This is a genomic window from Colwellia sp. MB3u-41 (genome assembly GCF_014076845.1).
Lineage (GTDB): Bacteria > Pseudomonadota > Gammaproteobacteria > Enterobacterales > Alteromonadaceae > Colwellia_A.
This window is the reverse complement of record NZ_JACGUT010000077.1, coordinates 57,672-115,342: the sequence shown is the minus strand read 5'-3', so window position 1 is coordinate 115,342 and position 57,671 is coordinate 57,672. Positions and strand designations below refer to the sequence as shown.

The following is a 57,671-nucleotide window of genomic DNA, read 5'->3' as shown; positions in this document are numbered from 1 at the left end:
TGTCAAAGAAGGTGAATTAGTTAACCAAGGGCAGATTTTAATGAGCTTATGGAATGCTGATCGCCAATCTCGAATTTATGAAGCTAAAGCCTTAGTTATTTCTCAAAGACACACTAAAAATAGTGTCTGTATAAATGCAAAAAATGACACCATAATATTAGCCCGTACTAAAAATCTTGTTTCAAATAAACTCGCCTCACAAGAAAACTTAGATAATGCTTTGGCTAAATCAGAAGTATCTAACGCTTCATGTGCTGCCGCTAATGCACAAATTGATGTTGCAAAAGCGGTATTAAAAACAACCCAAGCGAGTTTCGAGCAAACTAAATTATTTGCTCCTTTTGACGGCATTGTTGCTGAAATAACGGGGGAAATTGGTGAATATTCTACGCCGTCACCACCGGGCATTCCTATGCCACCAGCAATAGACTTACTAACGCATCAATGCCATTACATTACTGCTCCCATTGATGAGGTTGATGCTGCTGATATTCAAATAGGCGATCCCGTTGTTATTCGTTTAGATGCTTTTCGAGAACAAAAAATTCTCGGAACTGTTAAACGTGTAGCACCCTATGTGCAAGATTTTGCCAAGCAAGCAAGAACTGTTGATGTCGATGTTGCTTTTAACAAACAAGTTTTACCTAGACTACTCACTGGTTACAGTGCTGATATAGAAATAGTATTAGAAAAGCACAAAAATGTGCTTTATATCCCCACTGATATTATTGTGGATAATCAGTTCGTTTTTATTGTCAATAAAGGTAATCGAATAGAAAAAAAAGTTATAAAGTTAGGGCTAAGTAACTGGCAGAAAACCGAGGTGATCTCAGGTATATCAGACAAAGACAATCTTGTGTCAACCTCTAGCAATAGTGCGATAAAGCCTGATGTTTTAGTTATTATGGATGTTAATAATGACTAAGTTAGCCACGACCAAGCAAATAACACTCAGCCATATTGATAAAACCTACATCGTCGGTGAAAAGCCATTACATGTATTAAATGATATTAATCTCTCCATCGAGGCGGGCGAATACATTTCAATTATGGGGCCGTCAGGCTCAGGTAAATCAACTTTATTAAATATGATTGGCTTACTTGATCGTGTCGATAATGGCAGCCTTGTGCTAGAACATACCGAAACCTCTTCATTAACTGAAGAACAAAGAGCTAAATTAAGACGAAATTCACTCGGTTTTATTTTTCAAAACTTTCAACTTATTTCCCGTTTAACTGCATTAGAAAATGCCGAATTACCCCTAGTATTAGCGGGAATAGATGGAAGTAAAAGAAGTAAAATAGTCACCAAATTGTTTGAAAGTTTAGGTTTAGCCGACCGTTTACAGCATTTACCGAAACAACTCTCCGGCGGTCAATTACAACGCGTGGCTATAGCAAGAGCTATGGTGATGTCACCAAAGATACTATTAGCTGATGAACCCACTGGAAATTTAGACCAAAAATCAGGTAAAGAAGTTGTTCATGTTCTTGAAAAGCTTAACCTACAAGGTATCACATTAATCATGGTTACCCATGACCATGAACTTGGGGCAAGAGCCAACAGACAATTAAAAATGGTTGATGGTGTCATTGTCTCTGACACCAGCACTTGCCATGAAAAAGGCACAAAAAATGAAGTGGCGTGATAGCTGGCGTTTTAGTGCTCAAGTATTGTTGCGGCATAAGGCTAGAACCGCACTATTGTCTTTTGCTGTTGCAATTGGCGTTTGCTCAGTATTGTTATTAACCAGTGTTGGTGAAGGTGCTCGTCATTATGTCAGTAAAGAATTTGCCTCTTTAGGTAGTGACGTCTTAATTATATTGCCCGGAAAAAAAGAAACCTCGGGTGGATCAATCCCTTTTTATAGCACCACACCTCGTGATTTAACCATTCAAGACGCCCAAGCGATTAAGCATTTATCCAGTGTAAAGTCCGTTGCCCCCGTTATTTTAGGTACAGCTTTAGTAAGCCATAAAAATAAAAGCCGTGAAGTGATCACCATAGGCTCTACTCAAGGTTTTCTTCATGTACGAAATTTAACACTCTCTCATGGTCGAGGTTTTAGCCAAAAGTCTGCTGATTTGGCCGAATCAATTTGTATTATCGGTGCTCAATTAAAAGACGACTTATTTGGTCGTGATAAAGCGATGGGCCAATGGTTAAAAATTGCTGACCGGCGATATAGAGTTGTCGGGATATTAGAAAAGCGTGGCGAATCTCTTGGGCTAGATATGAGTGATATGGTCATTATTCCGATACGTAGTGCAGAATCACTATTTAACTCTCCTGCTTTGTTTCGTATCTTAGTTGGATTAAAACCGCTACAAGACGAGCTGGTAACTCAGCAACGTATCTTATCTCTAATTAAAAAACGCCATGATGATGAAGAAGACATTACCATTATTAGTCAAAATGCAATGATGTCTTCCTTCGATAAAATATCGAATTTTCTTACCATCGCCATTGGCGTAATCGCCAGTATTAGTTTGGTGGTAGCGGGATTTTTGATCATGAACGTTAGCTATATTTCAGTGAGTAAAAGACAGCAAGAAATTGGCTTATTAAAAGCCATAGGGGCAACAGCGAATGAAGTACGCATTATTTTTTTAACTGAATCTGCTTTATTAATTTGTTTAGGTGTCTGTTTAGGACTCACGGCTGGTTACACCTTAACCGCTTTATTTAATCAGTTTATTGCAAGTTTTGTTTTGATCATTCCATGGTGGGCAGCACTAGCTAGCGGGCTAATGTCATTCATTATCGGTTTACTTTTTACTTGGCTACCTGCGGCAAAAGCGGCAAGCCAAGATCCTGTTAGTGCAATGCGGGGGAATTAAATGCAGTTTATTGATAAGCTTAATTGGGTCAAAACATCATTATATTCCCAACGAAAAAGAACTTGGCTAACCGTTGTAGGTTTTGCTACCGGTATTGCTGCCGTTGTTTTAATGAATACAATAGGGGAAAGTTTACGACAATATATTTTGAAAGAATTTACCCAGTTCGGCAGTAATATTATTGCGGTTTCTCCGGGGAAAGCACAAACATTTGGTCTTGGTGGTCTATTAAAAACAGTTCGTCCACTAAGTTTGTCTGATAGCGTCCATTTGCAAGCATTACCTGAAGTTGTTTTTACGGTTCCCGTTATTGCCGGAACTTCAAAGGTTAAAGCACAAGGAAGATCAAGGCATACCGATGTCGTTGGCGTTAACCATATGGCTGCTGATGCTTGGCGACTTAGTTTAGCCGGCGGTAGTTTTTTACCTGAAGATGATATTAATCGCCCTCGTCAATTAGCGGTATTAGGATCCTTGATAAAACATGCACTGTTTGGACAATCAAACGCGGTTGGTCAATTTATTCATATTGGCGGCAGGCGATTTCGAATAGTTGGCGTACTTAACGAAAAAGGCCAGTTTGTCGGTCAGAGCCTAGATGAAATGGTTTATATTCCGACAGCGAGTGCGATGCAGCTATTTAACCGTGACAGTTTGATGGAAATTGATATTTTCTACCGTGAAAATATGTCTTCTAACATCGTAGCGAATAAAGTAAAACAACATTTGACCCGAATTCACGGCCGAGAAGACTTTACCATCGTCACCCAAGACGACATGATCTCAAGTCTTGATGATATTTTATCTATCATCAAAATTGCAGGCTCCTCGCTGGGTTTAATTTCATTACTCGTTGGTGCGGTAGGAATAGCGACAATTATGTCTATAACGGTAAATGAGAGAGCCAGTGAAATAGGCTTGTTAAGAGCGGTTGGGTTTTCTACAACACTTGTTCGGCAATTATTTTTAATGGAAGCTGTCGTACTTGCTGTTGTAAGTGGATTAATTGGTTATTTAGTGGTGATGGTTTTATTACTTATTGCGACGTTTATTTTAGTTGATGTGCCGGTTGAAGTTAATTTTGCCGTTTTTCTCTTAACGTTAATTTTTTCCGGTATTATTGGCTTGTTGTCTGGTATATACCCAGCAGTACAAGCAGCGAAGCTTACCCCGATAGAAGCATTAAGAACACAATAACCTTTTGGGCCATGCTTTATGCGATATTTTTGATAATAGAATTTATTTAAAGCAATGCTTTGTGCTATTTATATATGTAACTAATGACAACAGAAAAAGCACTTCAACTAGTCCCCCCCCTATCGTAAAAGTTAACATCTAAACCTCGAAGGTCTATTCATTTTTAATGAGGTAAAAACGCTATCACCCAAACAGTGGTCATGACAGATACTGTTTCTTGAGGAAAGCGTATCTAGCGTAATATTACGGTTAGTTGTCGTTCTAATTTGGCATTATTATAACACTAGAATAATCAAAAAAACCTTGGATTACTTACGGCGCTGTCCAATGGACAGATTCACGTTCATATGATTTGTCAGTCACCCAGTTAATGGCTGTTCAATATGCATTAATGACGAAAGCAGAAACACGTAATGATTCAATAGTCGAAATTCTAGATATAGGTATAGTGCTAATTCGGGGCTTTAATTACCCTGATTTAATCGATTATATAAACAAAATGCCTAAATAATTTCATGTGAAAACTCACTAAGCCACATAAAAATGGGTATGAGATCTAACTTTAGGCAGGCTATTTATTTATTTCACAAACAACACATAAATACTTAAGCATCACCACTCGTGATGTCATTTTTACTCATCATGGCTTCAAGTCAGTTTAGTTGTAGGTCTTTTCTAAGTTTTTCTTTAAAACCATCTAATAACGCCTATTTAGGTAATTTATCTAGGTGTTGCTGATTTTTTTGATTAAACTAACAGTAATTAAAGTAAGAAGCACACTGTAATGGAAAAACATCAACAATTATTAATTGCCTTAAGGAAAGTTATACGGGCAATAGGTTTACATTCAAAACAACTGAATAAGACTTCAGGCTTAACGACCCCCCAATTACTAATTATGCTAGAAATTGATAAAACGTCTGGTATCAATTCAAGTCAAGTCGCTAAAAATGTCAATTTAAGTGCCGCTACCGTGACTAATATTTTGGATAGGCTAGAGAATAAAGGCTTAGTTTCAAGAGTACGTAGTACCCAAGACAAGCGTAAAGTCAGTTTATATTTAACCGAGGATGGTAAAGCACTTTTACTCAATGCACCACAAGCTTTGCAAGAGCATTTCATTGAAAACTTTGCTAATTTGGCGCAATGGGAGCAATCACAGTTACTTTCATCTATGGAGCGATTGGCCGGTATGATGGATGCAAATGAAATAGATGCTGCTCCACTATTAGAACTTAATGCGATGAGCGCCAGCAGTATTCATAAAGCTGACACACCTAATAAGTAATTACAGCCCGGTTTAACCCGAGCTGTATTCTATTAGCGTAGTAAATGTAAGAAATGTAAATGCTTGTGGTATTGATCAATAATATTATTGATCACTGCCGTTTTCGACCAGCCCATGATGTCATAGTCTTGCCCGCCTTCGCCCAAATGAACTTCAGCACGATAGTAACTTTGATCATCTTCAGCTTCATTAGCTTCAATAACATAGTCAGGTTGAGAGTACTTACGAGCTAACACCCGATATACAAACTCTTGTGCTTCGCCATGGTCCACAATTAACGTTAATCCATTGTCATGTAAAATCTCAACATTGATTTGATTTGCCTGCAGCTCTTTAGCGACAGAATCAAATGCTGGCACTACTGTCTGCTTAACAAACTTACTGACATTAGTTTTATTAGGGAAATCAACAACATTCTTTAGTCGTATTTGCCAACTATCACTATTGTCATTACTCGAATGGGGGAGCCCTGTTATTAACTGACTATCCTGTTTAAAAGCCTCGACTCTTAACGATTTAATCAAACCAGCAATGGCGAGTAATAATACGAGAGTAAAGGGCAATGCACTAGCAATAGTCATAGTTTGAAGGGCATTAAGTCCCCCTGCCAACAGCAATATAGCCGCCACTATACCAATACCAACCGCCCAATAAACACGTTGCCACAACGGTGTATCATTCTTGCCATGCGAGCAAAGCATATCAACCACCATAGCCCCAGAATCACAAGAGGTGACAAAAAATATTATAATCATCAGCACACTAAAAAATGAAAGTACTGAAGATAGTGGGAAGTTTTCAAGAAAAACAAAAAGTGCGACTGATGAGTCTTTACTGACCATTTCACCTAACCCAACGATTCCTTGGTTATAAACTAAATCAATGGCACTATTACCAAAAATAGTCATCCAAAATAATGTGAATACGGTTGGTATTAGCATAACGCCGATAATAAATTCTCTGATCGTACGTCCACGAGAAATTCTGGCAATAAACAAACCAACAAAAGGTGCCCACGCCAGCCACCAGCCCCAGTAGAATATCGTCCAACCACCGATCCAGTCGGTCTTTTTATAAGCGAATAAATTAAAGGTGTTATGCACAATATCCGCTAAATAATCACCAATATTTTGTAAGTAAGCTTGTAATAAAAACACCGTTGGACCGAGCACAAAAATCAACAATAACAGTATTATAGCTAAAACCATGTTGGTTTCAGAGAGTATTTTAATGCCCTTATCTAATCCCGTTGCAACCGATATAACCGCTAGTGAAGTAATACCGAACATAATGATTATTTGATTGGTAACTGTGACCTCAATACCAAACAAATAACCAAAACCAGCATTCACTTGTGAGGCGCCTAAGCCCAGCGAAGTAGCAACACCAAAGACAGTACTCACCACCGCAAAAATGTCGACTAGATGTCCTGGCCATTTATAAATTTTATCACCAATCAAAGGATATAGTGCAGAGCGTAACGTTAATGGTAAATTATGACGATAACTAAAATAGGCTAATACTAAGGCGACAATGGCATAAATAGCCCAAGCATGAAGTCCCCAATGAAAAAATGTCATCTTCATTGCTTCTTGCACGGCTGCAACCGTACCTGTTTCTGCTGTCGGTGGTGACAAATAGTGCATTAAGGGTTCGGCAACACCAAAAAACATCAAACCAATGCCCATTCCTGCAGCAAAGAGCATCGAAAGCCAAGAAACTAAGGAGTAATCTGGCGTTGAGTGATCTGGGCCTAAACGAATGTCTCCATAACGAGATACGCCTAAAAAGATAACAAAAAAGAAGATGAATGCAACGGTTAGTACATAAAACCAACTACCGTTTTCAATGATAGATGTTTGAATAAGTGTAAATAAACTCTGCGCCTGTTCAGGTAGCGCAGCGGTATAAAGTAACAAGGCAATAATAATAGCGGAGGCACTGCCAAATACCTTTTTGTTCAATTGACTCTTAACGGTTGTAGGCAAACTCTTCCCCTGATTTTAATTAGTATTGATATTATATCGACTTAAGCCATGCTGTAAACAATTCAGTGTACAGCGCAAGAAAATTTTAAGATGAATAAGTACCCTATTAGAAGCACAAATACATCAACTAATATATAAAGAGTTGTAAAAATTATCTATAAGTCCTATTTTTTGTTAAGCTAGGCGAGAATAAATTTAGTTCGAACTCTAATAATATCAACTCAAAACATAATTAACCTACTAAGGGATAATCAATATGAAATTCACTAAGTTGCATTATGCGGTCTTAACGGCCATAGCAGCATCAGGCTCTCTCTATGCCGAAGAAGTAAAAGAAAAAGCAAAAGCAAAGATTGAAGTCATTGAAGTTACTGCAACTAAACGCACTGAATCCATTCAAGATGTTCCCGTTACCGTCACCGCATTAACCGGTGATAGTTTAGAGAAACTTGGTGTGTCAAATTTTGATGAGTATGTAGAATTTCTACCCAATGTTGTTTTTCAGGGCACTGGCCCTGGACAAAATGAAATATATATTCGCGGTGCAGCTACTGCGCAAACCAATATCTCTGTTTCGTCAGTGCAAGCTTTACAGCCCTCTGTTGCTTTTTATTTAGATGAACAGCCGGTATCAATGCAAGGTCGTAATTTAGATGTTTACGCGACCGATGTTGAACGTATAGAAGTTTTGCCTGGGCCACAAGGTACGCTTTTTGGTGCCAGCTCTCAATCAGGTACCGTGCGTTTAATCACTAAAAAGCCAACCCACGATGGTTTTTCTGCCGGTTTTGATACCAGCCTAAGCTCAACTAAAGGTGGTGATTTAAGTAATTCTGTTGAAGCTTATTTTAATATGTCTTTAACTGACTCTCTTGCGGTACGTGTTGCCACTTATAATGACTTCCAAGGCGGTTGGATAGATAATATACGCAATGTTCCCGGTCAAGGGGGTTATAACGGTAGTGCGGTAGTTATTGATAGAATTTCTGCTAATTTTGCTAAATTAGCAGATCCTGAGAATACGCCTGTAACCGCGCCACAAAACGATGCTTTAGTCGAAGACAACTTTAATACCGCCAACTATGCGGGTGCACGTTTTGGTGTCTCTTACTTGATTAATGACGAATGGAACCTTCTAGTTCAGCATACTCAACAGTCGCTTGATACTGAAGGTGTGTTTTCTTATGATCCAAACCTTGAAGGCCAGACATCAACAAACCGCTTTGTACCCGAAAATAACAATGATGATTTTGGTTTAACTACGTGGACATTAGAAGGACGCCTTGAGCAACTTGATATTGTCTATACTGGTGGTTACTTAGACAGAGACATTAATTCAACGATTGATTACACCGGTTATACCAATGGTGGTCAATTCTCTGCTTATTATGTTTGTAACTATGCAAGCGTACCTGAAGCACAAGAGTGTCTTGACCCCACTAAGTATTACAAAGAACAAACCGACACCTCTCGTACCACCCACGAACTTCGATTCAATACTCCGGCTGATAATGCCTGGCGTGTAACCGCTGGTGTTTTTTATGACACGCAAGAAGTATCATCAGTAGGTCAATTTAAAATAGCCAATACCGAACTTTTTCCAGATTTACAAGAAAAGCGAGCGCTTGCAGGTACTGACGGCATTAATAGTAATGGCGGACCTTTCCCTGCTGAAGTCAGCTTTGTTAATGATGTTACCCACACGATAGATCAAGTCGCAGTATTTGGTCAGTTTGCTTATGACATAACCGACACCGTTACCGCGAGTTTTGGTGCGCGTTGGTATCAAATTGATGATATTTACAAAGGAGCGACTACTGGTGACGATGTTAGTGGTCGATTGCAAGCCTTCGGTGATGGTAGTGATGCTGCCTTAAACGAGTTTTTTAGCGCAGAAGAAGCAACCGCAATCCAAGCGGCTATTGCCAGTGGTCAGTTAGACACTAGCTTACTTGATAGTGACGGTACGCTAACCGTTGATGATACCATTATCAAAGCTTCTGTTGATTGGAAAGTAACGGACGATGTAATGGTCTTTGCTTCCTATTCAGAAGGTTTTAGACCGCCGGTGACTAACCGTGTAGGTGGTGGTGCTGCAGCTAACCAAGAAGGCGCTTTTGAAGGTTTCCGCATCCCCGTATACTCAACGACAGATAGTTTAGATAACGTTGAAGTTGGTTTTAAATCTACCTTGTTTGACCAATCATTGCGTTTTAATGCGACAGCTTATTATTCAAAAATATCTGATCTACAAACCTCGCGCTATGACCCAACCAATATCAGCTTCTTAGTATTTACTGATAACGTGGGTGATGCTGAAATTAAAGGTATTGATGGTGATTTTAGTTGGGTAGTGACTGACAACTTAGTTATCTCTGGCGCGTTCAGCTTAATTGATACTGAATTAACATCAGTTAATGACGTACTTGATGGTATTGCACCAAGTGTGGGTAGTAGATTACCTTATTCAGCTAAATTTTCAGGTAACCTACAAGCACAATATTACTATAATATCTCTGGTGATCTAACGGGTTATATTAACGGTTCAATTAGTTATACCGGCGAAAGACTTGCGGGTATGGCAATGGACGCTTATATGGTCGAAGATGCGACTAATTTAATTTATGGCACAGGCTCAGGTTTAAGTATTCAAAAAGAAGCTGATGTTTATAAAGGTGTTAACTATCAAAGTAGTAACGGAGAAACCTTTGCGGGTGGTCGTTACATCCAAGATAGTTACATTTTAGCCAACTTAAGCTTTGGTGTGACTAACGACGAATGGAAAGCGGAATTGTTTATCGATAATTTAACCGATAAAAGTGCCATTCTATACGTTGATACTCAACAATATACGCCAAAAGTTGTTTCTAACAGACCTCGTACCATTGGCTTTAGATTCTCATATGATTTTTATTAAGCGTTAATGTTAATTAACTTTTAACTAAAAACTAAATAAAGCCGCTTGAACTTTGTATCAAGCGGCTTTTTATTGATAGAGTATCTCATCAGAGCAAGATCACTTGTTAAACTGCCTTGGAGCAAAATCGTTGAACAACACACCCCTTACCCCAATTGAAACACAATTAAAGTCGATTCAACACTTGATCCAAACGGCAAAATTTAATGAAGCAATCGCACAAGGTAAAACACTGCAACAACAAGTCACCGAACAGCAAGACCACATTGAATTATGGTATTTAATGGCTATTGCCCAGCGCTATAGCAAAGAGTTTACCCAAGCACTCACCAGTATTAACGCGTTACTTAAACTTGATGCCCTGCACAGCCGAGCAAATCAAGAACAAGGTTATACGCATTTAGCCTTAAACAAGGTTAAGCAAGCTAAATTATCCTTTGAAAAAGCCGTGCAACTTAATCCAAGTTTAGTGGGTAGTTGGCATGAGTTGATTCAACTTTACCGACAAAACAGCCAACAAGAACAAGTGCAAAAGGCAGCTAACCATCTCGAAAAATTGAAAAAATTACCGCCGGCATTACTGGCAGTTACAGAGTTAATGTATGAAGGAAAATTATTAAAAGCTGAGCAAATTTGTCGACATTTTTTACAAAATAATAAACGTCACGTCGATGGCATGTGCCTACTTGCTGAAATAGGTATGGAACTAAAAGTTTATGACGATGCAGAGTTTCTACTGGCGAGCGCACTTGAGTTAGCTCCTAATCATATTCATGCTCGTTCTCAATATCTCAACCTTCTTATCCGTTTAGGTAAATATAAAGCCGCAGAACAACAGGTTGAAACGTTACTCGTTGAACAATCTGAGAATCTTAGTTATAAAGTTGCCAAGGCCAACATCTTAATGGGCTTAGGAAAAATAGAACAAGCCATTACTTTATTTGATCAAGCCATCGCACAGAATGATAAAGTTCCTGGTTTCTATTTACAACTTGGCCATGCGCTTAAAGCACAGGGCGATATCAAAAAAGCGGTCGCTGCTTACCAAAAAGCTTATCAATTAAACCCCAGCTACGGTGATGCATTTTGGAGTTTAGCCAATACGAAAACCTACCGTTTTAGTGATGAAGAAATTACCAAAATGCAACACCAGCGCACGGATGAAAATTTGGCGTTAACAGATAAAGTTCAACTACACTTTGCTACGGGTAAAGCCTTTGAAGATAGAGAAGACTATCAACAAGCCTTTGAAGCTTATCAGCAAGGTAACGAATTACAGCATGCTAGCAATGGCTTTGACATCAGCAAAATAGAACAGCAAGTCGCTGAACAACTAAAATACTGCACAACCGAATTATTTGAAAATCGGGGTAATTTAGGGCTAAAATCACCTGACCCTATTTTTATTGTTGGTTTGCCCCGTGCAGGCTCAACCCTGCTTGAACAAATACTGGCTTCACACAGTCAAGTTGATGGCACGATGGAACTGCACAACATTTTAGGCTTAGCGTCGAGGTTACGCGGGCGCGAGAATAATAAAAATGATCAAGAAAGTCATAAAGAAAGCCAATACCCCAAAAATTTAGCTGAAATAAACTCAGATTATTTCAAGCGCTTTGGGCAACAGTTTATCGATGAAACACGTGTATACCGTGAACAAGCACCACTTTTTATTGACAAAATGCCTAACAACTTTTTACACATAGGTTTGATTAAATTAATACTGCCAAACGCAAAAGTCATTGATGCCAGACGTCAGCCAATGGCTTGTTGTTTTAGTGGGTTTAAGCAATTATTTGCCGAAGGGCAAGATTTTAGTTACAACCTTGAAGACATTGGACGTTATTACCAAGCTTATTTAAAATTAATGGCCCATTGGGACCAGGTGTTACCTGACTTCGTATTAACCGTTAATCATGAAGATGTGGTTGATGACTTAGAAAAGCAGGTCAGAAGGATACTTGATTTTTGTGGCTTACCCTTTGAACAGTCTTGTATTGATTTTCATAAAACCAAGCGCACCATTAAAACCCCAAGTTCTGAGCAAGTTCGCCAACCTATCTATAAAAGCGCTACCGAACAATGGCGACACTTTGAGCCCTACCTAGGCCCATTAAAAAAAGTGTTAAACATTAACTAAACTGATGGTTCATAAAGTCGTTACCTTTTAGCGAAGTCTGTATCTACTTGCTTTAACATTCATTGTGGAATCAGTGAGTATAGATATAGTCGGTTAAATAAACTAACATAATAATATTGCTATTTTGTCACGACCCTAAGTTGGAATAACGCTAACGTGTATGAGCTATAGTTTATTGTTTTTTAATCGCCTAACCTGTTTTTTGCTCTTGTGTGTCAGCATTATTATTCCCGTTTACAGCAACGAGCGCCCAAAAGAACTGCTTAATGAGTACTCTGTAGAAATGTTAACAGAGGAAGATGGTTTTGTTTCATCTGAAATATATTCTATTATTCAAGACAATCAAGGTTTACTGTGGTTTGGCACCGCCGAAAATGGTGTTATGTGTTATGACGGCAGAAAAGTAACTCTCTTTGAATTTAACAGTATGAGTTCAAGTGGTTTGTCACATAACGACGCTGGCAATCTTATGCTAGACCACAATGGAAAAATATGGGTAGGCACTTGGGGAGGAGGCGTTAACCTTTATAATCCAGAGATGGGCGTATTTCAACATTTTATTCATGACCCTCTCCGCACTGACTCTATTTCATCGAACCGGATACAATCTTTATTTCATGACCAAAAAGGTACGGTTTGGTTAGGCTCTTATGACAGTGGTTTAAATCGATATATTGGCAATAACCGCTTTGAGCAAATAAAAAAAATTGATGGGGTTGCATCGAGTTTATCTCATAATAGAATTTGGGACATTGAAGATAATAATAGTGACAGTCTTTGGGTTGCAACAAGCTTTGGATTAAACTTGTATGACAAAAAAAAGCGAACTTTTAGCCACTTTTTCCCTGCACCAAAAAACAAAACGCCTACAGGTGCAAACGAAATAAGAAGTATTTTAAAAACGTCTAAAAATAAACTTTATGTTGGCACACAGCAAGGCCCCTTTATTTTTGATCAACAAAGTGGTGTTTTTATGCCAATAAAAACCCTTGATGATAAATATCTAGGCCAAGTGAATTCTATGATTGAAGATCAAGAAGGTTATCTTTGGTTTGTCTCCAGTAAAGGCTTATTTCGTCAATCAAACGTAAACCTTCAAATAGAAAAGCTTAACCTTGAATATAACAATGGCTTGAGAATTGTGTTCGAAGATAGCTCAAGAACGCTATGGGTTACTAGCGAAAATCACGGCATATATAAGATAATACAACATCGCAAATTTAAGTCGATTAATAACCCTGAACTTACAGCCCCTAATGGTATAAGTGTCGATGATAACGGGGATTTATTATTTATTTCTTCATCTTCACAAATATATAAATGGCAAGTTTCATCACAAAAATTAGTCCGCTTGTCTGACACCATTTTTAATGACCAAAATGGCTACGGGACAAACAGGTTATTAGAAAAACCGACTATATTTTCTGATGAGCATAATATTTTATGGGTTGCACAGGATGGAGGCTTAGCTAAATTTAACTTAATCACTAAGGAAGTTGAGCTAATAACATACCCTAAATCAGACCCAAACTATAAAGAGTTTAGGGAGTTACGAGCACTTAATATGGACCAATTTGGTTCACTTTGGATTGGTACTTATAAAAATGGTGTATATCGCTACAATCCTTCGACCAAAAAATTTACACACATAGATAGTTCCTCAGGACTATCTCATCCAGAAGTATTAGAAATATTTAAAGATAATCAACAAAATATGTGGGTGGGTACAGGCAATGGTGTAAATCTTTGGGACGAAGCAAATCAACACTTTATTTCATTTCAAAGTAATAAGAATAAAGCCGACAGCTTATTAGGAAATATCGTTCAGGATGTACATCAAGACAGGAATGGTAAAATTTGGATTGCCACTCATAAAGGCCTTAATTTATATTTGCCTGATACAAAAACGTTTAAACATTTTAGTAGGAAAAATGGCTTACCCACTTCGTTAATCCGTGCCATTGAAGATGATAAAAACGGTCAGCTATGGCTGACAACAAATAAGGGGATCTCCAGGTTAAATCCACTGCTGGGAGATGTTACTAATTTTGACAGTTACGATGGTTTGCTTGGCATGAATTATTACCCCAATAGCTTAGTAAAAGGTCGAAATGACACACTTTTTACTAGTAGCCAGCGAGGTATTGAATTCTTTAACACCTAACTATGGAAGTAAACAACAATGAATTTACAGTTGTTCTAACGGGTTTTAATAAGATGGGTCAGTCAGTCAAACTGAAAAAACCTTATCCCTATGTCACTGATATTGAAATGTCTTATCTAGATTACTTTTTTTCTTTTGAATTCTCAGTATTAGACTTCATTGCGCCGAACAAGAATAAGTATGCTTATAAGCTAGAAGGGTATGATGATAATTGGATTGATATTGGAAATCGAAATATAGCTTCTTTTACTAATTTAGATGGTGGTTCATATAAATTTTTAGTAAAAGCGACAAATAGTAGTGGTAAGTGGGGTGAAAAATTCCTGTCAATTAACTTATATATTTCCCCTCCTCCTTGGAAAACCTGGTGGGCCTATAGTCTGTATTTATTAATCGCTGCACTTGTTGTGTTCACCGCTATTTATTTTAGAACCCGTTTACAACAGACAGAAATAATCCAGCAAAAAAAATTCGTCTCTACGCTTGAACAGCAAGTTGCACAGAAAACTGCATCATTAAACACACAAGCTAAAGATTTAATTGACGCTAATAAAAAATTACAAATACTAACCTACCAAGATGGATTAACAGGGCTATATAATCGTCGTTACTTTGATAAAAGATTAACTGATGAGGTCAACCAGAATGAGCGTGAAAATCAACCGTTATCTCTTATTTTTGGCGATGTTGACCACTTTAAACTATTTAACGATTTGTATGGACATCAACAAGGTGATAGCTGCCTTAAACAAGTGGCTCAATGTATTTATAACAGCATAGCTACCATGACAGGGGCTAATTGTCGTTACGGTGGTGAAGAGTTTGCAATTATCTTGCCTAATACCTCAATAGAACAATCAACTCTCGTTGCTGAACGCTTATGCTTGGCCATAGAAAGTATGAAAATCCCTCATGAGAAATCTGAAACGAGTGCCTTTATTACCTTAACATTAGGGGTAGTAACTATTCCATCTGGACAAAAAACATCGGTGGATTCAATGGTATTAAGTGCAGACAATGCATTATATCTTGGTAAGCATAAGGGCAGAAATAGGGTAACACGAGGCACCTAAGGTGTTTATTCTTGTGATTTCACAGTATCACCCCGTTGCATTCGTCGATATATCAATAAAAAGAGTAAGCTCAACGGCGATCTTCGCTGCAGCTTGATGAAATAAATCAATAAAATTCTAAGTTACTTATGAAAAATGCTCTCTGTGATTCAGTAATCCTTTTCAATAAAATAAGGCCTAACACCCTCTTGTTGTTAATCAACAGTTAACTATAAGTGACAGCATCGCCCTAACTTTTTAACACATTGATTTTATATAATTTATTTGTAACTTCAGCTGTTTTATTATGTACCAATAAAATGAGATGGTTATATAATTTTAAAGATTAACAAGTGAAAAATTGAGTGTTCTCATCTCATCTTTTAACTGTTAGGATAAGTTTGTGAATATCCCTTTATTGAATCAGTAAAATAAGGAAAATCTTTGCGAGAGCAATCTAAAATAAGTCGTGTTAATAATAAGAAATTCGAACAACCGACTGTTATTTCATTATTTGCATTGGTGGGTATGTCTATTACCGCCCTCATGGGCTTTATTGGCTTATTTAACAAAAGTTTTGCTTTAGCCATCTCTTTATTTTTCGCAAGTTTTATTTATTTTATCGGTTATTATGCCTATAAAAAATTTAATAATTTAAGATTAAGTTCCGCAATTGTTCTCTATTCACTCTATATATTAATGTTTTATCTTGTATACACCGGTGGTGTTGAAAGTACAGGACCTTTATGGGTATTTATCGTTGCACCTGTCTCAGTATTCGTTCATGGGTTAAAACGTGGTCTCATTGATATTGCATTTTTTGTCGCTATTACCAGTATTATTATGCTTATACCCGCAGATTTAATCGCCCATGCTGTCTATAGTACTGAATTTAAATTACGTTTATTATACTCTTTTTTAACCGTGACTTTTCTTTCTGCTTTGTATGAACATTCTAGAGAAAATTCTTATAAACAAGCATTAGAGCTAAGCGAAAAATATCAAAAACTCGCACATTTAGACTCTTTGACTCAGTTAGCTAATCGTCGTGATGCACTTTCTATTCTCAAACGAGAACAAGCGCGCATCATGCGTACTAAAGAGCCATTGTCTATAATATTATGTGATGTTGATTATTTTAAGAAAGTGAATGACCAATTCGGTCACAATGCTGGTGATGCCGTATTAATAGAGCTTGGAGAAATATTCACTGGTAGCATCAGAGAGCAAGATTGTGTGGCGCGCTGGGGTGGTGAAGAGTTTTTATTTATTCTCCCTCAAACTGAAGCCAAAAATGCCAACATTTTTGCAGAAAAAATCCAAGAAAAATTACAGAGCCATTTGGTCAGTTATAAAAATAACAAAATCAATGTCAAAGTCAGTATGGGAATAGAGCAATTCAAGGATAATCAAACCATTGATGAAGTCATCAACAATGCTGACAAGTATCTCTATCAAGCAAAAAACTTAGGTAGAAATCAAATTTTTCCAAAGTTTTAATCCTCAAGCCTTTTAGCGACCCTACAATTTTCTCATGTGAGAAAGACATAGTTACACATAAGCCCAAATTAAAACTTTTTTACCTTTTTATTTAGAACAACCTACCTTTGGTCGTAAATATTTGATTGTTTACCGTTTTTACTTTTGTGTAATACAAAATATAAGGCTAATCTATAATCACACAAAAATAGGATAGTACTTATGACACAGTCAATAATTATCAACGGAAAAAAACATGCAATTGATGTAGATGGCAACATGCCATTGCTTTGGTTTCTTCGTGACCAACTAGAGCTCACGGGTACCAAATTTGGCTGTGGTAGTGGCTTGTGTGGCGCTTGTACGGTTCATGTTAACGGACAAGCCATTCGTTCATGCATTACTCCCGTTAGTACATTAGTTGGCAAAAAAATAACCACTATTGAAGGGCTATCTGAAAAAGGCGATCATCCGCTACAAAGAGCTTGGTTAAATAACAATGTTCCCCAATGTGGATATTGCCAGGCCGGCCAAATAATGAATGCAGCGAGCTTATTATCGGTTAACGCAGCGCCAAGCAGTGAAGAAATTGATACGGCAATGCAAGGTAATATCTGTCGTTGTGGCACTTATCAACGTATTAAAAAAGCCATTGTTGAAGCCGCTGACACATTAAGTAAGGAGGTTTAGTATGACTATTTCCAATGTAAGTCGTCGTGATTTTTTGAAAACTGCCGGTCTAGCGACCAGTGGATTAGTGATCAGCGTAGCTTTACCCATGAATGCTTTAGCCGAAAAAGGCATTATGAAAGAGAGTGCTGAAGAGATTAACGCTTTTATTCAGATTGCTGATAACGGCGATACTGTTATCTATTGTGGACGATGTGAAATGGGACAAGGCATAAGCACGGCTTTGCCTTCTGCCGTAGCTGATGAAATGGAAGCCGACTGGCAGCGTGTTACGGTTAAGCAAGGCGACGCCGACGAAAAGTATGGCCCTCAAGCCACAGGGGGATCAGCAAGTATTCGCGTAATGTTCCAGCCTATGCGTGAGGCAGGCGCTACAGCAAAAGCGATGTTAATAGCCGCTGCGGCAAAAGTGTGGAAAACTTCCCCTGATAATTGTTTTGCACAAGCACATTTTGTTATCAATAAAACCAACCAACAAAAATTAGGTTACGGTGAATTAGCGAGCATTGCTGCTAATATGCCTGTTCCTGAAAAGCCTACGCTGAAAAAGAAAGCTGACTTTAAATATATTGGCACAGCACTCTCTCGACATGATCAAGATGAGGTGGTTGTTGGCAAGCGTATTTATGGTGTCGACACTAAACTACCTGGCTTAAAATATGCTGCTATTATTCATTGTCCTGTTTTAGGCGGTGCGCTAAAAAGTCTAGATAAAACAGCGGCACTTAAAATGAAAGGTGTTAGTGACGTTGTCGAAATTCCACGTTTTGCTATCCCCTTTGGCTCCATTGGTGGTGTCGCGGTAGTTGCTGATAATAGCTGGACAGCACAACAAGCGGTAAAGCAGTTAAAAATAGAATGGAGTTTAGGCGAAAATGCTATTTATGATACTAAAGAATATAAGCAGCAACTTGTCAAAAATGTTGAAAAACCCGCAACCTTAGCGTCAGAACGTGGCGATATTGAAAAAGCATTTAGTACAGCAAAACATAAAATGTCAGCAACTTATACCGGCGGCCATCTTTCACATGCACCGATGGAGCCTAATGCCAGTGTTGTATGGGTACAAAAAGATTCGTGTGAAGTGTGGGCATCAACACAAAGTCCGGCAGATATTCAAAAAGTTTTAGGGCAATACCTCGAACGCGATCCAAAAGATATCATTGTTCATGTGGCAATGGCAGGTGGCGCTTTTGGCCGTAAGTTTAAGTGTGATTATGTACATGAAGCCGCGGTTATTTCACAAAAAACGGGCAGCCCTATTCAACTAACCTGGACACGTGAAGAAGATATGCGTACTGGTTATTATCACTCTATCAATGCTCAACACATCGAAGCTTCAATGGACGAAAATGGAAACGTTACTGGCTGGTTGCACCGTGCGGCGTTCCCTTCAATATCAACGTTATTTGATCCCTCTCTCGTTAGAACACCGGCGAATAGTTTGGATGATATTACCAATCATTTATTTGGTGTCGAAAACTGCCGCGTTGAGTCTGGCGATGCGAAAGCACACACACGTATTGGTTGGTATCGTGCGGTTTACGCTATTTTCTATGGTTTTGCTTTTAGCACTTTTGCCGATGAACTGGCTTATAAAGCTGGTAAAGATTCGTTATCTTTTGTTAATCAACTGCTTGACAACAATAAGAACAAAGAACAAACAGCACAAGTCAAACGAGCAAAAGATATTTTGGCCATTGCTGCTAATAAGTCAGGTTGGAAAAATCGTGATAAATTACCCGAAGGACAAGGTATTGGTTTAGCTGTACATTATAGCTTTCAAAGCTTTGTGGCTATGGCTGTGCATGTTGAAGTTAACGGAGACGATATTAAAGTATTGAATGTAGACTGCGCCATAGATTGTGGGCAAGTCCTTAACCTTGATGGCGCGACAGCACAAATGGAAGGTGCGGTTGTAATGGGCATGTCGTTAGCATTAAGTACTGAAATCACCTTTAGAGGTGGCGCAGTTGTTAACTCTAATTTTCATGACTATCCAGTTATGCGTATTACCGACATGCCAAATGTTCGCGTTCATATGCCTGACTCAGATGAAAGTCCAACAGGATTAGGCGAACCAGGTGTCGCTCCTTTTGCGCCAGCACTAAGTAATGCCGTGTTTGCCGCTTCAGGTAAGCGCTATAGAGATTTACCTTTTAAACCCATGTCAGTGTAAAGCATCAATGAAAGCTGTAGTTTTAATAACGCTAGGTTGTTGTAATCGTATTGATCAGCAGCATACATTGCTCATTGGGAGAATTTCCCTATGAGCAATCATTTGTCGCACATATTGGCACAATGGTACCCAAACCGTGATAACGCTGATTGGGTGCTAGCGACCATTTACCAAACTGAAGGTCCTTGCTATCGAAAACCAGGCGCTATGATGTTGTTTAGTAGTCAAGGTCATCAGTTAGGTATGCTAAGTGGCGGATGTTTAGAGTCAGACATTGGCGTAAATGCACGAAAGGTAATGCAATCAGGTAAACCAATGCTAGTTTGTTACGATGGTTCAGATGAAGATGATTTATCATTTCATCTCGGCATTGGCTGCGGCGGCACTATTTATATTATGTTGCAGCAGATAAGTGTTCATAATAACTACTTGTCATTAACTCAAGCATACGAGGCGCTTCAGCATCGTATTTCAGGCTATTTTTATCAAAGCATTGTCAGTAAAGAGAATGATGCTCAAGCATATTTTGAAGCTTCGGCTGTTAGCGATATTGCTGAAAAAGCTTCACTCATTCCCTCACCATTAAGTCATAATAATGTTGATACTGACTGGTTAGCAACGCCGATTGTACCAGAGCCTCACCTGCTTGTTGTCGGTGGAGGTATTGATGCACGTCCTCTAGTAAATATGGCTGAACAATTAGGTTGGAAAGTGTCATTGTGGGATCCACGCCCTGCCAATGCTCGCAAAGAGTACTTTTCCAATGTAGATCATATTATAAAAGGCGAGGCTAATGTCCTTGCCACTTTTGTTGCAGAAAAAGGTGTTAATGCTGCAATATTGATGAGCCATAATATCTCGATTGACGCACAAGCGTTAAAAGCTTTAGCAAAAACCACTATTCAATATTTAGCTTTACTAGGCCCTGATAATAGAAAAAAACAAGTTATCACTCAAGCAGAAATTAACGAGCAGTCTTTATCATTTAACTTCGCTGGGCCTGCGGGTCTTGAGATCGGTGGAACTTTGCCAGAGAGCATTGCACTTTCGATACTTGCTGAGTGCCATGCCAGTCTATTCAGTAAAAGCGCCCAATCAATTAGCGATGTACTAGAAAAAAAGGTACTAGAGCACAACCCCCTAGAAAAAATTCGCAATGAATAACCCAGAATATAATTTAAAAATCATTCTGCTAGCGGCGGGGAAAAGCGAGCGATTTAATGGCATCAAGTTATTAGCAAAAGTACAACAGCAAGATACCTCTATCACGTTAATTGAGCATGCTTTACATCAGATATCTGGGGCGCTTAATACACTGAATATAAGTCAGAAAAACATTCGTGTTGCAACAGGCCTTTATCACTCACAGTTAAGCGCTTTGTTTAATGATCCCGATGTCTTAGATTATTGCGAAGATGCTCACTTGGGCTTAGGGCATACTATTGCACAGTCTGTTCGGCACATCCTCAATGATGATCAAAGTACGAGCCATATAATGATCGCACTTGCTGATCAAGTCGCCTTAAGTGTCGACAACTATATCGCTTTAATTGAAGAGTCTGTAGTTTCACCAACTAAATTAGTTTGCGCGAAAGCAGGGCAAGAGTTAATGCCTCCCGCTATTTTCACCTCAGCTTATTTCTCTGAATTAACCCATTTAAAAGGTGATAAAGGTGCTAAGCCTCTTCTCCACAAAAATAAAGAAAACCTGAAAACAGTCAGTATTCCTCATGCCGAAAAAGATATAGACACGCGGCAAGATCTCGACAACTGGCATAATGATAAATAAACACCCTACTATTTAAAAAATAAGTCGTTAACCACACTAACAGGACAATTTATGCACGCTTTTATAAAAATAATATCCGCTGCGTTATTAACACTTACCGCATCCAGTCAGGCCAATGATCTTACTTTAACAACCGACCAAGGTTTTGAATTAAAAGCGAGTTACTACCAAAGTAATCAAACAAGTGATCGCGCGGTATTGTTACTACATCAATGTAATTACAACAGAACCATGTATAACGACATAGGGCAGCAATTAGCCAATAAAGGTATTCATGCTTTAAGTCTAGATTTCAGGGGATATGGTGAAAGCGCTAAGGGTGAATTTAATTTCGAAAAGGTACGTGCACTACCGAGCGATAAGCAAAGTGCCGCTTGGCAGAAACTTTCAACCCATTGGCCTAGCGATGTTCAGCTCGCTTATAACTATTTAAAAAATAACATGTCAGACAAAGGCATAGTCGGTGTTGTTGGCGCAAGTTGCGGGGGTTATCAAGCCATTACTTTAGCGGAAAAAAATCCCATAAGTGTAATGGGATTTTTCTCATCAGGCCAATCCGAAGATAACATAGCTCGTTATACAAAAACTTTAGCTAACAAACCGACGCTTATTATTGCCTCGGAAAAAGATACCGGTACTTATGAGAGTGCGCAAAAACTATTTAGTGCTTCGACAAATATGGGTAGTAAGTTTATTGCTTACAAAGGCACTGCTCATGGTTACCCATTACTTGACAGTGATACCGAACTAGCCGGTTATATGGTGAGCTGGTTAGATAGCCACTTAGTCAAGTAGCTCAATAAGCACTAAACCATTTAAATCTGTTCACTGTAGGCTTGCTTATTTGCACATGTCGATAGGCGACTTTATTGATGGTTAGGCTAAAAATCATCATACCTAGGTAGTTTTACATCAAGGTCTTCCCAGTTTGCTTTTGAAGTAATAACGTTATGGAATAAGGCCTTGCTGAAATATCAGAATCTAGAATACCTAAACGAAGTCGCAGCCTTGTTGGGTCTTGATAAAACCATTGGTAGCATAAGCCGCACCACTATTTTTTCGACACAATGAACAATGGCAGTAAATAATATCACTTATTTCACCCATAATTTTAATGCTTACCGCCCCAGATAAACACGGCCCCAAATAGATATAATTGACGACTCCGTTGTTTATTTTTAGCGCAAAAAACTGTCCTAACGCTTGGAAATTTTGATAAATTTCAGCCATTAAATTATGACCATTATCATTGAGAAAAAAGTGACAAGCAATATAGGTAAGCGTCGTTAATAAAACGGTACTAGTTGTATTTTATTGGTATAAAGAACATCGAATAAAAAGCACTTACCCTCAAGTTCTATTTATATCAAAATTGCTCGCTTAAGCAGCAACTAACTGCACACTTTATTGTTTAGGGTTTTCATGCGTTTTTCAAAATCAATATTACTTTTCATCTTCATCTTTGGTTGAGCAACGACCACTTCTATTGAGCTTGATGACCGTTATGGTTTTTCAAACCCAATTAATCGCGCCAAGACTGCTGATATAACGCCACAACAAAGTGGGTATTGAACGAGGACTATCGTTTATGACGGAGTACACATTTACAAGCGATCCCCCTAACAAATATTCAAGGTAATCCTAAAAAAATTGACCAATAGCGAAGCGAAGAATTTCATCCTACTTTACATGAACGCCAGCAATCACTAAAAGCAAACTTAGCCAGCAGCCTTATGTTTCAAATGTTGTAGTTAAAACGAAATAATCCATTACCTGATAATATGATTTTATCTAAAGTATTTGATGTTAGCCTTAACCGCCAGCAGAAATGCCCTACGCTTTACCCAACTTACCTGACCATGAATATCAACAATTAACACAATGGTTAGCTAAAGGCGAAAAAATGCCGACAGCCATTGCACCAACCAAGACTGAACTTGTTATGGTTGAACAATGTGAGGTCTTTTTAAAGGGTGACTAAAAAAAAGAACAGCTTGTTGCCCGATATCTTTATGAACATATATATCTAGCTAATTTATATTTTGATGCAACACAACAAAGCTTTTTAAATCTCGTTCGTTCAAAGACACCATCCACACAAGCCCTACAGATTATTACGACACGCCATCCGTTTTAAGACCCTGAAGTTGCAAGTGTTTATTGTCGTTTACAGAAAAAAAAGCAGCTGTTTTAGCCAAGCGTCACATGCCATATCGTTTTGATTCTGCCAAACTCACTCGCTATAAAGCGCTATTTTTTAGCCAGGATTATACCGTAGATAAGCTTTCAGGGTACAAAATACAAAACGCATCAAATCCATTTATTACCTTCCAAGCCCTGCCACTTGAGTCTCGTTATCGCTTTTTGCTTGATGAAGCACAATTCTCAATTATGAATTTTATTAAAGGTCCTGTTGGTCGAAGTAAAATTACTCTCACCGTTATTGAAGACCACTTCTGGCTAGCCTTTGAAAATCCAAATAAGATTGATATTTTGGTATCAACAAATTTTTAGTTGAACACAGTAAGTTATTACCATTTCCTGCAGCAACCAGCAGTAGCGTATTATCAATTTTAGATTGGCGTGAGTATGCAAGCCGACAAAAAGAATACGTTTCAGAAAAACAAGCTTTTATAGAAAAACTTGATCTTCGCTCAGTCAATATTGATCTGGATTGAATTTGGAGTGGTGATAATAACCCTAACGCTGCACTGACTATTTTTCGCCATTTTGACAGCGCCTCTGTCGTTAAGGGATTTTTCAGGCAACCTCCCAAATCTGCTTGGGTTATGCATGACTTGAGCGCATACACTACTTATTAGTGATAGGGTTTGATGTTTATACAGAAGATACACTTAACGTAGCCAAAGGTGCTATTGGTACTTATCCAAAAGCATTTTGTAATATTAACCCACAAGAAGTTGCTGTTGAAAATATGAAAAAAAGCGATAACTTTGATTTAAAAACCCGTTACGCGATAAGACAAACGAATAAGGACTTTTGGATATTTTCAGATAAATTGCACCGATAACTCAAAATGAGTAAGGTATTGAGTTTGGTTTGTTAGATTACACCCGTTTAAAAAAATAATTCTACTGAAAAAAAAGCAAAAAAAAGGCGTTTCTTGAGACCAAGAAACGCTTTATAAAAACATAAACACTAAGGGAAATAAACTCTCGTGTAATAAGAGCACCATTTTTCCAATAAGTTCAAATTAATGTCAATAATTTTATCTTTCTATTCTAAGGTAAACTCAAAAAAAGTTCATCATCTGCTTCACTTTATATTCCTGAGTGGTAACGCCACTTTGATCATGCTTTTTTAACCGGAAGATCAGTTTGCAGTAAAATACTATAAGCCAGTTTAACTGTGCCTGATTGTTCGGTTCTAATTGCATCAATAGAATATGTTGATATTTCCTAAAAATATCTCTGTTAATCGTCAATAATGAAACAAAATTTTTAGGAGACGCTAGTAAATTTTAGAAAAACTTCATCATCTACTGCTCTAAATAGAAAAATATAGTATAGTTATTGAGCACTAATGGTTTTTATTTACCAAAGGACTTATCTATTACAGGGAACGGTTATGATGAATTCAAATATATTTTTAGTAAACTTACCAGAGCATGTCAATAAAAGTTTGCTGCCAGTATTGGAGGCTGAATCTTTAGGAAACATCCAATTATTCACTACTGATAATATTACCCAACCGCTAGATCCCCCTATTAAAAATACTGATTACCTCATCTTTTATATTGAAAAAATAGATGAAGACAGTATGACTCTGCTTGACTTAAAGCAAAATGTACCAACGTTATTGATCACCCATAATTTAAATTTTGAAATGGAAAGAACAGCCAAAGCGCATTATATTGATATGGTTGTTAGCGAAAATAATAGCGAGCTAACGGCTCTTATTTATGGTTTTATCCGGCAACATGATATTTATCGCTTTCAGCATGCGTTAGTCGTCGATGACTCCAGAGTCGATAGTCGCATTGTTGCCAACTTATTAAGCAGCGAGTTTATTCGCAACGATATTGAGCTTAACAGCGAAAAAGTCATCGAGCGTTTAACGTTAACACCTTCTGTAAATATGCTGATACTTGATTATGAAATGCCATGTAAAGATGGTTGCCAATTGATGCAGGAAATCAAAGAGACGTTTTTAAACCGACCATTTATTTTTATTGGCCTAACCGGAAGTAGAAATGGTGCTATAAAATTCCTAACTAATGGTGCTGATGATGTCTTTATTAAGCCTTTTGATAATGAACTCTTTACTTTAACCCTTAGAAAACTGATTTTTAATGTCCACAAAATAAATAAAGACAAACACACCTTAAGTGACTATAAAAAAATTGTTAATAACCTTTCTAAGGAAATATCTGATCCTATCTACGTTTTAACAACGGTTAATGATTGTTTATTAGAAAAAAAAGTCAGTAAAGAACAATACAATACCTTTAAAGAAATCAGCCTGATATGCAAAGAGAAGTTAAGTAATACCTTTGATAGTTTATTAAGTTACTTTGCTGTTTCAAGCTACATGCAAAAATCCGTATTAAAGTCATACTCATTACAATCGATGATATCAACACAACTATATCTAGAATCAAGCAGAGATAAACTGCATAACATTATAGTGAATAAATCGCTTGATGAGGATATCAAAGATTTATCCGTTCCTGAGCAAATTGGTCAAGTTATAAACCAATTAACCCATGATGCCGTATTGCGCTCTCATAACGGAGGAGAACTTAACATAAGGCTTTATTCACAAAATGATGATATTGTTTTTGAAGTTGAACATACGTCACTTTCCTCTTCAAATTCAGAAAAAACCACTACGCCTTTTACCATAGAAGGCTTCCCTGAAAATTTACTTCAAACAGAATCTTTAAATCAATTACTTTGTCAAAAAATCATCAATGAATACGAGGGTTCTCTAGGTGTTCATCATAAAAGTGCTGGAGATGTACATTTTTTTAAAGTCCCTAAGAAATCATTTTTATCAAGAAGTGCAAACCACTAATGTAAGGCAACCGCTAAAATAGTTCATTATTTGTCCTAATACCGCTAAAGTTTACGACTTCTCATATCACTTAACGCTTAAGCAAGTATCGTTAAAAGACAATATGTAAGTCATTCGTATCCAGTCAATAAAGAGAAGTAAAAGTTTCACTTTAATTGAATTAGTCGTAGTCATCGTAATATTAGGCATACTGTCTGCGGCGACATTATCCAAATTTATCAACTTATCAAAAGATGCAAAAATAGCGGTACTGACCCAATTTAGTGAGAGTGCAAAGGTCGTAAATCGCTTGATCTTTTTAAAGTCAAAAATGCCAAGCAATGTCACATTCCCTATGACAGGCCAAGCTAATTTAATCGGCATAGATGGCAATGGCGTGATTGACCTCACGACTGCAGGTTTAAGGTTATTACACTCTTACATTGATAATCATAAACTCTACAAACAAGTTAATGTTTCAGATCTATTTAAACTCTCTGGTAGCAAGGTCTTTGAAGAACAAGACGTAAACTTTGTCTATATTGGTTATGATGCCAATAGTAACAATCAAGTCAGTGACGACAACGGTAACTTTAGATGTACCCAAAGACAATATAAAACAGTAGGTCCAAAATACGATGTGATTGATGATGGTTGTTAATCAACAGAACACGACCTAAACGTTCTATTGTCTACCTGCTTACTTAACACACTTACTACATATAAGGCTGATACTTGGTCGTATTCCTCTGATGATTCCCAGTGGTTATTATTGCTGACCACTATACTTTGATTGTATTTATAACCGTTTCTACAATAACAACCAGTCATCAATTGGAAAAAAATCATCGGCTGCATTAATTAATGAATTAGCCGTCAAAGCAGACACTCCATAAACCTGTGTGTTAACACCATAACGCTCTTTAACTTTTTTAAGCAGTAAATCAAAATCGCCATCTCCTGATAATAAAATAACCGTGTCAACATTATCTGCATGTTCCAGAACATCAATCGTAATTCCGACGTCCCAGTCACCTTTTGCTGAGCCATCTCTGCGCTGAATAAAAGGCTTGAGCTTTACTTCAAAGCCAATGTGTTTTAACGCTTTTTGAAATTTATGTTGAGCATCATCGCTGCGTTGAATAGCATAAGCATTCGCAATAACAATATCGCCTTGTTCACTAATTTGTTGCCAAAACTTACGGTAGTTAAACTGCCTTTGAAAACTATCACGGGTGGTATAATAAATATTTTGTACATCTACAAAGATAGCTATTCTGTTAAGTTTTGTGGTCATTTAAGTACTCGATGATGAAATATATGAGTTATAGCCGTCAATACGACAAACTAGATGCAACATGCTACAATAAACTTACCATTAAAAACACGCCTAAAAGTATAATAATCCAGAGAAAAATACGATGTCAGCCATACGTTTACTATTCTATTTCTTATTACGTTTCCCTATAAAGTTACTCGTACGCAGCAAGATTATGCCTGACAACTATTTAGCGTCAGAAGAAGTAAAACTTGAGCAACCCCAGTTTTATGTTATTCGTCATCAATCGGCCAGTGATATTCTCGCATTACGAAAAGCATGTAAAAGCCTAAAGCTTCCTGATCCCCTCAGCCCGATAACCATTAACGAGCAAAATTTTTCACGCTTATTGTGTTTAGAAAAGCCCACGCCGCTATTTCGTTGGCGAAAAGCCGGCCATACCCAAGCCATAACTCAAGGGTTTGAATTATTAAAACAACACAGCATAAACGAAGCATTAGATGCCCAATTGATCCCCGCTCATGTTATTTGGGGACGTACTCCAACCAAAGAACATAACAATGCCAATATTGGCACAGTGTTAGCAGATCAAGAGTCGCCTTCTTGGTTACGTAAATTTTTCATTGTTTTATTCTTAGGCCGTAATTCTATTGTACGTTTTAGTGAAGCTATTTCGTTTCGTTTAATGGCAGACAAGCATGGAACAACTCAAGCGAGCGCACAAAAGTTAATGCGTATTGCTCGGTTTCATTTTTACCGCCAAACCATTGCAACAACAGGCCCAAGGTTAATGCATCGCCAACAAATGTTTGCCACACTATTAGCTAACCCTTCAATAAAACGTCTGATTCGTGATGAAGCAAAAAGCAAAGCGACAAGTGAAGATGAAATAAAGAAACAAGCTCTCGCCATTATGGATGAAATTGCTGGTGATTACCGCGATTCCATGGTCCGCCTAGGTGCGCGTATCTTAAATTGGTTATGGAATCGCTTGTACAGTGGTATTAACATCAATAATGCAAAAGTGCTAAGAGATCTTGCTCAAGAAGGGCATGAAATTATTTATGTACCTTGTCACCGTAGTCATATGGACTATTTACTGCTCACCTATGTCATTTTTCAAGAAGGTTTAGTTACGCCAAGAATTGCAGCGGGTATTAATTTGAATTTTTGGCCCGCAGGCCCTATATTCCGTAAAGCGGGCGCATTTTTCATTCGCCGTAGCTTCAAAGGTAACCGCTTATATTCAACGATTTTCCGTGAATATTTAGGCTTATTATTTGAACGTGGCTATTCGGTAAAATACTATACTGAAGGGGGACGTAGTAGAACAGGCCGTTTATTGACACCTAAAACAGGTATGCTCGCGATGACCATACAAAGTTTACTGCGTGGCATTGACCGCCCATTAACTTTAGTGCCAGTTTATTTAGGTTACGAACATGTTATGGAAGTGGGTACATACCACAAAGAATTAAGTGGTAGCCAGAAAAAAAATGAGTCTATCTTTGGGGTTATTAAAGCCATTAAAAACTTACGAAACTACGGTAAAGGGTTTGTAAATTTTGGTGAACCTATTAATATTAACCAGTTCTTAAATAAACAGGTACCTAACTGGAAAGAAGACATTGACCTTATCGATCCCCAAAAACCAGCCTGGTTAACACCCAGCGTTAATATTCTAGCGGATCAAGTGATGATGCATATTAATCAAAGTGCTGCGATTAACGGAACCGCCCTTGTTGCTCTTATCTTGCATGCTTGTAAAAATAAGGCGCTTGCTAAAACAGAATTGATCAGTCAGCTCGATCTATTTTTAAACTTACAGCGCAGTGCTCCTTATAGCGAACAACTGACTATCCCTAGCGAAAATGGCCAGCAACTCCTTGACGAAGTTATCTCACTTAATAAAGTGACCGTTAATCAAGACAGTTACGGCGACATTATTTCATTGTCTGAAACAGCAACGTTAGAAATGCGCTACTACCGTAATAATATTTTACATAGCTATATATTGCCTGCACTTATTTGTCGTTTGTTAGAGCGCCACAGTAAAATTAATAAAGAGACTTTATTAATGCAAGTTCAACGTATTATCAGCTTAGTGAAAATAGATTTGTTTTTATGGCAAGACGAAGACGAGGTTGTTCAACAAACAGAACAAATATTAAATTTTTTATATGCCCAAGGTCTTATTACACAAAGCAAAGCAGGGTTTTATAGTGTTGTACACGATATTGAACTTAACCGTAATATTCGACTAATTGGTGAGTGTATTAACGAAACTGTCCAGCGATTTACTATTATTTGTTCATTGATCAGTCGATTGTCACCCATAAATAAAAATGATCTCGAAGACAAAGTTGTTGCTATTGCTCAACGATTATCGGTATTAAATGATATTAACGCTCCTGAATTTGTTGATAAAAAAGCACAAGGGATTTTAATTAAAGCCATGATTGAACAAGGCTATATTAATAAAGATGAAAACGATAAACTTATTGATAGTAGTACATTAGGGTTACTAAAAACGTCGGTAACTCAGTTAATAGACATTGAAGTATTACAAAGTATTATTCGTTAACAAGAGTATAAAAAGGCCGGGTATTGTGTCATCTTTAATAAACATTAGGATGACACAATACACAACACAACTGAGTAATTCACTTACCCCCTTGCTACAAATACTCTATTGATATACCAATAAAAACCACTAATCCGACGTAATGATTATTCAAAAAAGCTTGAAAGCATTTATCACGTTCTCTATTCACAATTAAAATTTGTTGGTAACAGAAAAACCCTGCTGCGACTATAAGGCTTACTTGAAAGGGCCAACCAAAGGCGAGTATTTCACCCACACTCATTAACAACGCCAATGTGGCTAACTGAAGAAATAAAATAATGCGTTTGTCGTGCTGACCAAATAAAATAGCGGTGGATTTAACACCAATTTTTAAATCGTCATCGCGGTCTACCATCGCATACATAGTATCGTAAGCCACCGTCCATAATACGTTAGCACTAAAAAGTAGCCAAGCAACGGTGGGTATTTCTCCCATACCTTCAGCGAACGCCATAATCATTCCCCAGCTGAACGCAGCACCGAGTACGACCTGAGGTAATTGGGTATAGCGCTTCATAAAAGGATAGCTTGCTGCGAGTAGCACCGCGACAGCTGAAAGCTGAATGGTGTACCAGCTTAGTGTTAAAACTAAACCAAGCGCAATACCGATGAGTAAACCAAATATCGATAACGCATCATTAGGTGTCAGCAAACCTGTAACCAACGGCCGATTCTGAGTACGCTTTACTTGTCCGTCTACTTTTCGATCAGCCCAGTCATTAATAACACAGCCAGCACTGCGCATTACAAAAACCCCCAAGGTAAATACAACTAACCAATGTAATGTTGGAAAACCATCGCCAGCAATCCATAATGCCCAATAAGTTGGCCATAACAGTAAATAAGTGCCGATGGGTTTATCAGCACGAGTTATTTTTACAATACCCTGCCACTTGTCTGCAACCAAGCTAGTCATGTTTTTTCCTATGATTTAAGTAAATGAGCACAACGATATCATTGACACAAAAAGCGATTAAGCAAAAATAAATAAGTGACCCTAAAAGGTTTATCAGCACGAGTTATTTTTACAATACCCTGCCACTTGTCTGCAACCAAGCTAGTCATGTTTTTTCCTATGATTCTTTTATTTCTTGTGGTTTATTAGATTGGTATGCAAAGGCATTTGGCAAAAATATTTCAGCAACCATTAAAGGCTTACGGTGTAGCATAAACGTTGAACGACGCCCCCAAAGCAGGCTTTGAGTTGGTAATCCAAGTTGTTGAGCGAGTTTAGCCACAGCACTGTCTGGTGAAAAAGCTGAAATTTCAATACATTTACGATATAAATCTTGTTTGCTAAAGAGTACTTGCCCTAACGACTGGTTACCCAAGTGCGCTAATTGCTGTTCTTCACCGGTTAAACTTTTCAAGGGTAATAAACTACGCGCAAAGACTTGGGGCATGTCATCGCAATATAACAAAACCTCACGCACTAATACTTGCTCACCAACGCTAATATCAGCTGTTGATTCATCTTCTGAGCATAATTGAATTTCTTGTCCCAAAACTTCAACACGAAACTGTTGGCAGCATTGACTTAATCGAGCCGTTAACGAGCTTGGGTCGAGTAACCAGCTTAATAAAGTATCATTAAGTGAAACACCTAAAGGAGACTGCCATGTAGTATTGATCGTAATGGGGAATAATGGATGCGATTGGCTCATAACAACTAATTAATAACTATTTTTATTAAACAATAACCTGCACATCATATCAGTATTGTTTTGTTTTGTTTATGCCGCAGGTAATTTAGAAGCATATAAAGTGAGTTTTAATTGGTGGTTGATAAGTACTTTGAGTACTAAAAAAAATAAAGCGAATAAATTTGCTAATAAAAGCTAAAGATTCATTGTATTATAGTCGATAGTATTTTCAATTCTCCAGTTAATTAGAGCGGCAAAATGAAAAAAACCTTATTAATATTCGCGACATTATTATCATTCTCTTTGCCTTTATCTTCAGTTAAAGCAGCAGATTATGCTTATTTTGGCTTTGAACCCGCTATTATCACTAACTATGTAGCCGTCAAAAAGAAGCTAGGATACGTTCGTCTCACTGTTGAATTGATGATTGAAGACTCTTCAAACTATGAAACGGTAGAGCATCACGCTCCCTTACTACGCGATGCAATTATTACTATTATTGGCCAACAGCCTGAAGCGAAAGTAAAATCGATTAATGGTCGCCATGAAATTCAGCGTTTATGTGAAGAAAAAGTGAAAAACCTTTTAACGATAGAAACAGGTAAGCCATTAATTAAAAAGTTACTTTTCACTCAGTGGTTAGACAACTAAAATAAAAAACGCCGTAGATCTGTAAAGTTGACCTACGGTTTCCATTGCGTAATTAACGTCGTTTCATCAATAAAATATTTACTGCTGCGAGTAAACACCCACTAACTAAACCTAATAAATGCGCTGTATTTGCCATATTAATCGGGAGAAGATCTGCGTATCCCAGTAAAAGCCAAAAAAGTAAAAAACCAATAATAGGTTTAGAAATCATTAAGCCTTTTTCAGGTGCAAGCCAGCCATACCACCAAACATAACCCACTAAGCCATAAACAACGCCCGACAGGCCACCAAAATTAGGGCCTGAAACCATAAACTGACCCAGGTTAGAAACAAGAGCGGTGATCAAAAATAAATTAATGAGCGCTCCTTTACCTAAGACACGTTCTACACTGCCACCTAATTGCCACCACCACATGGTATTAAAGACAATATGCAACCATGAGAAATGAAACAGTGCTGGGCCTAATAACCGTAATGGCGAGTCGAAAAAGGCATCAAGCGTTAACTCAGGATAAAAATGTAATCGCTGAAAGATAGGCTGTGAAAAACCCAACAAACTCATCACAAAAACTAACCAACACACTGCAAAGACCGTTAAGGTTACCCCGCCCGCATGAGCAAGAAATTGCTGCTTAAAACTTGTGATTAATGACGGCGAATTATCCTGAACTTGCGCGAGTTCACCTGTTTGCCATGCGGCTTGCTGATATTTTTCTTGGTAAGGATTGTCAATAAATTCTGCAAAAATTTCTTTTGCTTGATTGACCTTAGTCGCTGCGCAGTAAATAACAAAATCACTGTCATGCTTCTGTACTTTCGCGTCAATATCTAAACTGGTTAAGTAATTTGCAAACAACAAAGCAATATTATGCTGCTTAACTTGTACTAACGGGCTTAGATCATCAGTTGAATTAGATTCCGACATTATGCGCAACCATTTAGTGTTCTACATCTTGTGGAAAACGTAACTGCCAATCAGTAAAACCACCATCAAGTGAATACACTTCAGTAAAGTCTTGGCTAATTAGAAAATCTGCAGCCTGTTGGCTAGAAATACCGTGATAACAACAAACAACAACGGGCGCATCTAAGTCAGCTTCACGAATGAAGTCAGCAAAGTTTTCATTACTCAAATGAATGGCGCCAGGAATATGGTTTGCTTGAAAAGAAGCAGCGTCACGAATATCGACAACAACGTGTGTTTTTTCACTTAAACTTTCGTGTAAAGTGGCAAGTTGCATATGTTTAAAATTTGTTTGTTCAGTCATTTTTTATTTCCCTAAAAATTTACGCCGTTAATGTAGCATAATTTTATATCTAGCCGTTACTATTCAAAACACAGGAAAGTACATATTGATTGGTCATGGGTCTTACCCTATAAAAACATTCTTTGCTGTTTGCCATTTAAAGCTTGTGTACTTATCGGTAATATAGACGACTAATACGTTCATCACTCTCACTAAATGCAATGATATACAGGAAACCTCATGGGCTTTAAAATAGCAAACAATTCCATTCTACGTTCAGATGATTACACAGAATTAGTGCGCGGAAAAACCTATGCTTTTGAACGAAAGGGTCATCAACATCTCGCTGGTGATGTTCCTGTCTGGTTAACAAATATTGATTGGACTGCTCGGGCAGAAATTAGCATTGTTAGTCAGTCTATTGAAAATAACAATATTAAAGGGATATTTCGTGTTGACTACCTCTATCAAAAAGATGAGCAACAAACGCTCACTAGCACTTTTATTCGCATGTATGCCGGGCTCAGTGATCACTACATTTACTTGTTATCTTCACAAGCTGAATATCAGCAAGCGCTAACCGAAGGTAAACTAATACGTGACTCATTAGCCAGTGAAGGCTTTATTCATGCGACGCCAAAAAGTCAATTAAACCGTCTTGCCAATAAGTATTATAAAGATAAAGTTCAGCCACTTATCTTGATTGTTGATAAAAAATTAATATTACCTGAAGTAAAATGGGAACCTGCAACCGGTGGTTTATACCCTCATATATATGGACCATTAAATATGAATGCTGTCACCGCGATTGAAGAAATATCGCTTAATGAAGAGGGAAAATTTCAGCTTTAGTGACTAAAAGTAAAACAAAAAGACTTCTTTATTTAACAATGCCCTAAAACAAAAAAACCAAAACATTTTCATGTTTTGGCTTTTAATATTTTATCAAGCGTTTAGCATATTAAAAACTTTAACGCTTACAAAATAAGGAACCTACAATACTTTCGCGATAGATTGTGCCAAGTAATCAACATTACTATTAGCAATACCCGCAATACTCATACGGCTTGAACCGACCATATAAATACTGTATTCGTCTTGCAATTGTTGCACTTGCTCCAGAGTAATCCCCAAGAATGAGAACATACCCATTTGACGAGTAATAAAGCTAAAGTCGCGAGTAACACCGTTTTCTACTAATTTATCAACGAGTAATTGACGATTTCCATTAATACGGTCACGCATTACTTTTAATTCTGCATGCCACTGTGTACGTAATTCATCAGAACTTAAAATTGTTTCAACTAATGCCGCGCCATGTGCTGGCGGCATAGAGTAAATAACACGAATAACATAAAGCAATACTGACTGAGCAACATCTACTGCGGCTGAGGATTCACCAATAATAGTACAACCACCAATACGCTCACGGTATAAACCAAAGTTTTTAGAACATGAACTGCAGACAATCATTTCTTTGACGTTTTCAGCCATTAAACGTAGACCGTAAGCATCTTCATCTAAGCCAATACCAAAACCCTGGTAAGCCATATCAACTAGCGGTAAGAAACCAACATCTTTAGCCACTTCAACCACTTGCTGCCATTGTTCATTGTTTAAGTCCATACCACTTGGGTTATGACAACAGGCATGTAATAGCACTGCATCATCGCTGCTAACTTCTTTTAATGCTGCTAACATACCGTCGAAATCAAGCGATTTGTTTTCATGGTCGTAATACGGGTAAGTTTTAACCGTTAGACCAGCCGCTTCAAATAAACCGGTATGGTTCGCCCACGTTGGATTACTTACCCAAATGGTAGCGCCAGCTTTACACGATTTAATAAATTCAGCAGCAACACGCAATGCACCTGTTCCGCCTGGAGTAGAAACAGTGCGCGCTCTATTTTCGATAAGCACTTTATGATGACCGAAAATTAACTTGCTCATTTCTTCATTGAATACAGGAGAACCTGTCGGACCAATATATACTTTGGTATCTTCGTGATCGTTACGATATTTTTCAGCTGCTTTCACACAATCTAAAATAGCCGTATGACCCGCTTCATTTTTATAAACACCCACACCTAAATCAATTTTATGTGGGTTTGAGTCTTCACGATATTTAGCCAACAAGCCTAAAATAGGATCGGCAGGCAAAGCCTTTAAGCTACCAAACATGTCTCCAGTTACCTTATTCAATGACGGAATTTTCTTAATTGAACGATGTCGCTCAACAAGAGAAATAAATCCCTATGTTTAAAGCGCAAGCATAGCCCCAATAAGGTGAAAATTAAAGCGTTTAAACTAATAAATTGCATCAACCAATAGCACAAAAGGGACTAAGGAATAACAAGGACAATTTTGTTGTTTATGGTAAAAAGTTTCGCAACGAATTCCATACAGAATTCCATACAGAATTCGTTGCGGTAAAGTGGAGTATAAAATCTTAGAAATTATTAGTAACAGCGGCGATAAAGCCAATAACACCACCAAATATGCCCCCCCAGACAACAAGCCAACCTAAGTGTTTGCGGATCATCGCTTGGATAATTTCCTTTACAAGCTGTGGCGTAAGTTCATTTAATCTTTGATCAATTATTTCACTCACTTTTTCACGCATGTCAGCTATCACACTTGGCTGCTCTAACTCATCTTTGAGGATATTATTAAACGCCTCACTTTGTGAAATTTTACCGACAGTAACTTTCATTTTTTCAATAAATGGTTGCCTTAAAGGCTGCAACGCTTCACTACCTCCAACCATGGCTAACATACCGCCAAACGATGATTTCTCAATCACATCAACTAAATCATCAAAAGCTGGATTTAAATCTATTTTTTCAATAACGGGACTTAAATCTAAAGACGCGACACCACCCGAACCACCGGATAAAAATCGGTCAATATTTTCTTCAGTAAAAAACTGTTCCATCATTAGCTCTTTAATTGCCTTTTTAAAATCTTCAAAGCGTGCTGGAATAACACCAGAACCATATAAAAAAGGCACTTTTTCAAAAAGCATATGTATGGCAATCCAATTGGTAAATGCACCTGACAAAGCAAATAAACCAATCGTAAAAAGTAAAGGTTGCTCGAAAAAATAACCCGCTAAAGTGGCAAGCAAGGCGATGATATTGGTCATAAAGCTTTTATTCACTGAGTACCCCAAAATTTACGTAAGTTTCTATCGCGCTATGTTAACAATTGCATGGTTTTGCGCCAAGTCTTTTGCTGTATAGTGAGATGTAAATAATAAAAATGAAGGACACGTTATGAAGATCATCGTTATTTTAGCGATCAGTAGCTTACTTGCTAGTTTTACTGCTTTTGCAGACAACAACGACCTAGAAAATGAATGGCGGTCATTAGACGTAAAAAAAACAGTATTGTTAATACTCCCCCATGGGAAAGTAGTCATTGAACTTGCTCCACAGTTTTCTCCTACGCATGTTAAACAGTTTATAAAGCTCGTTAAATCAGGTCATTATAACGGCAATAAATTTTATCGTGTTATCGATGGTTTTGTCGCTCAAGGAGGGCCTGACGATGGCAGCCCTGCTGATAAATCTGTACCAATATTAAAAATGGAAGGTGATTTTACTACCGATAAAAATTGGCAGTTCACTAAAATTCAAAACAATGACTTATTCGCCGAACAAACCGGTTTTAAAGACGGTTTTTCTTTAGCACATAATCCCAGCGAGAAAAAAGCTTGGCTAACACATTGCCCAGGGGTGGTAGCAATGGCTCGTGGTAATGAAGCTGACTCTGCTTCAAGCCACTTTTATATAGTGAATGGTCAAGCCACACGTTACTTAGATCGTATTATGACCGTATTTGGTCGCGTAGTTTATGGCATGAATAATATACAAGCGGTCACAAGAACATCGGTTATTGAAGGTGATATTCCGGTTAATAAAAAAGATTTTACGCCGATGCTCAGTATGCAAATGATGAGTGATGTTCCCAAAGAAAAACAAATATTATTACAGGTACAAAATACTGAACACCCCGCCTATAGTGACATGATCGAAAAACGCAAAAAGCGTGAGAATGCTTTTTTCTACAAAAAACCTCCACCGGTATTAGATGTTTGTCAAACCCCCGTACTAAGCCGTATAGCAAAATAGAATAGCGATTTATACCATGACAATTATGAGTGTGTATTATCTACCTCCACACACGCTCATTTCTTTAAGCCTATTCACGGCTATTTAATTAATCTATTCGTTGATTAACCCTGTTTGGCTACCCACCAGTAAAAATATAAAATACAACAATTAACCCCTTGGAATTATGGAATAAAATTGTGAATGATCTTGATGGACTATTACGTTTAATGAATCGAATAAATGGTGACTGTCTGTTAATTTTAATTTTAATTTTAATTTGACATTAACCACTTAGCGCATCAACGATGTAACCAAAATTGCGTTTGATATTATTTGTACCAAATTTTTACAATATCAAAAATACGTTCACCTTCAGGCGTTTGTACGACGACTTCATCATCAACCCTTTTTCCGATAAGCGCTCTCGCCATAGGAGAGTCGAGGCTAATTTCACCTTTTTTCACATCCCACTCATCAGGACCAACAACGCGATAAGTCACTTCTTTATCGTCTTCATTGACAAGTGTTACCCTGGCCCCAAAATACACTTTTCCTTCTTGCTTAGGATCATAATAAACAATGGTTAAGTCTTCGGTACGTTTAACTAAAAAACGTACTCGCCGATCAATTTCGCGTAAACGTCTCTTACCATAAATATACTCGGCATTTTCACTTCTATCGCCTTGAGCCGCAGCTTCAGAAACTGATCTAGTAATAAGAGGACGTTCTTCTTTCCATAAATATTTCAACTCTTTATCTAAGCAGTCCCAGCCTTGGCGGGTAATGTAATTACTTCGTTTCATACTTTTAACCCACTATTTACCGAGCATTTATTGTGACAGGATTAAACTGAACTGACTAGAAAAGATGACAGTGATAAAAATCGATTTTATTTACGAGTAAAACGATAAATAAAGAACATTAAAAACCACCCTGAAATAAATGACATTATGCCTAGTAACGCTATAACATCATTGGATTTTGGGTAAATGCTACTATAGAATTTCTCTTTAGTTAGTTCAAAGTAACGTCTTTTTTCTCCATAAGATTCAACAAAACTATCTCCTCGGTAGAAACTCTCTTTTAATTGCACTTCATTTAAGCGCTTACGATTTTCCTTAATACGAAGATCCAACTCTTCGTCATTTTCATTAATAATACCAATAAGTGAGGTCTTATATCTTTCTAACGGCTCACCTACCTCAATAAAACCAGCCGAAGAATATTCATAGAGGTTTTTAGAAATAAAAATTCCGCGAGTCCCAATGAAATATAAAGCAATGCCAAAGACAATTAACAATACTCCTTGTAAGTACCACTTTTTAATTTTCTCTTCTTCTAACCGACTTTTTTCCGCTGCCTGAACTGCTATTTCTGGAATATGTGTAAGCTGCTCTTGTACGTAACTAATGTCTAAACTTTCTATCAATGCCATACCAGTTAGATCAAAAGCGTTCGCTATTTTTTCAATCACTGCAAAAGAAGGGGTACCCTTTTCATTTTCAAGTTTTGATAAATACGATTGTTCTATTTGTGCTTTTTCTGCTAATTCAGGTTGAGTTAACTCTGCATCATTACGTAATTGTTTTATTTTATCGCCAAGTTTCATGTTTGTTTCCTTTAATCCGTTTTAAGTAAACATTCACATAAGTCGTGAATTTCATAGCGAATTCTTGGCTATCATATCAGGAATAGAAAGATGAATATGAAAACATATTGAAGAATATGATGAATACTAGCCATCTAGTTAAGGAATAATTATCAATAGATACTTATTTATCTAAACAAACCATACCTCATGGGTAAGCAGAGTATTTATTATGACCGTTGACGTGCAAGGATGCACTAATGCCTTGAAGGCAGGATGTCTGAGAAAGACTTTTTGAACATCATAGCTCCTTGCCATCGCAACATACTGGCATAAAAAAGCCTTAACTTTTTCCAAAGTTAAGGCTTTTGGTATTCGTTATGAAATATTCACAATTTTCATAACATAATCACGGTTATTTTAGATTTCGTAACTAACCACTTCATAACCTAATGCTTCAAGTTGTGGTTTTAATGTTTTAGCATCACCCACAACAACCATTAACATATCCGCTAAGTTTAGGTGCTTTTTCGCTAGTGCATTGATTTCGTCTGCACTGATCATTTTAACAATTTCAGCGCGTTCCTTAACAAAGCTTGCCGTTAAATCATGTTCTAAGATTTGTGCTAAAAAACTTAACTTTGCGCGGGGTGTTTCATATTCCAAAGCATCTTGTTGGTTAATAGCATTACGCATAAAACTGAGTTCTTCAGCCGTAATACCTTCAGCTTGATACCCCTTTATTTCGTTAACAAACTCAACAATTGATTTATCAGTAACATCAGCACGAACTTCAGCTGAAGCGGTAAAAGTACCAGAAAACTTGTCGGCGCTAAAGCCTGAACGAGCACCATAGGTATAACCTTTATCTTCGCGAAGATTTAAGTTAATACGGCTATTAAAAGCACCGCCTAATGGAAAGTTCATTAAGTATGACTTGTAATATTCACCAGTAATATCTTGTGTAATAGAACGTTTACCGATACGAATGGCTGATTGTGCTGCGCCTTCTTTATTAACTAAATAAATAACACCTGTTTTTGCTGTTGGATTAGCCAGCGATAATACTAAGCTTTTTCCTTTTCCTTGCCATGCTGAAAACACATTAAGTGATTTAACTAACGCTTTTTCTTTAAGGTCTGATACGACAATTAACTGACTATTAGCCGGTTTAACTTGCTGTTGATAAAAAGCTTTAACATCAGCCAACATCACATTATTGATGCTTTGCTCTGAACCTTGGCTTGAAGTAGCCGCAATGTTATCAGCTTGCAGTAATTGACGATAAGCGGTTGTTGCTAAGTAACCTGCATCTTTCTTACTGTTAATTGCGCCCTGAATAGCATTACTCTTATTACGAGCGAATTCTGCATCAAGAAATGCTGGGTGCATAAGTTTTTCGTTAACTAACGCCATTGTTGCATCAAGATTTTTTGTTAACGTACTCACATTAACATTAAGGTATTGAGTACCTGCATAGATAGCTATTGAGCTACCTAATTTTTGCAGCTCATTACTCATATCTTCTGCACTACGTTTGGTGGTCGATTCGTTCAATACGCTTGCCAATAAAGAAACAACACCCGCTTTCTCTTTATCAGCGTAGTAATGACCCGCAGGAATTTTTAACAAGAGTGATGTCGTTGGCGTTTCAATGCTTTGCGTACCCAGTACTTTAATACCATTAGCTAATGTTTTGTTCCACATTGTAGGTACAGATACCGCTTTATTAGCACCTGATATCGGCATTTTACTCCGGTCAAAATTATCTTGAGCTTTACGCACGACTAAACTGTCTGCTGAAGTTTTTGATGCTTCACCTTGACTACGTGGTGCTGGAGTGAAATTATCTTTCGCTGCAATTAAATCAAGTTTACCTTTTGGCACGATACTCATAATCACACCATGTTGATCTTTAATGTACTTTTTAAAGACACGCATAACATCAGCTTTAGTGACATTGGCATAACGAGCAAGATCTTGTTCAATATAGTTGGGGTCACCTTTAAATGTTTGGTTAGCAGCAAGTGTACTTACTTTACCGGCAACACTTTGCAGACCAAAAATGAAGCTTGCTTCCATACTTGCTTTAACTTTCGCTAAATCATCGTCTTGAACACCACGCTCTTCAAATTCGACTAAACTGTCGCGAATAACTTTTTCAATATCGGCTAAAGTCTTGCCTGATGCCGGATGTGGTAAAGCTAACAAGGTAAATGTACAGGCTAATTCTGCACACGGATGACCTACAGAAGCTTGAACAGCAAGTTGATTTTTAACTAAATTTTTATAAAGCAGTGACGTTTTACCACCACCTAAAATACTTGATAAAACATCAAGCGGCGCTTCATCTTCATGGCGAACAGAAACGGTTGGATAAGACATATAAACTAAAGGTAAGTGAACATTGTCTTCCATTGAAATATAACGATCTTCGTTTAGGCTAAATGTAGGTTTTTCAGGCATGCTCGTTTCAGGGCCACGAGGTATTGAACCAAAGTATTGCTCGACAAGCGCAAGTGTTGCCATAGCATCAATATCACCACCAATGGTTAATGTTGCATTATTAGGACCATACCATTTTAAGAAAAAAGCTTTTAAATCGTTAACATTGACACGATTTAAATCATCCATAAAACCAATGACTGGCCATGAATATGGATGACCTGCTGGGTATAGTGTTTCTGAAACACGTTCATTTAATTGCCCATATGGTCGGTTATCAACACGTTGACCGCGCTCATTTTTTACTGTTTCGCGTTGCACTTCAAATTTTTCTTGTGTTACCGCATCAACTAAAAACCCCATACGGTCAGACTCTAACCACAACATTTTTTCTAATTGGTTAGCAGGAACCGTTTGAAAATAATTCGTACGATCACTATTGGTTGTACCATTTAAGGTACCACCAGCTTCGGTAATTATTTTAAAGTGTTGCTCATCAGCTACGTTTTCAGAGCCTTGAAACATCATATGTTCAAAAAAATGTGCAAAACCTGATTTACCTAATTCTTCACGACCTGAACCTACATGGTAGGTCATATCGACATGAACTAATGGGTCAGAAGCATCTTGATGAAGGATCACTGTCAAACCATTGCTTAGTGTATATTTTTGATAAGGAATAACGGTTTTACCCGCTTCTGCCTTTACTTGCTCAACAAAACTAACACCTGCTGGTAATGTCGATTCAGCCATTGTCGTTATTGGGGTGGTTTGTTCACAGGCTGCTAAACAAGTTAATAGCAGTGGGATGCTCCATTTTTTCAATTTATGCTCCTTAGCGGATTTTTCCTAGCACTGAGAATCAGCGCCAATAGTTACGTACAATATATTATTTGCTTAGTTCCTTTGCCAATGATATTTCATTTTAGTAATACTTTGTTACTTCTTTGTTAACCCTTCACGCTTTGAACACTTGAAAAAAATCAATAGTGATATCATAATGATATCACTTGTTAAAATCCTACTGAGAATACCATGATTACAGAAAAAGAAATCAAAGCTCCTAATGGCATTATGTTTATTTTTGTTTTACTGGCATCACAGATCGGTGCTTTTACTTTCTTAGTTAGTAACATAACAAATAAGAATGTCACTCTGGCTATTATTGGTTTGCTGGTCACTCTTGTAATTTTTATTTGTTGGTTTGGCTTTTTTATGGTCAATCCCAAAGAAGCTCGAGTAATGCAATTATTTGGTAAGTACGCGGGTACCGTTCACGATTCAGGCTTGCGCTGGGCCAACCCCTTTTACACAAAAATGCGGGTCTCTTTACGTGTGAGAAACTTTGAAAGTAGTAAACTTAAGGTGAATGACAAAAATGGTAATCCCATTGAGATTGCAGCGGTTATTGTCTGGGAAGTCACAGATACAGCCGAAGCTGTCTTTCAGGTTGATGATTATGAAGATTTTGTTTCTATTCAAAGTGAGTCCGCATTACGTAATTTAGCCACCAGTTATGCTTATGACCATCACGAAGATGACGATATTTCTTTACGAAGCGATCCTACTCAAATTTCTGCTGCTTTAAAAGTTGAAGTGCAAGATAGGTTAGAAAAAGCAGGTGTAACGGTAATTGAGTCTCGTATTAGTCATTTGGCCTATGCGCCAGAAATAGCAAATGCCATGTTAAGGCGCCAACAAGCCATGGCAATTATTGCTGCACGTAGAACCATCGTTGAAGGTGCAGTAGGTATGGTTGAAATGGCTTTAACGAAATTAGAAGAGCGTCAGATTGTCGAGCTTGATGCAGAGAGAAAAGCAGCGATGGTCAGTAACTTATTAGTCGTTTTATGTAGTGATGAAGCCGCTCAACCGATAGTAAATACCGGAAGCTTATATTAATCGTCAATAAAGTGAGAATATTGTGGCAAAAAAAGCATACCCGCTGCGTATTAATGAAGAAATACTATCTGCCATGCAACGTTGGTCTGATGATGAATTACGGAGTTTAAACGCGCAAATAGAGTACGTACTGCGTGATGCCTTGCGAAAGTCAGGCCGAAGTAAGCCCAAAGTGGTGGAGCCCATTATTGATCCACAAAGCTAACATTTTTAAATATACTGAAATATAATTACATAGTGTAATTTCACTATATTTTAGGTAAAAAAATACCGATGACAAAGTCATCGGTTGATTAGCTATGAGGAGAGCTAGAATATACAAATTATTACAACAAGCGTTCACTAGGGAACAACTACATTATAGAGTGATTATTCTACTTCTGTAAAGTAAATTATGTAATTAGATTACATTTTAGTTTTTAAATTACAAAAAGTAATTTACACGTTTAATGCGCCTGCTCCCAGTTATCACCCATACCTGCTTCAGCAATTAGCGGTACTTTTAATTCGACAGCTCCATTCATAATTTCAACAAGCTTCGCAGTGGTTTCATCAACGATATCTTGATGAATTTCAAACACTAATTCATCGTGAACTTGCATTGTCATTTTAATACGTGGATCATTCTGCGCTTGTATCCATTCATCTACTGCTAACATCGCTTTTTTAATAATATCTGCTGCGGTGCCTTGCATTGGCGCGTTAATAGCGGCACGTTCAGCCCCTTTTCTGCGCATCGCATTCTTCGCTTTAATATCGGGTAGATACAAACGACGCCCAAAGCATGTTTCAACAAAGCCTTGTTCTGCCGCTTGCTGACGCGTGTCTTCCATGTAAGCCATAACATTAGGATAGCGTTGAAAATATTTATCCATATATTCTTGGGCACGATGACGAGGTACATCAAGTTGTTTTGCTAAACCAAAAGCAGACATACCATAAATCAAACCAAAATTTACCGCTTTAGCACTACGGCGCTGATCAACAGTAACGTCACCTAAATCAACATCAAATATTTCAGCTGCTGTTGCTTTGTGTACGTCACGTCCTTCAGAAAAAGCAGCCACTAAACCTGGATCATCTGATAAATGCGCCATAATACGTAGCTCTATTTGAGAATAATCTATCGCAACAATTTTATGATTTTCAGGTGCAATAAAAGCCAAACGAATTTTACGGCCTTCTTCACTACGAATAGGAATGTTTTGTAAATTTGGATCGGTCGAAGATAACCGCCCCGTCGCTGCAACAGCTTGTTGATAAGAGGTGTGCACTCGTCCTGACTTACACACTAACAATGGTAATTTGTCGGTGTAGGTGGATTTAAGTTTACTCAATCCTCTATTTTCTAATATAACTTTAGGTAAAGCGTAATCAAGCGCGAGTTCTTGTAACACTTCTTCTGCTGTCGAAGGCGCACCTTTGGGCGTTTTCTTTATAACGGGAATTTTTAATTCTTCAAACAGTATTTTTTGCAATTGTTTGGGTGATGAAAGATTAAAGACTTGCCCAGCAATATCGTGTGCTTCAATTTCTAATGCTTGTAAACGCATGCCAAGCGCATGACTTTGTTCATTCAACAGATCAGAATCGATTAAGACACCGTGTTGTTCCATACGCGCTAAAACAGGTAGTAATGGCATTTCAATATCAGTAAATACAGATAACTGGTCTTTATGCTTTGCCAATTTAGAAAAAATAGCTTGGTGCAAGCGTAAAGTGATATCGGCATCTTCAGCAGCATAAGGTCCCGCTTTATCAATTTCTATTTGATTAAAGGTTAATTTTTTAGCACCTTTACCCGCAATGTCTTCAAAACTGATCGTTTTATAGCCTAAATACTTAGTCGCTAACGCGTCCATATTATGGCGAGTCGCAACACTATTTAAACAATAAGATTCAATCATGGTATCAAAAGTAATACCTTGCATTTCAATATCGTAATGTGAAAGTACATTGGCATCATACTTTAAGTTCTGACCAACCTTTGCTTGGCTTTTATCTTCTAAAAGGGGTTTTAGTTGTGCCAACACCCAATCACGATCGAGTTGCTGTGGTGCACCAGAGTAATCGTGCATCAACGGCACATAAGCGGCAGTGCCTATTTCAATAGAAAAGGATAAACCAACCAGCTCTGCTTTCATATAATCAACACTGGTTGTTTCAGTATCAAAAGCAAATAGATCCGCCTTTTTTAATTTAGCTAACCATGAAGCAAAATCAGCTTCATTGAAAATAATTTGATAATCAGTTTCAATAGCATCTGCTACAGGTATATCTTCTTCAATCATTTCACTGCTTGAACTTTCTAATACAACCGAACTAGCTAAATTGCCTTTTTGCAAATCAGCTAATAATCGGCGCAGTTCATATTTAGTATATAGCTCGGTGAGTTTTTCAATATTGGCTTCAATGGGTTGAAGTTGCTCAGCTGTTTGCTCTAGTGGCACATCAAGCTTAATCGTCGCCAGCTCATAAGAAAGCGGCAAAAATTTGAGCGCTTCACGCAAATATTCACCAATTTTTCCTTTGACGTTATCAGCATTAGCCATTACATTGTCTAGGTTTTCATGTTCCAACAACCATTTAACCGCTGTTTTAGGACCACACTTATTAACGCCTGGAATATTATCGACCTTATCTCCCATCAACGCTAAATAATCAATTATTTGATCAGGGCGCACGCCAAATTTTTCAACGACACCTGCGACATCCATTCTTACATCAGTCATGGTATTAATAAGCGTGACGTGTTTGTCAACTAACTGCGCCATGTCTTTGTCACCCGTTGAAATGACCGTATCGATGCCTGCTTTACTGGCTTGATCCGCCAAAGTGCCAATAACATCATCAGCTTCTACGCCTTCTATTACTAATAATGGTAACCCCATAGCTTCAACAATTTCATGTATGGGCGCGATTTGAGTGCGTAGATCATCCGGCATTGGTGGACGGTTAGCTTTATATTCAGGATACATGTCATTACGAAAGGTCTTCCCTTTCGCATCAAATATCACAATAACATTGCCATTTGGGTAGTCTTTTTTAAGACTTTTTAACATATTCAACACGCCAGTAATAGCACCGGTAGGTTGCCCATCTTTTGTCGATAAAGCTTGTAGATATGGCACATGGTAAGCACGAAATAAGTACGAAGAACCATCTACTAAAATGAGTGGCGATAAAGCAGAGTTTGTCATGATGATATGCGACTAGAAGTGAAATTTGGCTAAGGATGCCATAATCGGTACATTCTCTCCACTTAATCTATAGAATTAGTCTCGAAAGATCATTGAAATTGTGGATAAGTATGTTGAAAACAACAAAGAAAACCATCACAACAAAAAGATTGTTGCGGCACTTATATGCATAATGGTTTGATTTTAATAGGAAAAAGTTGTTTGTAATTTATTTTTTACATATTTATTTTTATTTTTATTTATGTGGATAAAAATTTATCCTGTACGTTTTCAGCACCTTATTAATTGTGTGTTTTTTGTGCTACTTAAATAAACGATGTAAGAGAATACCAGAATTCTTCCTCAATGCCAGACAATTATTAAATTATTTTTAGTGAGATATTTACCCTTTAAATAACTAAAAAAACATAAGCGAATAACAGTAAGACTTTGCGCGATTATCAAGGTAAAAATATGAAAATTAATTTATTTAAAATTCTTAGATTTATACTCAAGCTACGCTAAAAAAGCTCCTTAATATATTTACAATATCTTCATTGCCGGTATTTTATAACCTAGCCTGTAAATTTTTTTATTTTAGACCTACCTGGTCAGACCTTTATTGAGTAGATAACATTACAATGCTATTGTTATTACGAAGAAGGAATGGATATCTTTTTGACCCGTAGGTCGCCTTATTATTATATTTAATTGATTTTTGGTAACGCATTTTATTTAGACATTTTTAATAAAAGTACTTATCTGTATTACATTAAGTAAATAAAGGATTACACTCAAAGGATGAACAACCATATTAAAAGGCTTGATTAGTGCTGAATCTTACAATAAAACAAAAAATCATATTTGGCTTTACTACAATCGGACTATTATTATTAACCGCGAGTAGCTTCTTTTATTATTCATTAAATAAAATATCTGACGCGAATAATAATGTTGAAACATTGGCAGTGCCGGTGCAGAACCAAAGTGGAACCTTGCAAGTCCAATTATTGAAAATGATGAAGCAAGCTGCGGTTGCTTATACCCAGTCCGATACTGATGAGCTAAAAGAAAGCTTAAAACAATTTGGTCTACTCCAAGAAAATTACCAACAAACTGTGCGGTTATTAAGCCTGAAAGTAACAGATCAAGCAAAAATGCAATTAGCCCTTAAGCAGGCGCAAATGCAATATCAGCAGTACACAACATATATTGAAGCAATGTTTTTGGCGAAAACAGAACACCATAAAGCAACAGTAAGCTTTCAAAGTGACTTTGAGGCCTTTGAAGATGCACGGTATAAGGCAAGCACACAAATGCTTGATTTAGAAATAATAGAAGCAACAGGACAAGAAAAATTACTCGATGAAGTGATAGGAACTGGTACACGTATTGATGATTCTCTTTATACTTTAGGCAATACCATGTCTGGACTTAATCGCATTGAATTAACTGACTTAGTGACTAAGCATCAAGAGGACATGGTTTTTTTAGTCAATAATATAGAGACTAATTTTACTTATTTAGTAAATCAAGCTGAACCCCTTAAGGCAGATGATGTGCTAGAAAATTTCAGAAACAACTTTACAGTTATACAACAGTCACTAGATAAACCAGGTCGCTTATACCAGTTACAATTACAAACAATAGACTTAAAATATCAAGCCAAAGAAGCTTACTTGGCAGCCACAAAATATTATAACTTAACCTATGTTAAACTTGATGAACTAGTACTACTCGCCAATAAACGTTTTGTTCACTTTCAAAATAATGCGCAGGAAGAAATTCAAACAGGTAAAACATTGGCAATAGTTTTAGCGTTAATCTTTATTGTTATGGCGAGCTTTATTACTTATGTCACCACTAAAGCGATGATTGGTCCATTACGGGCAGTAAACAAAGCCTTGGCATTAATCGCCAGTGGTAATCTCTCAAAACGCATGGAGAAACGCAGTGATGATGAATTTGGCGTACTTATTACTAATATTAATAAGTTGTCAGATGATCTTACTCACTTGCTCAACACGATTAATGAAGATGCACACTCGCTTGATGAATCTGCGGGGCTGACCAACAAACAAAGCCAATTTATTTCAGCCTCTGCCACTCAACAAATAACCCGAATAGATAATGCCAAACAGCTTACCGAACAAATGTTTGCCAGTTCAAATAGGGTAAAAGATGAAGCAGATATCACCGCAAGCCACGTCACTGAAGCCTCAAAACGTAGCCAAGACATTAATAGTATTGCTAATGATAATAGCCTCCGTATTAAAAAATTATCCACTCGATTGAGTGAGTCTGTTGAAGTAATGGAATTACTTAGCCAGCATAGCCGCAGCATAGGTAGCATTTTAGATACGATTGGGGGCATTGCTGAGCAAACAAACTTACTGGCCTTAAATGCTGCTATTGAAGCCGCTCGAGCAGGAGAACAAGGTCGTGGGTTTTCAGTGGTCGCAGATGAAGTAAGATCATTAGCTTCTCGCACTCAAGCATCAACGGCTGAAATACAAGTGATGATTAATAATTTACAAAAAGACACGTCTATTGCGGTTAAGGCTATTTCTGAAGGCCAAACACAAGCCAGTGAGTGTGTTGACCAAAGTCAGCAATTGAGCCATGCCATTAACCAAATTGAAGAAACGCTCAAAGCTATTGACTCAATGAGTAAAAGCATCACAACGGCGGCAGAGGAACAATTGGTTTATAGTGAACAAATAGAACAAACAATGAATGACACAGCCGATGCAGCAAGTAAAAATGCAAGTGAAGCCAGCAATATGCACAAAAGAAGTGAAGATGTGAGTAACCTGGCTCATTCGCTGACAAGCTCGGTAGAACGGTTTACACTTTAAGCGAGTAGGTATTTGCGACAGGAGTACACTTTTATAGAGCGTCATCATGCGATAATCTCAGATGACGCTAATATGGATATTAATTGCAGCGGTTCAATTAATTCATCGTAACAAATTCTTCTGCACTGGTTGGATGTATCGCGATAGTATTATCAAAGTCTGCTTTCGTTGCTCCCATTTTCATGGCTACCGCAAAACCTTGTAACAACTCATCACTACCAAAGCCGATGCTATGAATGCCCACTATTTTTTCTTCTTTTCCGATACAAATAAGCTTCATACGCGTAGGATCACGATAATCTTCAGTCATCGCCTGATATAGAGCAGTGAACTGAGAATTATAAACGTTAACTTGTGCTTCACCGTACTCTGCAATCGCCTCTTTTTCTGATAAACCAACCGTACCAATAACTGGATGGCTAAACACGACCGTTGCAATATTTGAATAATCTAAATGCTCATCAGGTTTATCGTTAAATAAACGTTCACATAATCGACGGCCAGCAGCAACCGCTACAGGTGTTAACTGAGCACGGCCGGTGTTATCACCTACCGCATATATCCCATCAACATTGGTGTTTTGGTATTTATCAGTAGAAATAAAACCACGGTCATTCATTTCTACACCCGCAGCCTCTAAGTTAATATTATCTGTCGCAGGTTCTCGGCCTATTGCCCAAATTAACGCATCAACTGGCCCTACCGATTGACTGTTTTCTAAATGTACCGTCAGCTGCCCGTTATCATGTTTTTCAACACGCGTTGGAATACTGTGGGTATGAAGTGTTGGGCCGTGTTTTGCCATTTGCTCAACTAACGTATCACTCAGCATATCGTCAAAACTACGCAGTGGCTTTTCTTTACGCACTAATAAATGCGACGTAGTGCCTAAAGCATGAAATACGCCAGCAAGCTCTACCGCAATATAACCCGCCCCCACAACCGCAACACTTTGAGGTTGCTCAGTTAATGCAAAAAAGCCGTCAGAATCGATGCCATACTCTGCACCTTCAATACTTGGAATGCTCGGACGGCCGCCTGTGGCAATAACAATGTGGTCAGCTGTAATTTGCTCACCATTAACTTCTACGGTATTTTTATTAATAAATTTGGCAAAACCATTAATGACAGTAACACCGTTACTCGCAAAGCCACGTGCATAAGCTGCATGAATACGTTCTATATAAGCTTCTCTATTTTTTACTAACGTTCCCCAGTCAAAACCTTGCAACGGCGCTTTAAAGCCATAATCGGCAGAATAATGCAGTGCATCGGCAATTTGTCCTGCGTACCACATAGCTTTTTTCGGTACACAGCCCACATTTACACACGTACCACCAATTTTCTTCGCTTCAATTACCGCTGCTTTTTTACCGTGTTTTGCTGCGCGATTTGCAGAAGCAATACCGCCACTTCCTGCACCAATAGCAAGAAAGTCAAAATGTTGAGTCATGTTTTTGTTCCTAGAAAAAGAGTATCTAATAATATATGCGGCTAAACCTAACGTTATTCAAGCCGCTTATCTATTCTGGTTTGTTAACTTTTATGCCGATGACATTAGCTTGTAAGTATTGTTCTATTTTAGCACTTTCAACAGCCTTGCTATACAAATAGCCTTGAATGAGATGACAGTGCTTCTCGCCTAAAAATTTCAGCTGTATTTCATTTTCTACACCTTCAGCGATGCAAACCATTTTCAAATTTTTGGCCAATACTAAAGTAGCCGCTACAATGGCTTCATCAGCAGAGTTAATACCGATCCCCGAAACAAAGCTCCGGTCAATTTTTAAAATTTTCAAAGGCAATTTTTTTAAATAAGATAATGATGAGTAACCGGTACCAAAATCATCCAAAGCAAGTACCACACCTAGTTTATCAAGCGCTTTCATTGTAGATATTGCTTTATCTGGATCAGAAATAAGCATACTTTCAGTGACTTCAAACTTAAGTGCTTCAGCGGATAAATTATGCGTTTGTAAAATACTTTTCAAATAAGGAATTAAATTGTCTTCAAGGAAATGCTGAACAGACAGATTAATCGATAAGTACATATTAGGACGAATAGCTCGCCATTTTTTCAAATCTATGACACCGCGTAAGATTGCGTCTTCGGTCATAGGGATGATCAACCCGAGGTCTTCTGAAAGTGGAATAAACGCATCAGGTGAAATAAGATTATCTCCGCTTTGCCAACGCAATAATAACTCTGCACCTATGGCCTTACCTTGGTATGAATCAACAATGGGTTGGTAGTGGTTAATAAACTCATTGTTTTCAAAAGCGAGCTTAAGTGTAGATTCTGCATGTAAACGCTCACTTGCTTCAACATTCATACGTGGCGTATAAAATTGAAAGGTATTACGACCCAGTTGTTTAGAATGGTACATAGCGACATCAGCGTGACGAATGAGCTCATCACTATTTTTAGCATCTTCAGGAAAAAGAGCAATGCCGATACTAGCACCCACACTAATGGTATTGCCATTTAATGTTACCGGTTCACCAATCGCTGTAATAACTTTCTGTGCAATGCGCCCCAGTTGGCCATGACCGCGAAAAGACTCTAAAAGCACAACAAACTCATCACCGCCAATACGAGCAATAGTATCATCAACCCTTAGTACTGCTTTTAAGCGCTTAGTCACTTCTTGTAATAGCAAATCACCACAATCATGCCCTAATGAATCATTAACTTGCTTAAAACGGTCTAGATCAATAAAAAACAAAGCAATCGACTCTGACATACGAGCAGAATAGTCCATCGCATGTTTTATTCTGTCAAGCAGTAATGCACGATTAGGTAAATCCGTTAAATAGTCATAATTAGCTAAATAGCGCAGCTCTTTTTCTGCATGTTTTTGCGCGGAAATATCAGTAAAAATACACACAAAATAAATACTATTGGTTGACTCATTAAGGCTGGCACTGACGGTTAAAATAACATGAAATTCTTCGCCAGCCTTCGTTTTTATGAGCTCTTCACCTCGCCAGTCATCACCCGACTTTAAATGGGTAAATAAGGTCTTATAAAAATCAAAACGCTCGTCGGTTAGGCCAAACACCTTGGCATCAAAGGCAAATTCTTCCTCACGCCAAGCAAAGGCCTGTCGTAATGATTCATTCGCGATTACCCGACTAAAGTTGTCACTAATAATTAAGACCCAATCTTTAGTTTTCTTAAAAGCTTCACCATAGAAGTGAGCACGTTCGGCGTCGGCTAACGACTGGGTAATATTGGTATATGCGCCGGTAATTCTGGTTGGCCTACCTTTGGTGTCAGTTGCCACAATTTTTCCAAGATCTTTAAACCACAGCCACTGACCATTGGATTTTTTCATTCGGTAACTACATGAGAAGCTAGTCTTAATATCAGCTGCAGCCAAAAATTGTAACCATCGTGAATGAAACAATTCACGTTCATCTTTGTGAATTAACGACAAATGCTTATTAAGGCTATAAGAATATTTAAGGTCGCTATAACCTAATTCTTCAGAGGCGCGTTTAGCGAACATTAAGTTATCATCACTTTGCCAATCCCACACTTCACTATTACTACCGGTTAATGCCAGCTGCAATCTATTTTCTCGGTATTTGACCTCTTCATGGGCGGCAAGTAATAAGCGCGTATTTTGTTGGCGTTTTGCATACCACAGCATAAATACAATCAACAAGAACACAATATAAACTAAATAAGCTAACGGCGAAGACAAAAAAGCATATTTCACCACAAAGTTAATAACAAAAGCGTCAGAATATTTTTTAGTTTCAGTTGATTGAATACGCACTATTAGCGAATGCGCCCCTGAAGATAAGCTCGAAAAAGTAATATGATTTTCAGCGGTTAATGGATAACTTATGTTATCAGCACCTTGCAACTTATATTCAAACAGGATGTTATTCGTGCTGTTGTAAGTTAATGGCGAGAAATCAATACGAATACCCACATCATCATAATTTAACTGAACGGTATCACCATTACTCAGCACAAAAGGCAAAGCTAAATCACGTGATAACACATCAATATTAGTAGCATGAACACTAAGCTGATCTTCATAATTTTTCTTCTTTAAGCTAAGGGGATTAAAAATACTTAAGCCATTCATCGCACCGTAAGCAAAATTTTGATTAGCCATTTGATAAAAAGCGCTACTATTAAACTCTCTGCCAATTAATCCGTCACTGATACCGAAGTTACGAATATGGTGTGTTTCAATATCTATCATATAAATGCCATTATGACTGGCATACCAAAGGTCACCTTCTGGGTCTACCAATAAACCATAGATATGATTGCCGACAATAGAATTACCTTTGTGGTAAAAGTATTTTTGTTCGTACGTTTTACTGTCTAGACCAACAAGCCCTTTGCCTGAAAAACTAAACCAAAGCATGCCTTTTTTATCAAAGGCTAAGCTTTCTATATAGGTCCACTCTGTTTCTTTAATATTAAGATTTTGATATAAAAGTGTATTTGTGCGATTTTCTAGGTCAAAAAACCATAGTGAATTATTGGTAGCAAAAAGCATTTTGTCACTATTAGGTAAATAGCCTAGAATATTGAAGATTTTGTCTTCTGCTATTTTTTCGCTCATCTCATCAAGCGGGTCAATAATTCCCGTTGCCAGTGAAATACGATTGACACCTTTTTCTGTAATACTCCACAACGTATTATATCGATCATAAAAGAAAGAATACTGCTCTAACGCAAGGAGTTCTTTCACGTTATCGTTGTACGGAATATCAATGAGTTTTTTACTTTCTATATCAAATAACACCACGCCTTTTGCAGTAGAAATCCATAAACGTTGCTGTAAATCTTCATAGACACCATATATATAGCTAATATTGAAAGTGTTTTTTGGGTTATTTGTTGTTAAATAGTGCAATGTTTTTTTGTTACGCGTATCAAGTAAATTAAGCCCATTTCTTGTACCCACCCATAGCTGCTCAGGATCACTACGTAATGCGGTAATAAACCAAATAACATTATCTGTCAGACTCTTTGCATTGTCTTTTTTGTAACCGTAATTACTGATTAAGCTCCGCTTAGGATCCCACTTATACAGACCCGTTGCCCTAGAACCTAACCAAAAAGAACCTCGTTTGTCTTTCAAAATAGAAATAACATCATTGCTTTTAATATGGTCAAAAAATTCATTAAATGAGAAAAGAAATTCGGTGGTGTCGGTGGTGGTATTAATGACTGATAATCCTAAGTGACTGCCTTGGTATAAATTATCGCCATCAGCATAAAGCTGCCAACTTGACACTGCATCAGTGATCACTTTATAGGCAGGCAATTGAAAGTCGCCTGCTAAATAATTATTCACTTTATTAATGGCTAAGCTATAAACACCATGGTCTGTCCCTAAATAAAGATCATTGGTTGCACTAATATTCAGGTTGTATACTTTATTTGCACCGACAGCACTAAAGCTCTCTGAACTAATTTCAGTCGACGTGACGGCAGGTAACTTTTTCCATGCTTTAGTGTCAATATTCAGCGCAAAAACACCAACACGTGTCGCAATATATAAGATATTTTGGTGTAACACTATTTCGAAAATATTATTAACCGTAGCAAGCTCATTTGATAAATCTAATAGACGCGTACTTTTTTGAGATATTTTGTTATACACGATGATAGTTTTTGCACTAGCAATAAAAAATTCATTATTGTTGCCCTCGACCATATCAGCTATATAATAATCTTTATTTATTGGGTCTGTTTCTAGAATTTTTTGGTAAACATCTGTTTTTTTATTATAGGTATATAGCCCTTTATCAACGATGTTCAACCAAAGTAGTTTGTCCTTATCTTGAATAATCCGATACGTTTCATAATGGTCAAAATCATTATCTGGCCCAGGTAAAGTTCGAAAGCTATAACCGTCATACATATTCAAACCACTTTCAGTGCCTACCCAAATAAAACCTTCATCATCTTGAAAAATAGTTTTAACCGAACCTTGAGACAAGCCATGCTCAACTGACAAGTTTTCTAAATATAAATGATTCACCTTTGCTTGTGCTTGTGCCGTATTTGTAAAAAGCATAGCGTACAGTAAAAAAAGTGAATATAAGGAATTCACAGTAAAAAAACGAAACATAACACCTCAAGAAACTCACGACGAAGACAAATCATATACTTTTAGTATAAGTAAAATACAATTAAAATAAATATTTATCCAAACTAAAATGGTAAATAAAGAGCATAATTAACAATAACAAACACCGTATTAACATAGACAGTAGCATTTATTTTTTTAAGGTGATCAATTTTAAGTAAAATAGATTGAAAACAAAAAGCGCTACACCTTGAATCTCTCCTCTTAAGGTCTTACATCTAGATCATCATTTAATAAAGAAGACCGCATTATGAGCAATCCATTATTAACAGTTTCAGATTTACCCCAGTTTTCTCAAATAAAGCCTGAACATATTAAGCCTGCTGTTGAGCATGCGATAGCAGAATGCAAAAAAGTGATTGCAGCAGTGCTTGAAGAAAAAACCTTTACTTGGGCTAATTTAATCATGCCTACGGACGAAGCTGACGATACGTTAAGTAAGCTGTGGTCGCCGGTATCCCACATGAATTCCGTTGTTAATAGTGACGAATTACGTGAAGCATACGAATCATGCTTACCACTTTTATCTGAATACGGTACTTTTGTGGGTCAACACCAAGAGTTATATCAAGCCTATCAGCAACTCGCTGCTAGCGACGAATATCAGCAATTGAACATTGCTCAAAAGAAAGTGGTTGATAATGCGTTGCGTGATTTTAAATTGTCAGGTATTGCCTTAAATAATGAAAACAAAAAACGCTACGGTGAAATTGTTACCCGTTTATCAGAATTAAGCTCTACTTTTGGCAATAACCTACTTGATGCAACACATGCTTATAGCGTTAATATTACCGATAAAAACGAACTCGCTGGTTTACCTGACAGTGCTATAGAAGCCGCTGCTGAATTGGCAAAAGAACAAGCAAAACAAGGTTGGTTGTTTACCTTAGATATTCCAAGTTATTTACCCGTTATGATGTATTCGAGTAATGCAAAATTACGTGAACAGCTCTATCGTGGCTTTGTTACCCGCGCATCAGACCAAGGTCCAAGCGCTGGCGAATTTGACAACAGCGACATCATGAACGAATTGTTAAAACTACGTCATGAATTAGCACAATTATTGGGTTTCAATAACTTTTCTGAAAAATCTATTGCCACAAAAATGGCCTCATCAACCGATGAAGTTTTAGGCTTCTTAGAAAATCTCGCCGTAAAATCAAAGGCACAAGGCCAACAAGATTTAAATGAAGTTAAAGCATTCGCGAAAACAGAATTTAATGAAACAGACCTACAAGCATGGGATTTGCCTTACTACAGTGAAAAATTA

At 37.5% G+C, this 57,671-nt stretch carries 42 protein-coding genes and 3 pseudogenes (2 of these 45 cut by a window edge); 30 read left to right on the top strand and 15 right to left on the bottom strand.

The features are described 5' to 3' along the window. The 5 genes from H4J73_RS09710 to H4J73_RS09690 form a co-directional block, all read left to right on the top strand. A protein-coding gene (locus H4J73_RS09710) for an efflux RND transporter periplasmic adaptor subunit (protein ID WP_182180440.1) crosses the window boundary here: on the top strand, window positions 1-925 show its 3' portion. Its footprint begins 266 nt before the window's first position; 925 of the gene's 1,191 nt are visible here — the last part of the coding sequence; its start codon lies off the left edge, out of view; the stop codon is at window positions 923-925. Then, window positions 918-1,649 carry an ABC transporter ATP-binding protein gene (locus H4J73_RS09705; protein WP_182180438.1) on the top strand — a complete coding sequence of 244 codons (732 nt, stop codon included), beginning with the start codon at window positions 918-920 and terminating at the stop codon, window positions 1,647-1,649. Before H4J73_RS09710 ends, H4J73_RS09705 begins: the two co-directional genes overlap by 8 nt. After that, window positions 1,636-2,841 (top strand): ABC transporter permease, encoded by a 1,206-nt coding sequence (locus H4J73_RS09700; RefSeq protein ID WP_182180436.1) that lies wholly within the window; start codon window positions 1,636-1,638, stop codon window positions 2,839-2,841. The genes H4J73_RS09705 and H4J73_RS09700 overlap by 14 nt, the downstream gene beginning before the upstream one ends. Then, the gene (locus H4J73_RS09695) at window positions 2,842-4,038 is read left to right on the top strand and encodes an ABC transporter permease (protein ID WP_182180434.1); all 1,197 of its coding nucleotides are present in this window, start codon (window positions 2,842-2,844) and stop codon (window positions 4,036-4,038) included. A gap of 784 nt (window positions 4,039-4,822) precedes the next feature. Further along, window positions 4,823-5,326: a MarR family winged helix-turn-helix transcriptional regulator gene (locus tag H4J73_RS09690; RefSeq protein WP_182180432.1), complete on the top strand. Its 504-nt coding sequence runs from the start codon at window positions 4,823-4,825 to the stop codon at window positions 5,324-5,326. 32 nt (window positions 5,327-5,358) lie between these two features. Here H4J73_RS09690 and H4J73_RS09685 read toward each other — a convergent pair whose 3' ends face one another. Further along, a complete protein-coding gene (locus H4J73_RS09685) occupies window positions 5,359-7,314 on the bottom strand; it encodes a choline BCCT transporter BetT (protein ID WP_182180430.1) in 1,956 nt (651 codons plus the stop codon). A gap of 256 nt (window positions 7,315-7,570) precedes the next feature. Here H4J73_RS09685 and H4J73_RS09680 point away from each other — a divergent pair, with 256 nt between their 5' ends. The 10 genes from H4J73_RS09680 (at window position 7,571) to H4J73_RS09640 (ending at window position 22,519) form a co-directional block, all read left to right on the top strand. Continuing rightward, a complete protein-coding gene (locus tag H4J73_RS09680; protein WP_182180428.1) occupies window positions 7,571-10,231 on the top strand; it encodes a TonB-dependent receptor in 2,661 nt (886 codons plus the stop codon). A 130-nt stretch (window positions 10,232-10,361) separates the two neighbouring features. Then, entirely contained in the window at window positions 10,362-12,371 is a 2,010-nt protein-coding gene (locus tag H4J73_RS09675; RefSeq protein WP_182180426.1) for a tetratricopeptide repeat-containing sulfotransferase family protein, read from the top strand. A gap of 160 nt (window positions 12,372-12,531) precedes the next feature. Then, window positions 12,532-14,535 carry a two-component regulator propeller domain-containing protein gene (locus H4J73_RS09670; RefSeq protein WP_310649684.1) on the top strand — a complete coding sequence of 668 codons (2,004 nt, stop codon included), beginning with the start codon at window positions 12,532-12,534 and terminating at the stop codon, window positions 14,533-14,535. A gap of 2 nt (window positions 14,536-14,537) precedes the next feature. Beyond that, the gene (locus H4J73_RS20780; RefSeq protein ID WP_310649963.1) at window positions 14,538-15,608 is read left to right on the top strand and encodes a GGDEF domain-containing protein; all 1,071 of its coding nucleotides are present in this window, start codon (window positions 14,538-14,540) and stop codon (window positions 15,606-15,608) included. A 423-nt stretch (window positions 15,609-16,031) separates the two neighbouring features. Beyond that, complete coding sequence (locus tag H4J73_RS09665) at window positions 16,032-17,087, top strand: GGDEF domain-containing protein (protein WP_259366646.1); 1,056 nt, start codon at window positions 16,032-16,034, stop codon at window positions 17,085-17,087. A 201-nt stretch (window positions 17,088-17,288) separates the two neighbouring features. Next, window positions 17,289-17,756: a (2Fe-2S)-binding protein gene (locus H4J73_RS09660; protein WP_182180424.1), complete on the top strand. Its 468-nt coding sequence runs from the start codon at window positions 17,289-17,291 to the stop codon at window positions 17,754-17,756. 1 nt (window position 17,757) lies between these two features. Further along, window positions 17,758-19,935 (top strand): xanthine dehydrogenase family protein molybdopterin-binding subunit, encoded by a 2,178-nt coding sequence (locus H4J73_RS09655; protein ID WP_182180422.1) that lies wholly within the window; start codon window positions 17,758-17,760, stop codon window positions 19,933-19,935. Window positions 19,936-20,025: 90 nt separating this feature from the next. After that, a complete protein-coding gene (locus H4J73_RS09650) occupies window positions 20,026-21,099 on the top strand; it encodes an XdhC family protein (protein WP_182180420.1) in 1,074 nt (357 codons plus the stop codon). Then, window positions 21,092-21,724, top strand: coding sequence for an NTP transferase domain-containing protein (locus tag H4J73_RS09645; RefSeq protein WP_182180418.1), 633 nt, complete (start codon window positions 21,092-21,094; stop codon window positions 21,722-21,724). Before H4J73_RS09650 ends, H4J73_RS09645 begins: the two co-directional genes overlap by 8 nt. A gap of 51 nt (window positions 21,725-21,775) precedes the next feature. Beyond that, complete coding sequence (locus H4J73_RS09640; protein WP_182223453.1) at window positions 21,776-22,519, top strand: S9 family peptidase; 744 nt, start codon at window positions 21,776-21,778, stop codon at window positions 22,517-22,519. A gap of 86 nt (window positions 22,520-22,605) precedes the next feature. On the opposite strand, the pseudogene H4J73_RS09635 reads toward H4J73_RS09640, so the two are convergent. Next, window positions 22,606-22,876 (bottom strand): annotated as a pseudogene (locus H4J73_RS09635) (GFA family protein). 676 nt (window positions 22,877-23,552) lie between these two features. Here H4J73_RS09635 and H4J73_RS20490 point away from each other — a divergent pair. From H4J73_RS20490 to H4J73_RS20480, 7 genes and pseudogenes are all read left to right on the top strand, one after another. After that, window positions 23,553-23,861 (top strand): annotated as a pseudogene (locus H4J73_RS20490) (fatty acid cis/trans isomerase). Between the two features lie 23 nt (window positions 23,862-23,884). Further along, window positions 23,885-24,238: a fatty acid cis/trans isomerase gene (locus H4J73_RS09620; RefSeq protein WP_182180412.1), complete on the top strand. Its 354-nt coding sequence runs from the start codon at window positions 23,885-23,887 to the stop codon at window positions 24,236-24,238. A 164-nt stretch (window positions 24,239-24,402) separates the two neighbouring features. Continuing rightward, window positions 24,403-24,546 (top strand): fatty acid cis/trans isomerase, encoded by a 144-nt coding sequence (locus H4J73_RS21005; protein WP_182180508.1) that lies wholly within the window; start codon window positions 24,403-24,405, stop codon window positions 24,544-24,546. Next, window positions 24,546-24,755 (top strand): fatty acid cis/trans isomerase, encoded by a 210-nt coding sequence (locus H4J73_RS09610; protein WP_182223452.1) that lies wholly within the window; start codon window positions 24,546-24,548, stop codon window positions 24,753-24,755. Before H4J73_RS21005 ends, H4J73_RS09610 begins: the two co-directional genes overlap by 1 nt. A 557-nt stretch (window positions 24,756-25,312) precedes the next feature. Then, complete coding sequence (locus tag H4J73_RS09605; protein ID WP_182180408.1) at window positions 25,313-26,761, top strand: response regulator; 1,449 nt, start codon at window positions 25,313-25,315, stop codon at window positions 26,759-26,761. A gap of 112 nt (window positions 26,762-26,873) precedes the next feature. After that, window positions 26,874-26,966, top strand: a pseudogene (locus H4J73_RS21000) (type IV pilin protein); the annotation flags it as partial. A 105-nt stretch (window positions 26,967-27,071) separates the two neighbouring features. After that, window positions 27,072-27,401, top strand: a complete 330-nt coding sequence (locus H4J73_RS20480) for a hypothetical protein (protein WP_259367936.1) — start codon at window positions 27,072-27,074, stop codon at window positions 27,399-27,401. Window positions 27,402-27,551: 150 nt separating this feature from the next. Here the strand turns inward: H4J73_RS20480 and H4J73_RS09595 are convergent, their stop codons facing one another. Beyond that, entirely contained in the window at window positions 27,552-28,037 is a 486-nt protein-coding gene (locus H4J73_RS09595; RefSeq protein WP_182180406.1) for an NYN domain-containing protein, read from the bottom strand. Between the two features lie 124 nt (window positions 28,038-28,161). Here H4J73_RS09595 and plsB point away from each other — a divergent pair, with 124 nt between their 5' ends. Further along, the gene (gene plsB, locus H4J73_RS09590; RefSeq protein WP_182180404.1) at window positions 28,162-30,603 is read left to right on the top strand and encodes a glycerol-3-phosphate 1-O-acyltransferase PlsB; all 2,442 of its coding nucleotides are present in this window, start codon (window positions 28,162-28,164) and stop codon (window positions 30,601-30,603) included. 94 nt (window positions 30,604-30,697) lie between these two features. Here the strand turns inward: plsB and ubiA are convergent, their stop codons facing one another. Together ubiA and H4J73_RS09580 are read right to left on the bottom strand one after the other, a co-directional pair. Continuing rightward, window positions 30,698-31,561, bottom strand: a complete 864-nt coding sequence (gene ubiA, locus H4J73_RS09585; RefSeq protein WP_182180401.1) for a 4-hydroxybenzoate octaprenyltransferase — start codon at window positions 31,559-31,561, stop codon at window positions 30,698-30,700. A gap of 157 nt (window positions 31,562-31,718) precedes the next feature. Continuing rightward, complete coding sequence (locus tag H4J73_RS09580; RefSeq protein WP_182180399.1) at window positions 31,719-32,309, bottom strand: chorismate lyase; 591 nt, start codon at window positions 32,307-32,309, stop codon at window positions 31,719-31,721. Window positions 32,310-32,546: 237 nt separating this feature from the next. Between H4J73_RS09580 and H4J73_RS09575 the strand changes: the two genes are divergently transcribed. Next, window positions 32,547-32,939: a flagellar basal body-associated FliL family protein gene (locus H4J73_RS09575; RefSeq protein ID WP_182180397.1), complete on the top strand. Its 393-nt coding sequence runs from the start codon at window positions 32,547-32,549 to the stop codon at window positions 32,937-32,939. Window positions 32,940-32,991: 52 nt separating this feature from the next. Here the strand turns inward: H4J73_RS09575 and glpG are convergent, their stop codons facing one another. Both glpG and glpE read right to left on the bottom strand, forming a co-directional pair. Then, complete coding sequence (glpG, locus tag H4J73_RS09570; RefSeq protein ID WP_182180395.1) at window positions 32,992-33,864, bottom strand: rhomboid family intramembrane serine protease GlpG; 873 nt, start codon at window positions 33,862-33,864, stop codon at window positions 32,992-32,994. 13 nt (window positions 33,865-33,877) lie between these two features. Then, on the bottom strand, window positions 33,878-34,207 hold the full coding sequence (gene glpE, locus H4J73_RS09565) for a thiosulfate sulfurtransferase GlpE (RefSeq protein WP_404851851.1): 330 nt from the start codon (window positions 34,205-34,207) through the stop codon (window positions 33,878-33,880). Window positions 34,208-34,426: 219 nt separating this feature from the next. Here glpE and H4J73_RS09560 point away from each other — a divergent pair, with 219 nt between their 5' ends. After that, complete coding sequence (locus H4J73_RS09560; protein ID WP_182180393.1) at window positions 34,427-35,038, top strand: DUF952 domain-containing protein; 612 nt, start codon at window positions 34,427-34,429, stop codon at window positions 35,036-35,038. Window positions 35,039-35,179: 141 nt separating this feature from the next. On the opposite strand, the gene H4J73_RS09555 is transcribed toward H4J73_RS09560, so the two are convergent. Continuing rightward, on the bottom strand, window positions 35,180-36,367 hold the full coding sequence (locus tag H4J73_RS09555; protein WP_182180391.1) for an amino acid aminotransferase: 1,188 nt from the start codon (window positions 36,365-36,367) through the stop codon (window positions 35,180-35,182). 268 nt (window positions 36,368-36,635) lie between these two features. After that, window positions 36,636-37,346, bottom strand: coding sequence for a DUF445 domain-containing protein (locus H4J73_RS09550; protein WP_182180389.1), 711 nt, complete (start codon window positions 37,344-37,346; stop codon window positions 36,636-36,638). Between the two features lie 115 nt (window positions 37,347-37,461). On the opposite strand from H4J73_RS09550, the gene H4J73_RS09545 reads away from it, so the two are divergent. After that, window positions 37,462-38,319, top strand: coding sequence for a peptidylprolyl isomerase (locus tag H4J73_RS09545; protein WP_182180387.1), 858 nt, complete (start codon window positions 37,462-37,464; stop codon window positions 38,317-38,319). Between the two features lie 311 nt (window positions 38,320-38,630). On the opposite strand, the gene greB is transcribed toward H4J73_RS09545, so the two are convergent. From greB to H4J73_RS09530, 3 genes are all read right to left on the bottom strand, one after another. Beyond that, window positions 38,631-39,104 carry a transcription elongation factor GreB gene (greB, locus tag H4J73_RS09540; RefSeq protein WP_182180385.1) on the bottom strand — a complete coding sequence of 158 codons (474 nt, stop codon included), beginning with the start codon at window positions 39,102-39,104 and terminating at the stop codon, window positions 38,631-38,633. Window positions 39,105-39,190: 86 nt separating this feature from the next. After that, window positions 39,191-39,910, bottom strand: a complete 720-nt coding sequence (locus tag H4J73_RS09535; RefSeq protein WP_182180383.1) for a helix-turn-helix domain-containing protein — start codon at window positions 39,908-39,910, stop codon at window positions 39,191-39,193. A gap of 399 nt (window positions 39,911-40,309) precedes the next feature. Continuing rightward, window positions 40,310-43,159: a pitrilysin family protein gene (locus H4J73_RS09530; protein ID WP_259366648.1), complete on the bottom strand. Its 2,850-nt coding sequence runs from the start codon at window positions 43,157-43,159 to the stop codon at window positions 40,310-40,312. A 210-nt stretch (window positions 43,160-43,369) separates the two neighbouring features. Between H4J73_RS09530 and H4J73_RS09525 the strand changes: the two genes are divergently transcribed. Both H4J73_RS09525 and H4J73_RS09520 read left to right on the top strand, forming a co-directional pair. Continuing rightward, window positions 43,370-44,236: an SPFH domain-containing protein gene (locus H4J73_RS09525; RefSeq protein WP_182180381.1), complete on the top strand. Its 867-nt coding sequence runs from the start codon at window positions 43,370-43,372 to the stop codon at window positions 44,234-44,236. A gap of 22 nt (window positions 44,237-44,258) precedes the next feature. Next, complete coding sequence (locus H4J73_RS09520; RefSeq protein ID WP_220460066.1) at window positions 44,259-44,441, top strand: hypothetical protein; 183 nt, start codon at window positions 44,259-44,261, stop codon at window positions 44,439-44,441. A gap of 241 nt (window positions 44,442-44,682) precedes the next feature. Here the strand turns inward: H4J73_RS09520 and polA are convergent, their stop codons facing one another. Beyond that, entirely contained in the window at window positions 44,683-47,436 is a 2,754-nt protein-coding gene (gene polA, locus H4J73_RS09515) for a DNA polymerase I (RefSeq protein ID WP_182180379.1), read from the bottom strand. Window positions 47,437-48,245: 809 nt separating this feature from the next. Between polA and H4J73_RS09510 the strand changes: the two genes are divergently transcribed. Further along, window positions 48,246-50,273 (top strand): methyl-accepting chemotaxis protein, encoded by a 2,028-nt coding sequence (locus H4J73_RS09510; RefSeq protein ID WP_182180377.1) that lies wholly within the window; start codon window positions 48,246-48,248, stop codon window positions 50,271-50,273. 97 nt (window positions 50,274-50,370) lie between these two features. Here the strand turns inward: H4J73_RS09510 and gorA are convergent, their stop codons facing one another. Next, window positions 50,371-51,726, bottom strand: a complete 1,356-nt coding sequence (gene gorA, locus H4J73_RS09505; RefSeq protein ID WP_182180375.1) for a glutathione-disulfide reductase — start codon at window positions 51,724-51,726, stop codon at window positions 50,371-50,373. 70 nt (window positions 51,727-51,796) lie between these two features. Next, a complete protein-coding gene (locus H4J73_RS09500) occupies window positions 51,797-56,329 on the bottom strand; it encodes an EAL domain-containing protein (protein ID WP_182180373.1) in 4,533 nt (1,510 codons plus the stop codon). 322 nt (window positions 56,330-56,651) lie between these two features. Between H4J73_RS09500 and prlC the strand changes: the two genes are divergently transcribed. Then, window positions 56,652-57,671: the 5' portion of an oligopeptidase A gene (gene prlC / locus H4J73_RS09495; protein WP_182180371.1), read on the top strand. Its footprint extends 1,026 nt past the window's final position; only the first 1,020 of its 2,046 coding nucleotides appear in the window; its start codon is at window positions 56,652-56,654; the stop codon falls past the right edge of the window.

Coding starts and splice junctions, on each gene's coding strand:
- polA (WP_182180379.1), bottom strand. CDS start 47,436: ATGACAAACTCTGCTTTATCGCCACTCATTTTAGTAGATGGTTCTTCG.
- H4J73_RS09700 (WP_182180436.1), top strand. CDS start 1,636: ATGAAGTGGCGTGATAGCTGGCGTTTTAGTGCTCAAGTATTGTTGCGG.
- H4J73_RS09525 (WP_182180381.1), top strand. CDS start 43,370: ATGATTACAGAAAAAGAAATCAAAGCTCCTAATGGCATTATGTTTATT.
- plsB (WP_182180404.1), top strand. CDS start 28,162: ATGTCAGCCATACGTTTACTATTCTATTTCTTATTACGTTTCCCTATA.
- gorA (WP_182180375.1), bottom strand. CDS start 51,726: ATGACTCAACATTTTGACTTTCTTGCTATTGGTGCAGGAAGTGGCGGT.
- H4J73_RS09555 (WP_182180391.1), bottom strand. CDS start 36,367: ATGTTTGGTAGCTTAAAGGCTTTGCCTGCCGATCCTATTTTAGGCTTG.
- H4J73_RS09575 (WP_182180397.1), top strand. CDS start 32,547: ATGAAAAAAACCTTATTAATATTCGCGACATTATTATCATTCTCTTTG.
- H4J73_RS09660 (WP_182180424.1), top strand. CDS start 17,289: ATGACACAGTCAATAATTATCAACGGAAAAAAACATGCAATTGATGTA.
- H4J73_RS09690 (WP_182180432.1), top strand. CDS start 4,823: ATGGAAAAACATCAACAATTATTAATTGCCTTAAGGAAAGTTATACGG.
- H4J73_RS09560 (WP_182180393.1), top strand. CDS start 34,427: ATGGGCTTTAAAATAGCAAACAATTCCATTCTACGTTCAGATGATTAC.
- H4J73_RS09580 (WP_182180399.1), bottom strand. CDS start 32,309: ATGAGCCAATCGCATCCATTATTCCCCATTACGATCAATACTACATGG.
- H4J73_RS09595 (WP_182180406.1), bottom strand. CDS start 28,037: ATGACCACAAAACTTAACAGAATAGCTATCTTTGTAGATGTACAAAAT.
- H4J73_RS20780 (WP_310649963.1), top strand. CDS start 14,538: ATGGAAGTAAACAACAATGAATTTACAGTTGTTCTAACGGGTTTTAAT.
- glpE (WP_404851851.1), bottom strand. CDS start 34,207: ATGACTGAACAAACAAATTTTAAACATATGCAACTTGCCACTTTACAC.
- H4J73_RS09705 (WP_182180438.1), top strand. CDS start 918: ATGACTAAGTTAGCCACGACCAAGCAAATAACACTCAGCCATATTGAT.
- greB (WP_182180385.1), bottom strand. CDS start 39,104: ATGAAACGAAGTAATTACATTACCCGCCAAGGCTGGGACTGCTTAGAT.
- H4J73_RS09545 (WP_182180387.1), top strand. CDS start 37,462: ATGAAGATCATCGTTATTTTAGCGATCAGTAGCTTACTTGCTAGTTTT.
- H4J73_RS20480 (WP_259367936.1), top strand. CDS start 27,072: ATGCCAAGCAATGTCACATTCCCTATGACAGGCCAAGCTAATTTAATC.
- H4J73_RS09650 (WP_182180420.1), top strand. CDS start 20,026: ATGAGCAATCATTTGTCGCACATATTGGCACAATGGTACCCAAACCGT.
- H4J73_RS09640 (WP_182223453.1), top strand. CDS start 21,776: ATGCACGCTTTTATAAAAATAATATCCGCTGCGTTATTAACACTTACC.
- H4J73_RS09695 (WP_182180434.1), top strand. CDS start 2,842: ATGCAGTTTATTGATAAGCTTAATTGGGTCAAAACATCATTATATTCC.
- H4J73_RS09645 (WP_182180418.1), top strand. CDS start 21,092: ATGAATAACCCAGAATATAATTTAAAAATCATTCTGCTAGCGGCGGGG.
- H4J73_RS09605 (WP_182180408.1), top strand. CDS start 25,313: ATGATGAATTCAAATATATTTTTAGTAAACTTACCAGAGCATGTCAAT.
- H4J73_RS09500 (WP_182180373.1), bottom strand. CDS start 56,329: ATGCTTTTTACAAATACGGCACAAGCACAAGCAAAGGTGAATCATTTA.
- H4J73_RS09680 (WP_182180428.1), top strand. CDS start 7,571: ATGAAATTCACTAAGTTGCATTATGCGGTCTTAACGGCCATAGCAGCA.
- H4J73_RS09535 (WP_182180383.1), bottom strand. CDS start 39,910: ATGAAACTTGGCGATAAAATAAAACAATTACGTAATGATGCAGAGTTA.
- H4J73_RS09655 (WP_182180422.1), top strand. CDS start 17,758: ATGACTATTTCCAATGTAAGTCGTCGTGATTTTTTGAAAACTGCCGGT.
- ubiA (WP_182180401.1), bottom strand. CDS start 31,561: ATGACTAGCTTGGTTGCAGACAAGTGGCAGGGTATTGTAAAAATAACT.
- glpG (WP_182180395.1), bottom strand. CDS start 33,864: ATGTCGGAATCTAATTCAACTGATGATCTAAGCCCGTTAGTACAAGTT.
- H4J73_RS09670 (WP_310649684.1), top strand. CDS start 12,532: ATGAGCTATAGTTTATTGTTTTTTAATCGCCTAACCTGTTTTTTGCTC.